Below are 57,671 nucleotides of genomic sequence, written 5' to 3' on the forward strand. Positions count from 1 at the left end.
CGATGTTCGACTTCAACGACCCCAGCCGGAGCGGCCGCTCGGCCGGCCGCGCCCGGCCGTACGTCGCCAGCAAGGCATGCGCTTCGATCGGATCGCCCAGCTTGGTACCGGTCCCGTGCGCCTCGACCGCATCCACATCGGCGGTGGTCAATCCCGCATCGGCCAATGCCGCCCCGATGACCCGTTGCTGCGCAGGCCCATTCGGCGCGGTCAACCCGTTCGACGCACCGTCCTGATTGACCGCCGAACCGCGCAGCACCGCCAGCACCCGATGACCATTGGCCACCGCATCCGACAAACGCTCGACCAGCAGTACACCGACGCCTTCCGACCAGCCGGTGCCGTCCGCCGTGGCGGCGAACGACTTACAGCGGCCGTCAGCGGCCAGCGCCCGTTGACGACTGAAGTCGACGAACACCGCCGGCCGGGCCATCACGGTGGCGCCGCCCGCCAGCGCGAGATCGCATTCCCCCCGCCGCAGGGCCTGCGCCGCCAGATGCAACGCCACCAGCGACGACGAACACGCCGTATCCACGGTCACCGCAGGGCCTTCCAGCCCGAGCACGAACGACACCCGACCCGACATCACACTCGTGGCAGCGGCAATGCGCTGGCCCTCGACCGCAGGAAGCCGTTCCAGCAGGGCGGGCTCGTAGTCGTGGTACATGACGCCGGCGTAGACGCCGGTCCGCGAACCCCGCAGCGAGGACGGATCGATTCCTGCGTATTCCACTGCCTCCCAAGCCGTTTCGAGCAACAACCGCTGCTGCGGATCCATCGCCAGCGCCTCACGCGGCGAAATACCGAAGAACTCGGCATCGAATTCCGCCGCCTCGTGCAGAAACCCGCCCTCACGCACATACGAGCGCCCGGCCCGATCCGGATCCGCGTCGAACAAGCCGTCCAGATCCCATCCCCGGTCGACCGGAAATCCCGATACCCCGTCACCACCCGAGGCCACCAGATCCCATAGACCCTCCGGCGAGCTCACTCCACCGGGCAACCGGCAGGCCATCCCGACGATCGCGATCGGCTCGCGCGCCGCCGCGACCTGCTTGCGCAGCCGCACAGTCTCTTTCACCGCATCGCGCAGTGCACCGACCAACTCTTCGACGGACCCGCCCGGCACGTCACTTCCCATCGCCGAAACCTTCACTACTCAGCCCCTTCCCGCGCCAGCGAAATCAGATCCGCTATCCCCAGCCCATCGATCACGTCCTCATCCGGTGCGGACGGAGACGAATACCGCTCCACCGCAGTGCTTTCGGCGACCGTTGCGGTGCTCGCGGTGTCGATCAGCGCACCCAGCAGATACGAGACGATCGCGATCGGGCGCGGGTGGTCGAACACGAGGGTGGAGGGCAGTCTCGAACCCGTCGCCCGGATCAGGCGATTACGCAGATCGACGGCGATCAGCGAGTCGAACCCGATTTCCTTGAAAGCGCGGTGCAGGTCGATGGATTCGGGGTGCGACTGCCCGAGCACGGCCGCGACCTCCGCCCGCACGACATCGGTCACCAGCCGTTCCCGGTCCTCGGCCACCGGTAGCGCCGCGAGTTGTTGCCGCAGATCGGGCGGTGCCGCGGGTACGGCCGCGACCCGGCGGGCAGGGCGAACCAGGCCCCGCCACATCGGGGCCGGGTCCGCCGCGCCGCGGCGCAGGGCGGCAAGGTCCACGCCCATGGGTACTACCGCGGCCCGTCCCGCGCCGAGAGCGGTGTCGAACAAGGCCAGCGCGCGCTCGTCCGGCAGCGGGACCAGGCCCCCGCGCGCCATGCGCTGCCGGTCCGCCGCCGATAATTCGCCCGTCATGCCGCTTGCCGCGTCCCACAGTCCCCATGCCATCGACACCGCGGGCAGTCCGGAGGCCTGCCGCAGCACCGCCAATCCGTCCAGGAAGGCGTTCGCGGCGGCGTAATTGCCTTGTCCGGCACCGCCGAGCACACCCATCACCGAGGAGAACAGCACGAACGCCGAGAGATCCGTCGTCGCGGTCAAATCGTGTAAATGCCAGGCCGACAATGCTTTTCCCCGAAACACCGCATCGACATCACGTGCAGACATGCCCGTGAGCGTCACGTCCCGCAGTACGCCCGCCGCGTGCACCACCGCTGACAGCGACGACACCCGGCCCAGTGCGGCTGCCAGCGCTGCCCGGTCGGCAACGTCGCAGGCCACCACCTCGACCCGCGCGCCCATGCCCTCCAGCTCGGCCACCAGATCCGGCGCGCCCGGCGCCGCCGGCCCACGCCGCGACATCAGCACCACATGCCGGACACCCCGCTGGCGCACCAGATGCCGCGCCAGCACGCTGCCCAGCGTCCCAGTGCCACCGGTGATCAGCACCGCACCGTCACCCAGCCCGGACCCGTTCGACTCTGCCTCCACCGCAGCACGACGCGGCCCCGTCGAACCCGAATCTCCCGCAGCGGCAACACGACCCAGCCGCGGGACCGACACCCGCCCGGAACGCACCAGCAGTTGATCCTCGGAATCCGGCAACCGCAGCAACGTCTGCTCATCCAGCAGCGGCGTCAGTCCGAAAGACCCGGCAGCGCCGTCGGCGGACCCGGCAGCACCGGTGGCGGACTCGGCAAAGCCGTCGACATCGACCAGTACGAATCGCCCAGGAAACTCTACCTGAGCCGAGCGCACCAGGCCCCACACCGCCGAGCCGACGACATTCGTCGCGCCGGGCCCCATCGCACCGCCGGTCACCACGACCAGACGCGAACCGTCGAAGCCCTCGGCTTTCACCCACCGCTGCAACGTATCCAGCACCTGCCGGACCGCACCCTGGGCGGCGTCGGCCGGCGTCCGGCCGGACCCGGCCGCATCTGGCCCATGCCCGAACGTGCGGGCGTCGAGCACGATCGCGCCCCCGGATGCCTCGGCCGGGGTAATGTCACCTGCCCATGCCGTCCAGGCGACGGGCGTGCTGGTGCCCGATTCCACTGGGACCCACTGCACTTCGAAGAGATCGTGGTCGCCGGCCGCCAGCTGTCCACGCGCGATGGCGCGCATGGTCAGCGTATCGATCGTCAGGACGGGGTCACCCCGCTGATCGGCGATGGTCACCGTCACCGCATCGGCCGCCACCGCTGTGATCCGGACCCGCAGCACGGATCCGCCGCCGGCGTATCGCCGGACACCCGCCCATGCGAAGGGCAGCAGGGTTCCCTCGTCCGCGCCCCGGGAAAGCAGCACCGCTTGCACAGCGGCGTCCAGCAGCGCCGGATGCACCCCGGCGTACTCACCCGCCGCAGCGGCGACGGGTAGTTCCACTTCGGCGCACAGTTCGTCCTCGGACCGCCAGGCGGCCCGTAGTCCTTGAAATGCCGGACCGTAGTCGTAGCCACGCTCCGCGAATCCCGCGTAGAGGTCGCCGAACTCGACAGCCGCAGCGCCGACCGGTGGCCAGGGCGCCGGATCGCTCTGCGGGTGTGCCCGGGTGTCGACGCCCAGTGTCCCGCTCGCGTGCCGGGTCCATGCGCGATCGGAGTGATCCTCCACCGGGCGCGAGAAGATGCCGAGCTGCCGCTGATCTCCGGCAGCCTCGCCGATCACCACCTGCACATCGACCGCCCCCGCGGCGGGCAGGAGCAGCGGCGCTTCCAGCACCAGTTCCTCGACCACGCCCCACCCGATCTCCTGACCGGCACGGAGCGCGAATTCGATCAATGCGGCGCCCGGGAGCAGCACGGTGCCATCGATCGCATGGTCGGCGAGCCACGGATGCGCCTGCTGCGACAACCGTCCGGTCAGCACGACCGCCGCACCGACCGCCGCGATATCGACCGCCGCGGCCAGCAGCGGATGCGCAGCGGAGCGCAACCCGCCCGCCTGCGGATCGACCGCACGAGCGGCCGCCGCGGCCCCGGAATCGAGCCAATATCGTTGCCGTTGAAAGGGATACGTGGGCAGCTTGACCCTTCGAGCACCCGATTTCGCGAAGGCACCGGTCCAGTCGACCGGGGCGCCGTGCGCGTAGGCGGTGGCGAGGCTGGTGAGCAGCCGCTCGCGATCGTCCGCGCCGCGGGTCAGCGTCGGCACGGTCGCTACCGGCACGCGCAGTTCCTCGGCGGTCTCCTCGATCGCGGGGATCAGCACCGGGTGCGGGCTGACCTCGACGAAAAGCTGATGCCCGCCGGTGAGCAGGGCGCGGACGGCGGCCTCGAATCGCACGGTATCGCGCAGATTCCGCCGCCAATGGTCCGCGTCCATGGCCTCGGCATCGAGCACGCCGCCGGTCACGGTGGAGAAGAACGGCACCGCCGCCGCCGCGGGACGGATGGAGGCGACCGCCTCGGCCAGATCGTCGGCCACGGTCTTCATCTGCACGGAGTGAAAGGCGAAGTCCGAGACGGTCTTACGGGTACGGATACCGTCGGCCTCGCAGGCCCGCCTGAACGCGGCCACCTCGTCCGGGTCACCCGCGACCACAACCGAACCCGGCGCGTTCACCGCGGCGATATCGAGCCCGTCGGTGAGCCGGTCGCTCACCTCCCCGGCACTGAGCGCCACCCAGACCATCGCACCCCGGCCCGCCAGCCCGGACGCGGCCAGCAGGCGTCCGCGGGCCGCGATCAACCGGGCCGCGTCAGGTACCGAGAGCAGGCCCGCCACACACGCCGCGGCGATCTCGCCACGGGAATGCCCGATCACCGCGGCGGGCTGGACACCGTAGGACTGCCACATCGCGGCCAGCGCCACACTCACGGCGAAGAGCACGGGCTGACCGACGTCGACACGCTCCGGCGACGGCGCACCCTCCTCGCCGCGGATCACCGCGAGCAGTGACCAGTCCACGTGCCGCGCAAGCGCTTCCGCGCACTCCGACATCTTGTCCGCGAAAGCGGGCGAGATCTCGAGTAGTCGCGTGGCCATGCCTGCCCACTGCGCGCCCTCGCCGGAGAAGACGAACACGGCGCCGCCGGACACGGCCCGCCCGTGCACGACACCGGCGCTCGACCGGCCCTCGGCGACCGCGCGCAGGCCGTCCGAGAGTTCGTCCCGATCGTGTCCGAGCACCACACTGCGATGGCCCAGCGCGGCCCGCGTCGTCGCCAGCGACCAGCCGACATCGAGCGGATGCGACTCGGCGGCGACCTCCGCCAGGCGCGCGGCCAGTCCGGTCAGCGCCGACTCGCTGCCCGCCGACAGCACCCAGGGGACCAGCTCGCCGCCGACGGGCCGATGCTCCGGTACCGTTGTCTCGCTGCCGCTTCCGGGATATTCGAGAATGACGTGCGCATTGGTCCCACTGATCCCGAACGAGGACACTGCCGCCCGCCGCGGCCGCCCCGCCTCCGGCCACACCCGCGGCCGCGACAACAACCGCACCGCACCCGACGACCAATCCACCTGTCGCGACGGCACTTCCGCGTGCAATGTCCGCGGCAGCACACCGTGCCGCATGGCCTGCACCATCTTGATCACACCCGCCACACCCGCGGCCGCCTGCGCATGCCCGATATTCGACTTCAACGACCCCAGCCACAACGGCCGCTCCGCGGGCCGGTCGCGGCCGTAGGTCGCCAGCAGCGCCTGGGCCTCGATAGGATCGCCGAGCCGGGTGCCCGTTCCGTGCGCCTCGACGGCATCCACATCGACGGTGGTCAATCCCGCATCGGCCAAGGCCGCCCGGATAACCCGTTGCTGCGCAAGCCCGTTCGGCGCGGTCAAACCGTTCGACGCACCATCCTGGTTGACCGCCGAACCGCGCAGCACCGCCAGCACCGGACGACCGGCGCGCCGCGCATCCGACAATCGTTGCAGCACAAGCAATCCCGCCCCCTCCGACCAACCTGTTCCATCGGCGGCAGCGGAGAAGGACTTGCATCGCCCGTCCGAGGCCAGGCCCTGCTGACGCCCGAACTCCACGAACATGCCGGGGGTCGACATCACCGCGACGCCACCGGCCAATGCCAGCGAGCACTCCCCCGCGCGCAGCGACTTCGCCGCCAGATGCAAAGCGACCAGCGATGACGAGCAGGCCGTATCCACCGTTACCGCAGGACCTTCCAGCCCCAGCGCATACGAGATACGCCCGGACATCACGCTGGCGGCCGTGCCGGTCAACCGGAGACCCTCGGTGTCCCCAACCTGCTCGTGCAGTCGCGGCCCGTACTCCATGGCGGTCCCGCCGACATAGACACCGGCCCGGCGGCCACGCAGCCCGTCGGGCCGAATTCCGGCGTGCTCCAACGCCTCCCACGCGATTTCCAGTAGAATCCGCTGCTGCGGGTCCATGGCGGTGGCCTCACGCGGGCTGATACCGAAGAACTCGGCATCGAAATCCGCCGCACCGTCGAGGAATCCGCCCCGGCGCGCCCCACCGGTCCGACCCGCCGCGTCCTCCCAGTCGCGATCGGCGGGAAACGCGGAGATCGCGTCCACACCCGCGGCAACCGCCTGCCACAACCGTTGCGGCGAGGTGATCCCCGACGGAAACCGGCACGCCATGCCGACGATGACTACGGGATCGTCCTGCTCGACCGCCGGGGCCTCCGGTACGGAGGCGGTCTGCGGTGCGGTCACGCCGGAGGCCCCGGCGGTCGAGGTCGGTGGCACGATCACCGGCTGTGGCACGGCGGCCCGGCGCAGTTTGCGGCGCAGGTGCGCGATCAGTGCCTCGGGCGTCGGATAGTCGAAAATCACTGTGCCCGATAGACGTACGCCCGTCTGCCGGAACAGGATCTCGCCCAACTCGGCCCCCATCCGGGAGTCGAGGCCGAGTTCTTTGAAGGTGCCAGCGGTCGAGACGGCGGCGGCCTCGTTGTGGCCGAGTACGTGCGCCACCTGTGACCTGACCAGCGCCGCGACATCGCGCACCGGCTCCGGCGCCAGCTCTCCCACCGCCGGCTGTTCGGTTGCGACGCCATCCCGCGGCGGCGCCGATTCGCCGGACCCGGCGGCCACCGATCCGAGCCAGTAGCGGCGCCGTTGAAACGCATACGTCGGCAGGTCGACCCGCCGCGCGCCCGAACCGGCGAAAACCGCCTCGGCATCGATCGCGATACCGTTCGCGAACGCCGTCGCCAGCGCCATCAGGAACCCGTCGAGTCCGGCCCGGTTGTCGCCCGGAAGGGTTGCCACACAACCACTTCCGCCCGCCCGCCGCACCGCGTCCCGGAGCTCGTCCGCCAGCACCGGTTCGGGACCGATCTCGACGAACTCCGCATGCCCGTTGTGCAGCACGGTCGACACCGCGGCCGCGAACTCCACCGGCTCACGCAGGTTCCGGAACCAGTACGCGCCGTCCAGGGCCGCGGCGCCGACCAGGCCACCGGTGACCGTCGAATAGAACGGGATCCCCGAGCGCCGCGGTGCGATCCCGGCGAAGGCGTCCAGCAGTTCGGTACGTACCTCGTCCAGCTGAGCGGAATGACCCGCGAACGCCACCCCGGGCACCCGCCACGACAGCACCCCGTCCCCGGCCAACTCGGCGCCGAACCGATCCAACTCCGCCGAATCACCGGAGATGACCAGCTTTCCGGGCGCATTGATCTCCGCCACCGCGAGCCGCCCGCCCCGCGACGCCAGGCGACGCGACATTTCGCCGAGCGGTGCCGCCACCCCCAGCATCGCGCCGCTGCCGGCCGGCCCGCCCAAGGCCCGGCCGCCCAGCGCGACAATGCGCGCGCCGTCCTCCAGCGATATCGCGCCCGCCACCACCGCGGCGGCGATCTCACCTCGACCGTGGCCGACCACCGCACCGGGCACGACACCGTACGAGCGCCAGAGCTCGGCCAGTGACACCGAGACGGCGAACAGCACGGGCTGCGCGACATCGACCTGATCCGGTCGCGGCGCCTCCACGTCACCACGCAGCACAGCGGTGAGCGACCAGCCGACGTGCGAGCGAATGGCGTTCTCGCACTCCAGGATTCGCGCCTCGAACACGGGCGACTCGTCGAGCAGCCGGGCGGCTGCCCCGGTCCCCCGCGCCAACCGGCCGGGGAAGGCGAACACCGGCCCGGTAGCCGGACCCGCCACGCCTTCGACCAGAGCGGCGTCGGTTCGGCCTTCGGCCAAGGCCTTCAGGCCCCTGAGCAGCGAGGCGCGGTCGTGCCCCGCGACTACGGCGCGATATTCGAAGGCGGTCCGTCCGGCGAGCAGTGACCAGCCGATATCGGCCGAGGTCAGCTCGGAATGTTCGGTCAGATACGCGAACAACCGCGCGCCCTGTTCCCGGACCGCCTCGGCGCTGCGCCCGGACAGGGGCCACAGCACCGGCGCGGCCGGGTCGGTGGAGCTCGACTCCGGTTGCGCCGCAACGGTTCCGGTCTCGCGCGGCGCTTCCTCCACGATCAGGTGCGCATTGGTGCCGCCGAGCCCGAAGGCGCTCACCCCGGCCCGACGGATGTCGCCGCGCGCCGGCCACGGTTCCAGCGTCTGCTGCACGCGCAGATTGAGCCGTGCCAAGGGAATATTCGGGTTCGGCGTGCGGTAGTTGAGACTGGCGGGCAGTGCCTGATTCTCCAGCGAGAGCACGACTTTCAGCAATCCGGCCACGCCCGCGGCACTTTCGAGGTGACCGATATTGGTCTTGACCGACCCGACCCGCAGCGGCTGTCCGGCCGGCCGATGCGCGCCGATCGCCGCGCCGAGCCCGGCCGCCTCCACCGGGTCACCGACCGCGGTACCGGTCCCGTGCAGTTCGACGTAGTGCACATCCTGTGCGGTGATGCCGGAGCGCCGGTGCGCGAGTTCGATGACCTCGCACTGGATCTCCGCCTCCGGGACGGTGAGCGCGGCCGCGGCCGCGCCGTTGTTGACCGCCGAGCCCCGGAACACGCAGCGCACCCGATCCCCGTCGGCCCGCGCCCGATCCAGCGTCTTCAGCAGCACCAGCGCACCGCCCTCACCACGCACGTAACCATTGGCCCGTTCGTCGAAGGTGTAACTGCGCCCGTCCGGGGACAGTGCGCCCGCGGCGTCCAGGGCCAGCGCGGTCTCCCCCGCGAGATTGAGATTCACCCCGCCGGCCAGCGCCGCGGTGCATTCGCCCGAGCGCAGGCTCTCGCACGCCTGGTGGATCGCGACGAGCGCGGACGACTGCCCGGAGTCGACGATCTGGCTGGGCCCGCGCACGCCGAGCAGGTAGGACAGCCGGTTCGCGATCATGCTGCGCAGCGTGCCCGTGGTGGTATGGGTGGTGATGCCGCCCGCACCCAGGCGGCCGCGGAGCACGGCGTAGTCGTCGAGTGCCGCACCGATGAACACCCCGGTCCGGCTACCCGATACGGCCGCCGGGATGATTCCCGCGTGTTCCATTGCCTCCCAGCCCAATTCGAGGACAAGGCGTTGCTGCGGGTCCATCGCCGCGGCCTCGCGCGGTGAGATTCCGAAGAAGCCGGCATCGAACAGGCCGGGATCGTCCAGGAACGCTCCCCAGCGCGCCGCCGCGGTCGCGACGAGATCCCAGCGGTCCGCCGGGACCTCGGTGATCGCGTCCCGGCCCGCGGCCAGCAGCTGCCAGAACTCGGCCGGGCCATCGGCTCCCGGGAACCGGCACGAGTAGCCGACGACGGCGATGGGAACGATGGAATTCATGAAAACGATGCCTCGAATTCCTCGGCTGTGCCGAGATCGACTTCCTTTTACCTCTGATTACCTCATGACAAAGACAATCGAAGCTTTACATCCGCTGAAACATGATCATTCCTCATGCCGATATCGTCCCGATATCGTCCACCGAGACCGCATGTCGCGGCCTTGTCATCCAATCACCGATCGGTACGAAGACAATAGATTCCGGCTTTTCACCGATGCTCATCGCGAACGATGAATTCCATCGAAAAATGTGTAGCGGAAGAAATGCGATGACCCTCGGATATCTATTCGCCGGCGGCGGCGGAAGCGGTTCGAGATACTTGCCCACGCCCGCGACACCCCGCACCGGCCCACCGGCGGCCCCGAACAGGGACTCGCCCTGGCCTTCCTATCGGCCCGCCGACGGCATAGCCGAGGTCCGGCGCCCACGAGTTCGAACTGGTTCGATCAGCACGGCTTCGTGAATTCCGCCGAGCGACAACCTTTCCCCGTCGGCAGCGGATCAGGTCAAACGTCACTGACAGAACAGGACGGTATCCTGAAGGTCGCGAGGGACTGACCGGGCAACAAGCCTGTCAGGAGCTTCTCATGTCCGAACACCCTCGTATTCAACGCGATGCCACCGACACGGGTGCAAGAGAAGCGTTGCGACGCCTGCTGGTCGAGCCGACGATATCGATCCCTGACGCGGCCAGGATCCTCGGGATCGGACGTTCCACCGTCTATGCCGCAGTCAAATTGGGTGAGCTACCCGCTATTCGGGTCGGCCACCGAGTGCGCATTCCGTCCAAATGGATTCGCGAGGCACTGCGGGTCGATGACGAACCGGACATCGGCACACGGTAGAGCTTCCGCGACTGGCCAGCGCAGCATTCCGCCGTCCGCCGCCGCGCTCGTTTACCACGTAGCGCAGATCCTGCGTCTGGACAACGGGAGGGTCCCACTTCCGGTCGGTCGAAGGGTAATCCCGCGGCCTCATACCTGACCCCATGAACGGACGGCGAGGCGAAACAACGGCACGCGACCTTGCGTGTTCGGTGAACCCGCACTCCTACCGCTTTCCGCACATCGTCGATGCTTCCCGGCGCCGAAATGCTTGCACCCAGCCGAAATTCGCCAAATTCGGCTGGTCACTCGAATGGTCGCCAGCCTGAGTCGACACCACCGATCTACCCCCGCAATCTACCCGCGCAGAGGAGGCCCAGCATGCCCGGCACACAACCGCCGACCAGAAGGAAACGCCGGGCCGAGCCGATCAACAAGCACATCGCGAAGAACGGCACGGTGACCTATCGGTTCCAGGTCGACATCGGAACAAAGCCTGACGGTACTCGCAACCGACAGCAGTCCACCTATCGGACCTTGGCCGAGGCACGGCGCGAATATCGTCGGATCACAACAGAAGTCGCACGCGGAACCTACGCCAAGCTCGTGGAGATCACCGCCGACGAAGCGTGTGACCAGTGGCTGGCCGATCGTCGTAGAATCCGGCGGAACTCACTGGAGCGCTGCCGCCAAGACCTGAAGCCGGTACGCCGCCGCCTCGGCAGTAAGAAGCTGGCGCAACTCACCAAGAAGAACGGGGATGCGCTCGTGGAGTGGATGCTGACCGAGGGACGGCGCTCCCCTAGGCAGCCTCGGCCCGACAGCCTGGTGTCCCAGGTCGCAGAGGTGATCGCACGCCACCCGGATGGCATCTCGACCGCGGAACTCAAGGCCGAGTTCGGCAAGGACGTACATCACTGCCTGGCCGGCCTCGTCCGGGCGGGCCGGGTGACTCGCCCTCGACGGGCCGTCTACGTCCTGGCACCACCGCCGGTCACCGCTGTGGCGCCTCGGGGCGCCAAGCCGGTCACGGTCAGGCCGACGCTGACCACCTTCAGCATGATGGTTCAGTCCTATGTCGATCAGGGTGCTCTGCCGCGCAATGTCATTGCGCTGGTGGACCGGCCGACTGACGACATCACCGACAACGATGACGACGAAACGAACGCGAAGTCGTGGACCATGAGCGAGGTCGAAGTCTTCCGAGCCGCGATCGTCGGCGAGCGCCTGGCCGCGTGCTGGCTGATGTCGTGTTACGGAATGCGCCGCTCGGAAGTGCTGGGCGCGCGGTGGCGCCGGCTCGATGCCACCGCGTTGCGGGTGCGCAGGGGGCGGGTTGCCATCGGCAGAGAGACCGAGGAGAACCTGCCCAAGTCTCGCCGGAGCCGTCGCGATCTTCCGCCGCCCGCAGATCTAGAGGCCGCGCTGCGCGCGTTGAAGACCCGGCAGAAGGCGGAGTGCCTGGCAATGGGTGCATCCTGGTCCGACGATCGGCTGATCGCGGTGCACGAGAACGGGACCCCGGTCCGGCCCGACTGGTATTCCGCCGAGTTTCAGCGAATCCGTAAGCGCACCGGACTGCGCCGAATTCCGTTGAAGGGGCTGCGGAACACGTCGGTGTCCCTGATGCTCGCCTCGGGTATCCCGGTGCACATTGTCGCGGCGTGGCACGGCCACGATCCAGCCATGTCGTTGAGCATCTACTCTGACGCGCATCCTCGCGACTTGAAGGCGGCCGGAGCCGCTCTCTTCGGACCAGAAGGTGGAAGCAGACCACGGCCGGTTGGCAAGCTCTAGGCAAGCGGGAGCGCCCGGGGCCTCCCCCGGAAGCCGTAAAATCACTCCTGACCAGGCTCGATCGACGAGAATCACTTCATCGACAACTACATCACCGGCGTGCTGTATCCGCGGAGCGCGCTCGACCTCGTACGTGCGCTTGTCGTGGTGTGCGTACTCATTTCGTGGACCGGTCTCGCGGTGCGCAGTCGCCGTGCGGCCTGGGCGTAATCGCAAGGATTTCACCTCGAACACAGGAGAAGCCATGGCGGGCAAGGGCATTACGAAGACGGTATGGGGTCACGGCAGGCAGCTGGCGTCGATCGGCCGGTTTCTGGTGGGGTTCCGGACATTCAATCGCACGGGACAGGTCGGCGATGGACGGGAGGCGGCGGCGCGGAATTATGTGCTGGCCAACGCCTCGGCCGGCGATCCGGACAGCGTGCTGGTCACCATGGACGAATTCGCGCGCACCCGCAGCATGCTGGTGAATGTCGGCGATGAGAAGGGCCTGCTGCTGGACGCGGCCGTGCGCAAGGCCGAGCCGAAGCTGGCGCTCGAGTTGGGCACGTATTGCGGATACAGCGCGGTGCGGATCGGCCGACTGTTGCCCAGCGGCGCGCGACTGGTATCGGTGGAGTTCAGTGCCGCGAATGCCGAAGTGGCTCGGGCGATCATCGCGCATGCGGGGCTGGCGGATCAGGTCAGCGTGGTGGTCGGGACCATCGGCGACGGTGGGGAGACCATGCACCGGCTGGCACTGGATCACGGATTCGATTCCGGCGCCGTCGATTTGATATTCCTCGATCACGCCAAGGCTGCCTATCTGGCCGATCTGAAGACGATTCTGGCGGCCGGCTGGCTGCATACCGGCACTCTTGTTGTCGCCGACAATGTTCGAGTGCCCGGCGTTCCCGACTACCTCGCCTATATGAAGGCGCAGGAGGGTACGACCTGGCGGACCGCCGAGCACGACACCCATGTGGAGTATCAGTCCATCGTGAAGGATCTCGTGCTCGAGTCCGAGTACCTGGGCTGAGTCAGCGGCTCGCGCGCAGCCGGGCTGTCACCAGATCGGCTACGGCGGAAGTGTTTTCAGGCATATCGAGGTACGTGTGGCCGCCTTCGAAGGTGGCCACGTCGAAGGATCCGACGGTGTGCGCGGCCCACTCCCCCACCTGGGCCACGGTGGTGGTCGGGTCCGAGGTGCTGATCAGCGCTGTGATCGGCGCGCGCAGCCGGTCGCCGGCCCGGTGCCGGTAGGTTTCCACCGCTTGGTAGTCATTGCGCACGGCGGGCAGTATCAGTTCCGCGAAGCCGGGCTCGTCGCGCAACATTTGGATCAGCGCGGGGTCATTGCCGAGCAGCTCCAGCTGATCGATCAGCGCACCATCGGATTCGAGGTGCAGGCGACCCGGTTCCACGAAATCCGGTGCGGGACGGCCGGATACGAACAGGTGGTCGAGGGTGCGACCGGCGGCTTCCCAGCGCCGGGCGGCCTCGAAGGCAACGGTCGCGCCCATGCTGTGCCCGAAAATGGCGATCGCGGTGTCGGCGGGCCAGCGCAGTAGATCCTGAACGGCCTGCGCGGCGAGCTCGCCCAGGTCGGGAATCTGCTGCTCCGCCATGCGATCCTGGCGACCCGGGTACTGCACCGCGTACACCGCGATCCCTGCCCCGAAGCGCTGCGCGAGCGCCCGATACGCAGTGGCCGAGCCACCGCCGGGCGGGAAGCACACCAGTACGGTGCGGGGGTCGGCGTCGGTGCGCAGCGCGCGCAACCAGTCGGTACCGGTGAGATTTGCCACCACGGCGGTGCTCCTTCGACGACTAGGTTTGGACACGTGAGTGCCTACGCAGTGCTGGTCCGCGAGTACGAGTCCGGGATCGGTATCACCGGATCGAGTATGCCCGCCGTCGATTCGGGGACGAATTTGGCTGCGACACTGCCGGCATGGTCCCTGGCCGGCGGTGCGGTGGCGAGCCTCGCCGCGGCCGCCGATCGACGGCGGGTGGCCTGCGGGCTGACACCATTGGAGAGTGTGCTCGATCCGGCTCGGGTGGCGGCGGCGTTCTCGAGTGAGCGGCTGTTCCGGATCGACGGGACGCCGCCCGATGCGTTCGCGGAGTTGTCGGGCTTCTTCCCGACTGCGGACGGCTGGGTGCGAACGCATGCCAATTATTCGCATCATCGCGCCCGGTTGCTGAGCGTGTTCGGACTGCCCGCGCAGGCGGATCGCGCAGCGGCGGTGGCGCGTATGGCGGAGCTGTCCGCGGCCGAGATCGAGGACCGGGCGGGCGAATTGGGTGCCCTCGCGGTGCGGGTGCGTACCGAGCGGGAGTGGGCGGACAGCCCGCAGGGTAAGGCCGCGGCCGACGGCCCGCTGGTGGCGGTCGAAGCGCGGGCCGATATCGGCTCGCGCGAAACGCCCACCGACGCAACCCAAATGCTGCCGTTGCGAGGCGTCCGGGTACTGGATCTGACCCGGGTGATCGCGGGTCCGGTCGCGACTCGCGCGCTGGCCCTGCTGGGTGCGCAGGTGTTGCGGGTGGATCCGCCACAGCTGCCGGAGATTCCGTGGCAATTCCTCGATACCTGTCAGGGCAAGTACTCGACGTTGCTGGATTTGCGAACGGAGCTTCCCATATTTCGGGAGCTGCTCCGCGAAGCGGATGTGCTCGTAACAGGTTACCGACCGGGCGCTTTGGAACGACTTGGTGTAGATGCGGGGGAAATTCGGCCAGGAATTGTGCACGGCCGGGTTTCGGCCTGGGGTGAGCGCGGTCCGTGGGGTAACCGTAGGGGTTTCGACAGTATTGTGCAGGCCGCATCCGGAATATCGCTGATCGAGGGTGCGTGGCGAAATTCGCAGGATGCGTCTCCGGTCGGCGCACTCCCGGCGCAGGCGCTGGACCATGCGAGCGGGTATCTGCTGGCCGCCGGAGTGCTGGACGCGCTCACCGCCCGCGAACGCGACGGGGTCGGGCGGGATGTGCGAGTTGCGCTGGCCCGCACCGCATCCTGGCTCCTGGCCGCGCCGGGCAGGACGCCCGAGCATGCTCCGGCGAATTCTCCGGGATCGGCGTACGCGGTCGAGCACGACGGGGTGCGGACGGCCGCGCCGGCGCTCAGCGAATATCCCGACTATCCCTGGCCCGCTTCGCAGTACGGTACACATGCCCCGAACTGGACACTCCGACCGGCCGGTTTCCAGTAGCTTTCGGTCTTCACGATCGCCTGCACGCACACCCGCAAACACATCGGCGAATAGTGCGAATTCCCTTCGTACATATCGTTTTTGTGTCGTTAATAAATGAGATGCTGGGACCGACATCGATATTGTCGGCACTTACGTCGGCGTGCGGACGGAGGACGTCATCGTGGACACACCAGGCCCCCTGCTGACTACGGCGGCGGCAGATCCCATCGGCAGAGTGAGCCGCCGGGAATGGGCGGGGCTGGCCGTACTGGCGCTGGCCTGTCTGGTGTACTCCATGGATCTCACGGTCCTACACCTCGCGGTCCCGCAGATCAGCGCGGAGCTGAGACCGACGAGTTCCCAATTGCTCTGGATCATCGACGTTTACGGATTCCTGGTGGCCGGGCTACTGCTCACCATGGGCACCATCGGCGATCGGATCGGCCGCCGACGACTACTCATGGCCGGTGCGGCCGCCTTCGCCGCGGTATCGATCATCGCGGCGTTCGCGCCCTCGGCCCCGGTGCTCATCGGCTGCCGCGCGGTACTCGGGATAGCCGGGGCGACGCTCGCGCCGTCCACACTCTCATTGATATTCACCATGTTTCCCGATCCGGCGCACCGGTCGGTCGCGGTCGGGGTGTGGGTGGGGTCGTATTCGGTGGGCGGCTCCATCGGACCGCTGGCGGGCGGGCTGATGCTGGAGAATTTCTGGTGGGGGTCGGTGTTCCTGCTCGCTGTGCCGGTCATGGTGCTGCTGCTGATTCTCGCGCCCCGGGTACTACCGGAATTCCGGGATCCGAACGCGGGCAAGGTCGATCTGCTCAGCGCGCTCATGTGTACCAGCGCGGTACTACTCGTGGTTTTCGGCATGAAGAAGGTCGCACAGGACGGGCCGGTGCCCATCGCCATCGGCGCGCTGGCCGCCGGGATCATTGTCGGCACCACCTTCGTGCGCCGTCAGCTCACCGCGGCCGAGCCCATGCTGGACCTGCGACTGTTCCGGCTCAGTAGTTTCCGAATCGCGTTGACCATCAATATGGTCGCCATCTTCGCAGCGTTCGGTTATTTCCTTTTTGTCGGCCAGTATTTCCAGCTGGTGCTGGGTATGTCGCCGCTGCGGGCCGGAATCGCCACCATTCCAGCGGGTTTGGGCTTCATGATCGGCTCGCAGCTGGTGCCCCGGATGAGCCGGGTGGTGCGGCCCGCGTACATGATCGGGGTGGGGATGGCCATGGCGGCGGCCGGGCTGCTGCTGTTGACTCGCGTGACCGAACAGGGCGGGGTGGGCATCACCATCGCCGCGTCACTGCTGGTGTCGTTCGGGCTGGCACCGGTGTTCGGTATCACCACCGAGCTGATTGTCGGCACCGCGCCGCCGGAGCAGGCCGGGGCCGCCTCCGGATTGGCCGAGACCGGGGCGGAATTCGGTGGGGCGCTGGGCATTTCCATGCTCGGCAGCCTCAGTATCGCGCTGTATCGCGGGCAGCTGGCCAATACGCTGCCGTATGGCTTGCGCGATGCCGATGTGCACAGTGCGCGTGACACTTTGGGCGCGGCCATGCAGGTCGCAGACGCCCTGCCCGGGAAACTCGGTGCGGCCGTGGCGGAGGCGGCCAAGCACGCGTTTCTCACCGGGATGCATCTGACCTCCGCCATCGCGGCCGTGGCCGCGCTGCTGCTGGCGGTCGCCGCGCTGGTGCGGCTGCGGCATATCGAAGCCAGTTGAATCAGCCACGCGTGCCGGGTGATCGGGGTGCGATCACCGCACGCGGGTGGCCGTCATTTGCCGGCGATGGCCCGAATGGCGGTGCTCAGGTCGTCGCCGTCGAGTAGATCCGCGGTCGGCGCGATCATCCACTGCATGGCGACACCCTGGAAGAGCGCGAACAACAGCTTTGCCACGGCCCGGGCCTGCCCCTCGGTGAGGTCGGGATGCGCTTCGCGCACGCCCTGCGCCATATCGCCGTAGGCGCGTTCGGTGGCCTCGGCCATATAGAGCTGCATCTCCGGATCGCGGGCGATCTGGATGCCGTTCTCCACACTCAATTGCAGGTTGTCGCGATTGCGCTGGATCACGTCGAGCAGGCCGTGCCAGGTGGGTCCGAGCGCGTCCCAGAGGGACTGCCCCTGTCCCCCATCCTTGATGGCGGCGTCGATCTCGTCACCGAGTTCGGTGCCGACGCCCTCGGTGAGCGCCTGCATGACCAGGCGGTCCTTGGAGCCGAAGTGGTATCCGATGGCGGCGAGGCTGACACCTGCGGCGGCGGCGATATCACGGGCGGTCACCTTGGCCATGCCACGCTCCAGGATGGCCTTCCGAGCGCCCATCAGTAGGTCTTCGCGATTTCCCATAACCACACCCTACCAGCGTCTTAGACATTTGTTCTAGACACCCGTGCCAAAGTCTGTTAGACATATGTCTTAGACGGACGTACTTCACCACCACGGGAGACATCATGAGCGCCACCACCAACACCCTCCGCATCCTGATCGCCGGCGGCGGCATCGCCGGGAACGCCGTTGCGCTGCAACTGCTTCGGGCCGGGGCCGCGATCACCGTGGTCGAGCGGGCCGCCGCCCCGCGCCCCGGCGGACAGGCCGTCGACCTGCGCGGCCCCAGCCGCGAGGTGGCCGAGCGGATGGGCCTGATGGCGGGCATCAACAAGCGCCTGCTGCACGAGAAGGGCATGAGCATCGTCAAGGCCGACGGCACCCCGATCTACCGGATGTCCATGGAGATGTTCGACGGTAAGGGCCCGGTCGCCGATATCGAGATCAGCCGCGGCGATCTCAACGATGTACTGCTCACCGAAATCGCCGATACCGCAGGCGAACTCGACTACCGCTACGGGGACTCGATCGAGACCATCGACCAGGACGGCAAGGGCGTCACCGTCGGATTCAACTCCGGGCGCAGCGAACGCTACGACCTGGTGATCGGCGCGGACGGGGTGCACTCGCGCACCCGCAAGCTGGTATTCGGACCGGAAGAGGAGTTCACCACCTTCCTCGGCGGGTACATGTCCTTCTACACCATTCCCACCCCGGCGGGCGCGGAGCAGGACTGGATGGCCATGCATGTGGTGCCGCGCGCGGCGATGGGCGTGCGGCCCGACTACGACCCCGCCACCTCCAAGGCCATCATCACCCTGCGCACCGACCAGGATCCGGCGCTGCGCGGTGATATCGGCGCGCAGCGCACGCTGATTCGCGACATGCTGGCCGAAGCCGGTTGGGCCGTGCCCGAGGCGCTCACCCATCTCGAGACCACCGATGACTTCTACTTCGACGAGCTGGTGCGCGTCGATATGCCGTCGCTGTTCAAGGATCGCGTCGTACTGCTCGGCGATTCGGGCTTCTGCGGTTCGCCCATGACCGGCATGGGCACCGCCATGGCGATCGTCGGCGCATACCTGCTCGCCGGTGAAATCGCCGCCACCCCTGCGGATTTGGATGCCGCGCTGGTCCGCTACCAGGAGCAGGTGACGCCATTCCTGGACAAGGCCAAGGAGCTGCCGGGCGGCGGTATCCAGATGATGCTGCCGACCTCCAAGGTCGGGCTCAAGGTGATGCAGCGTATCGGCTGGCTGATGACCACCAAGCCTTTCCGCCCGATCATGATGAAGATGCTCGACTCCACCCAGGACTACGTGCTGCCGAGCTACTGATCAGCGAAGGCTAGGCTCGAATGGTGCGGCAGAAGATCATCATGGACAACGACACCGGCATCGATGACTCCCTGGGACTGCTCTACCTCCTGGCCTCCCCCGAGGCCGAGATCATCGGAATCGCCTCCAGCGCGGGCAATGTGCCGGCGCGGCGGGTGGCGGCCAATAATCTCGCGCTACTGGATTTATGCCGGGCACCCGAGCTCGAAGTGGCGCTCGGGGCGGCGGAGCCACTGGCGATTCCATTGCGTACCACCGAGGACACGCACGGACCGCAGGGTGTGGGGTACGCGGAGTTGCCGGAGTCCACGCGCAAGCTCTCGGATCGGTCGGCGGCGCAGTTGTGGGTCGATCTGGTGCGGGAGCATCCGGGCGAGATCGTCGGTCTGTGCACCGGGCCGCTGACCAATCTGGCGCTGGCACTGCGACTGGAACCGCAACTCCCGCAACTGCTGCGGCGGCTGGTGATCATGGGCGGGGCATTCAACCATCCCGGCAATACCACACCCACCAATGAGTGGAATGTGCACGTGGATCCCGAGGCCGCCAAGGAGGTGTTCGACGCCTTCTCCGCCGCGCCCGCGGATCGGCGGCCCATTGTGTGCGCGCTGGATATCACCGAGACCATCGAGATGCGGCCCAAACATCTGGCGCTGCTGGCGGAACGGGCCGCGAGCACCCCGATCGAGCTGGTGCGGGAGAGCGATCCGCCCGAGGCGCGGTCGGGCGCGAGCAATCCGCTGGTGCGATTCCTGACCGATGCGGTCCGGTTCTACTTCGACTTTCACAAGCTCTACGACCAGGGGTATCTCGCGCATATGCATGATCCGTTCGCGGCGGCCGTGGCGCTGGACCACGCGCTGGCCGTCACCAAACCCGCGACCGTCGATGTCGAGTTGGCGGGGACCATCACCCGGGCCACCACCGTCGCGGACTGGGCGGGGATGTGGGAGCGAGAACCCAATGCGGACATAGTGATCGGGACCGATCCGGAATTGTTCTTCGAACGGCTGATCAGCCGGGTCGGAGATTACGCGGCCGCGATCTACCCGGAGGTCCACGCGTGAACGACGAATATGTGACCGGATTCCGGGCTCGGCTCGGACTGCCGTCGATCATCGATGTGCATACGCACTTCATGCCCGAACAGGTGTTGCGGAAGGTGTGGGGGTACTTCGATACCTCCGGGCCGCTGCTGGGGCATCGGGAGTGGCCGATCACCTATCGCGATGAAGAACAGGTGCGGCTCAAGACATTACGCGGATTCGGGGTGAGCGCGTTCACCTCGCTGGTGTACCCGCATCGGCCGGATATGGCGGCCTGGCTCAATGAATGGTCGGCGGATTTCGCCGCGCGCACACCGGATTGCCTGCATACCGCGACCTTCTACCCCGAACACGGCGTGGACAGCTACGTGGAGGCGGCGCTCGCCGCAGGCGTGCGAGTCTTCAAGGTGCACGTACAGGTCGGGCATTTCCATCCGGGCGATCCGCTGCTCAACGAGGTGTGGGGCATGCTGCAGGACTCGGGCACGCCGATCATCATCCACTGCGGATCCGGTCCCGCCGCAGGGGAATTCACCGGCCCGGAGCCCATCGCCGAACTGCTGCGGCGTTTTCCGCGCCTACGCCTGGTGATCGCGCACATGGGTGCGCCCGAATACAGCCAATTCCTGGATCTGGCAGCCGATTACGATGACGTGCTCTTCGACACCACCATGAACTTCACCGACTTCTTCGAGGCGGCCGACCCGTTCCCGATTCACGAGCGCGCGCGATTGCGGGACTTCGGCGACCGCATTCTGTTCGGCAGCGACTTCCCGAATATCCCGTACACCTACGGACACGCCCTGCAATCACTGGAACGACTCGAACTCGGCGACGATTGGTTGCGGCGGGTGTGCCACGGCAATGCCGCCCGGGTGTTCGCACTCCCGTAACGAACAGGACCGGGGCCGTTGATCATTCAGCGGCGGGTGAGCCGGGGTCCGGGGAAGACGGAACCGGATCGGGCGCAGGGCGACGGCGGTGACCTTGTATTCGGGGCAGTCGGTGACGGTGTCGGCTCGGCTCGGCTCGAGGTGAGTTCATTGGCGGGTGCGGCCGGGAAGTGGAAGGCGGTGAAGACCTGCCCGGGCGCCACCTCCTCGGTGGGGCGGGCGGCGAGCACCATACGTCCACGGCGACTGCGGATTTCGATCGGATCGCACAGCCATCCAGTCACGGGGACGGATATTCATCGCGTTCTCGCTTCTCTCCCCGGCTCGGCGGGGCCGGCACGAACAACCCTGCGCTTGTTCGGGCGCGCCGGCGAGAGGCGGCAAGTCATCGGAGGGAAGGGCTTTGGTCCTTCATATCGTGCGTGCCGTCCCTAGTGGGATATTCCGCCGCACCGGACTCTGGTGGCATGGACAAGGACGCGCCGCACGCCGCCATTGAGAATTCCCGGGCGGTACGCCCGCCCGCGATCGTGGTGGGCATCGACGGTTCCCTCGCGGCGCTGCGGGCCGCAGAGTGGGCTGCGGACGAGGCCGTGGCGCGGCGCGCGCCGCTACTGCTGGTCCAGGCGATACCCGCCGTGGACAATCCGGCTTTCCGGGCCGCCGGCGCACGCTTTCCACGCGCCTTCGGCATGCTGGAGAACGCAAGCGGGGCGCTGCGGGAGCGCCGGTCCTCCGATATCGAAGGCTGCCGGCTGGAGATCGAAACCCAGATCGTCCGAGGACAATCGGAGCAGGTGCTCATCGAGATGTCGCGCTCCGCGGCGCTGATCGTGCTCGGCGTCGGTGATATCGGCTTCTTCGCCCAAATGGTGCTGGGCTCGACCGCGCTGGCGGTCGCCCGTGACGCACACTGTCCCACCGCGCTGATCCGGCAGGCCAACGCGGTGAATGGCACGGTCCTGGTGGTCGTCACGGCATGGGAGACGGCCGGACCCGCCCTGCCGGCGGGCTTTCGAGCCGCGGCCGAGCGCGATGTCGACGTGATCGTGGTGCGCCTGTGGCACGGCCGCGAATGGACCTCGCCGACAGATCGATTCACCGCCGCGGCCGTGGTCCCGGACGCACAGATCGCGCACTATCAGCGGCGGTTCCCGACCGTGGCGGTACGCCCGGTCACAGTGGTCGGCGACACCGTCGACGCGATCGAACGCTTCAGCGCCGCAGCACAACTGGTCGTGGTCGGCCACGAATCCGATCAGGAGCATCCGGAACGCCTGGGCCGGATCGCCAACGACCTGGTCCGCCACGCCCCCTGCCCGGTCCTGGTCATCCCCGACCGGCCCGGAATCGCCGACACCCTATCGGACACCACGGCTTCAGCACTCCCGCGGTGAGTTCCGGCTCGATTGGCTGATTTCCGTAGTTCCGCGATTCTGTCGGCGTGCTGCACCGGTTCTTCCTGACGGCGCGACCGCTTGCGCCCGAACAGCATTCGTGAGCGCGCGGTGAGCGGTGATCGGTTCCGGGGTGAGACCTTCGACCCTATGACTCGGGGCGGGGCAGGAGTCCAATCGAGGGCAGGACGAATACCCCGGGAGGTCGGTCATGACTCAGGAACCCGTACTGGTTACCTATGGCTCCAAGCGCGGCGGCACCGCCGAGATCGCGCAGTGGATCGGTGAATCGTTGCGCGGGGAGCACATCGCCACCGAAGTGCTGCCCGCCGCCGAAGTCCGTGAGGTGAGCGGATATCGCGCGTTCGTCATCGGCGGTTCGCTCTACATCGGCTTCTGGCATCGTGACGCGCGGCGATTCACCCGCAGGTTCGCCCGGCGGCTCGGGGAGCAGCCGGTCTGGTTGTTCGGCAGTGGGCCGCTGGACGATTCGGCCGATACGCCCGATGGCGGTGCGAAAGTCTTGGGCGCGAAGGCTGTTCGTAAGGCGGCCGAACGGGTGGGGGCTCGCAGCTGGACCATTTTCGGCGGCCGGCTCGAGCGCACCGCCCGCGGCTTCCCGGCTTCGGCGATGGCGAAGAGCAGCGCCGGTGACTTCCGGGATCGTGATCGCATTCACGCCTGGGCGAAAAGCATTGCGGCCGAACTCGGTCAAGGCTGACGCCGAGCCTCGGCACCGGCCGGATATCGAGCGATATCCGGCCGGTACCCAACCGCTATCCGGCCGGAGTGATCAGCCCGTAGTGGCCGTCGTAGCGGTGGTAGAGCACGTGGCTTCGGCCGTGATCACGGAAGAATACGAAGGGCCACCCGGTCAATTCGAGCCGGGCGACCGCACCGTCCATCTCGAGTTCCGGTGCGGCGGCGCTGATGGTGAACGCGGTCGCGCCCGGAAGCACCATTTCCGGGTGCGGCTGGACCTGTGCCAGCCGGTACGCCCCGTCCTCGGTGCGATACAGCACGCTGTCCATCCCGCTGCCGGATTCGGTGAACGCTCATGGCTTCCCGCAAGCCTTGCCGGGTCGCTTCTCGATATGTCGTGGTCATTTCCGCTCCGCGTAGACGTGCCGGGTGAGGTCGGCGACCGGTTCCAGCGGCGCGGCCTCGGCGGCGGTGACCGCCGCGTCGATCTCCGCGCCGACGGCGGTCTCCAGGGCCGCCCGGTCCTCGGGTTTCAGCGTGCCCGTCGCGCATAGTTCGTCGAACAGGCGCGGGATGGGATCGCGGACCTTCCACTCCTCGATCTCGGTCTTGGTCCGGTAGCGGTCGGCGTCGTACATCGAATGCGCCCGGAATCGATAGGTGCGCAATTCCAGGAAGACCGGGCCCATCGGGACGCCGCGCGCGAGGGCGTGCCCGTGGTCACGGTAGGTCGAGACGACCGCGTCCTCGGGTTCGAGCGCGCCCAGCAGCCCCGCGGCCACCGCCTCCTCACCGATATAGAGATGCAGGAAGCCGCACACAGCCTCGGAGCTGTAGAGGCGCACGCACCGCTCCTCGAAGCGGCGGATGCGAATCATCTGACGCAGCAACTCGATTCGTGCGTCCGGCGGTACGGGTGTACCGACCCGGCGGGTCACCGGCGCGGACCGTCGCACCCGAACCGCATCGCCGGTTGGCGGAACCGGCGCGGTCGCGAAAGGTACGGAAGAACCAGCCCCGGCGGAGGTCTTGCCCTTGCGCCCCGCACCGTTCGGGGGTTCGGCCCCGAACGCTTCCGGGTGGCGGTCATGACGCGCCCTCCAAGGTCGAGATATCACCTCAGGGCAGTCCCAGTTCGCGGGCTTTCAGCAAGCGCCGCATGACTTTTCCGCTGCGCGTATGCGGTAGACCCTCGGTGAAGACGATCTGTTTGGGCGCGACCGCACCCAGCTGCCGCCGGCCGAAGGCGAGCAGTTCGTCATGCAGGTCGGGTGTGCCGGCGTAACCCGGTTCGAGTTGGACGAATGCCTTCACCAGTTCCCCGGCGACCGGGTCGGGTGTGCCGATAACGCCGACCTCGGCGACCGCCTGGTGCGCCATGAGCGCGCTCTCCACCTCGAATGGCCCCACGAGATGCCCGGCGGAATTGATCACATCGTCCGCGCGCCCGACGAACCAGTAGTAGCCGTCGGCGTCGCGGCGGGCCAGATCGCCGGAGAGATACCAGCCGTCGGCGAAAGCCTGTGCGTACCTGACGGGTTCGTTCAGATAGCCGCGGAACATCGACGGCCAGCCGGCACGCAGTGCGAGTTCGCCGACCTCGTCCACGCCCGTCGGCTCGACCGCGTTGTCCACAATCGCGGCCCGGCCGTCCGCGCCGCGACGCAGGATGGTGGCCTCGATACCGGGCAGGGGCCGCCCCATCGATCCGGGCCGTACCTGGGCGGCCGCCAGATTCGAGATCATGATGGCCCCGGTCTCGGTCTGCCACCAGTTGTCGTGCGCCGGACGTCCGAAGACCCGCTGACTCCACACCACCACTTCGGGATTGAGCGGCTCCCCCACACTGGAGATGAAACGTAAACGCGACAGATCGGTGCCTTCGGGGAGCTCGTCACCGCGACGCATGAGCATGCGCAGCGCGGTGGGGGCGGTGTACCACACCGTCACCTTTTGCCGGGTCAGTGTGCGATACCAGCGCTGGGCGTCGAATTCCGCCTCATCGCTGATCACCGTGGCGCCCAGGCTCAATGGCGCGATCACGCCGTAGGACATGCCGGTCACCCAGCCGGGATCGGCGGTGCACCAGAAGATATCGCCCGCTCGCAGATCGAGGGCGTAGCGAGCGGTGACCCGGTGCGCGAGCACCGCGCCGTGCACATGCACCGCGCCTTTGGGCCGGCCGGTGGTGCCGCTGATGAAGTGCAACAGCGCCGGATCCTCCGCGGTGGTGGGCACGATCGTGAAGTCCGGTTCGGCGGCGGCCATGGCGAGGGACAATTCAATGGTGTCGGCCACGGGCGCGTCGTCGATTCCGGCATCGGTGACCAGTACATGTCGCAGTACGGGCAGCGCGTCGCGATTGGGCGCGACCTTGCGGCGGTACATCTCCACCGTGGTCACCAGCGTGGTCGCGCCGGAGATCTCCAGGCGCCGGCGCACCGGTTCCGGACCGAAGGCCGAAAACAGCGGCGACACCACGCACCCGGCCTTCCACGCGCCCAGCATGGCGACGTACAGCTCCGGGGTCCGGCCCAGCAGCAAGCACACCCGTTCACCGCGGCGCACCCCCAGATCGCGCAGCAGATTCGCGAACCTATTACTGAGCGCGGCGAGTTCGGCATAGGTCAGATCCACCCGCGCGCCGGTGGCGCCCAGCCAGCGCAGTGCGATCGCGTCGGCGAGCGGGGTACCCAGATGCCGGTCCACCGCCTCGTGCGCGATGTTCACCCCGCCGCCGGGCAGTCCGTCCAGGTCCAATCGTGCCGCATCCCAACTGAATTCACGACGGGACAGGTCATAGTCGGTGAGATTGGCATCGGCTCGGTCGCTCGCGGATTTCTCGATCGGGGCCCAACGCACCGGTTCACGCTCGGATACGCCCTTGGGGCTGACAGTCTTCATTTGTCCTCCTACCACCAGTGAACGACTCGGTTCCCGGTGCTCGGCAGGGCGCAAAGACCATTGCGACGGTGACCTCCGGCTCCTGCGCCGAGGTCACTGCGCTTTCTGCCCTGCATACCAGGACCTTCGACCCTGTGTCCGATCCCACCCGCGGAGCCAGGCTTGCCTCATGAGCCATCACACCGACCCCTTCGCCCCCGCGGTGCGCACCGCCAACGAATGGCTTGCGGTCGTCGCCGGTCGACTCGATACCGATGATCGGATATTCACCCATCGGGCGGTGCGCGCCTGGCTGCATACCGTGCGCGACCGGCTCGGCGTGCACGCCGCCGCGCATTTCAGCGCCCAACTGCCGGAACTGCTGCGCGGGGTCTTCTATGAGGGCTGGATCCCCGGTCACGTCCCGGTACCACATGACGTGCCCTCATTCCTGACTCAATTCGCCAGGGAGGCAGGTGTTTCCGTTACCGAGGCGACGGCGCTGACCGGGCTCGTCACCGATGCCTTCGCCGAACTCTTCTCCCCCGGCCAACTCGATCATGTGCTCGCGCAGATTCCGGCACGACTGCGCTACGTGCTGCTCGGCGCCGAATTCGGCAAGACGGTCTGGGATATCACGGCCGCACCGCCCCAGCCGATCGCGCCGCTGGATCTCGAGCAGCAAATCCACGCGCTCGCCGAGGCCGTGGCCGCGCTCGCGACCGGCCTGGAGACCCTGCCCGGCAGTGAAATCGACGCCGCCGCACAGGTTTCCGCCGCACAGCGCGCGCATCGCATTCTGCTCGCCGAGGGTCTGACCGGAGCCGCGACCGAATCCCTGTGATTCGACCGGCACTTCACACGAAGGCAGTCACCATGACCATCCGCCACGCCCCTCTTTTCATTCTGGCCCTGCCCGTCGTCATCGCCGGGCTGGGCTTGGCCGGAGCGCCGGCGATCAGCATGCTCTTCGCACTGCTGCTCCTGGCCGCGCCGGTGCTTCTGCTGCTGCTCATGCCCGCCGATATTCGCCCCCAGCGCCCCCGTCCCCGTACCGGTTTTCCATTCTGAGCCAGAAGGATTCGCAATGTTCAAGGCATCTCTCCCGCTCGGCCGCATCGCCGGGGTACGGATCTCGGCGCATTGGTCCGCGCTGGTCACCGTCGGGCTGTTCACCTGGATACTCGGGGTGTACCTGTCCGGGACCGGTAGCGCGGTCATCGTATGGACCACCGCCGCCGGCGGGGCGCTCGCGCTGATCGCCTGCCTGGTCGCGCACGAGCTCGCGCATTCGATTGTGGCGCGCCACAATGGCGTTCAGGTCCAGGGCATTGTGCTTTGGCTGCTGGGCGGGGTCTCCGAGCTCACCGACGAACCTCGGGACGCACGCGCCGATCTGAAGATCGCGCTCGCCGGACCGGGCACCAGCCTGCTGCTGGCCGCAGGCGCGGCACTGGGCGCGGGCGCGTCCGCGCTCATCTCGCCGGACGGTCCGGTCACGGCCATGCTGATCTGGCTCGCGACCGTCAATACCGTGCTGGCCGTATTCAATATGCTGCCCGGTGCGCCCCTGGACGGCGGACGCGTGCTGCGCGCACTGCTGTGGTGGCGCGGCGGCGACCGGCTGCGCGCGGCCAGTACCGCGGCTCGCAGCGGCCAGACCCTCGGCCTGGCCCTGATCCTGGCCGGTATCGCGGAGGTGATCCTGGTCGGCCAGTTCGGCGGTCTCTGGCTGGTGTTGCTGGGCTGGTTCCTGCGCTCGGCCGCACAGTCCGAATCGGTGCTTGCGGGATTGCGGCACAATCTGGGCGACACCCGGGTGCGCGAGGTCATGTCCACCGAACCGATGGCGGTCCCGGTCGACTGGTCCATTCCCAGCATGCTGGGCTCCGCGGCCGCGCAGACCAAGCACCGGGTGTTCCCGGTGGTCGATGCGGCCGGTCATCCGGGTGGTGTGCTCGCCTGGTCCGATCTGGCCGCGATTCCCGAACCGGCGCGCCCCTCGACCCGGCTCGGCGATATCGCCCGCCACGTGCCCGCGGCCGCGATCGCCGCACCGGACGATCTACTCGCCGATGTGGCCGCGCGAATCATCCTGCGCCCCAATCTCGATGCCGTCCTGGTGGTCGATGGGCGGTCGGCTCACCGGCATGCTCACCGCCACCGATCTGGTGCTGGCCTGCGACCGCTCCGCCCTCGGCCTCCCGATCGCCGTGTCCCGCAAGGCCGACCGATGACCACCGCACCCCGGCTCCGGGAGGAGCCGCAACCACTGTTCCACGATCGCCGCGAGGCGGGCCGGGTGCTGGCCGAACTACTCGCGCACTATCGCGGCGATCCGGACCTGATCGTCCTGGGTCTGGCCCGCGGCGGGGTGCCGGTGGCCTGGGAGGTCGCCGCCGCTCTCGACGCACCCCTGGACACCCTGATCGTGCGCAAGCTCGGTGCGCCCGGCAATCCGGAATTCGCCATCGGCGCACTCACGGATGGCGGACGTATCGTGCTCAATGACGATCTCGTGCGCGCAGCGCGCCGCCACCGAACTCACCCGAACCCAGGACGGCGACGCGCATTTCGACGCGCTGCGCAATGCCTGGTCCGTGCGCGATGCCGAGGCGTACTACCGCGCCATGTTCGGTGAGCGGGTCACGTCCTGGAATCTGCGCGACGAGCATATGGCCGACACCCTCGACGCCTTGGCCCGGCATCTGGACCGCCCCGGCGATCCAGCCCGAATCGTGGTGTGGGCGCACAACTCTCATATCGGCGATGCCCGGGCCACCGAAATGGCCGCCGAGGGACAGCTCTCGCTCGGACAGCTCATGCGGGAACGGCACGGAAAGCATTGCCGCACCCTCGGATTCACCACCAGCTCGGGCACCGTGACCGCGGCGAGCAGCTGGGGCGCGGATTCCGAACGCAAAACCGTCCGCCCGGCGCTGCCCAGCAGCATCGAGGAGTTGTTGCACGACACCGGCATTCCCGAACTCTTCCTACGCACCGACGCCTCGGACGAGGCCACCGCCGTATTGCGCACCCCACGGCTGGAGCGCGCCATCGGCGTCATCTACCAGCCGGCCACCGAACGACAGAGCCACTACTTCCACACCCGGGCGGCCGACCGCTACGACGCTGTCGTCCACATCGATCACACCACCGCCCTCGAGCCCCTCTCCCCCTCCAGCACCTGGATCGCGGGCAGCACACCGGAAACCTATCCGAGCGGCCTGTGACCGTCCCCGGCATTCGTCTGCCGCAGCCGTACTCGGGTCGGGTTGTCCGGACCATACCTAGATCGGGCAGCGCGCACGCGAATGCGCTGGTCGGTGCAACTACGTTGACCAGCGCTGATCGCTTGTGCTGCAAGCCTTTCCCGGCGGGCGCACGGCTAGGTGCCGATCGGCCTGCTGATCCCGCGCCATTCGGAATCCCACTGGGCATGGCGGCGCGCACCCAGCGCCAAGTCGACGGAGCAGACCACAGCGAGCCCGCACAGCGAGCTCAGCAGCAGGATCGCCACCGCGGCACCGATTCCGGAGCTCACCGCGGCCGCGGGCGGCCTCGGCGCGGTGGTCGGTTTCCCGTCCCGACCGAGCCATACCGGCAATGTCGACCCGATGGCGGCGGTGTCGGGCACGGTCACGGTCGCCTGGCCGGAGTCGCCGTCCCGGGTCCAGCGCACCGGCGCCTCCAGGTCTGCGGCGCGGTAGGGGCCGCTGTTCCCGGCGGCCACCGGCTTGTCCAGCACGGTCGCCGATACCTGTGTCTTGGCCGCGTTCTCGGACCGAATCTGTTCCAGCGCACCGGTATAGCGCGCGGTGCCGAAGGCTCCGGCGACCGGGACCATGGCCAGCATGATCACGATCACCAGCAGGCGCAGCGTGCCTTCGATGCGGTCCGAACTTCGCATCAGGGGATTGGAATTCCAGGGCGCCAACCGCCACATTCGGACGGGCAGTATCGGATTGCGCGACATCGCATGTCACCACTCTTTCTGAACAGAGTTATTCGGCGGAGTTCGGATCGAGCGCCGACAGTGGACGCACGACCTCGTTCAGGGAAAGCCGGGGGGTGGCGGGTACGGGGTCGGCACTGGTTGCGGCCCAGCCCATTCTGATGATCAGCTGCGGATGGCCGAAGCCGTCCAGCAGTTCGGTACGGATCCGCTGCCGCAGCCGCGGCAGTTCCAGTGGTTCGCTCAGCGGGCAGGTGGCCAGGCCGTGTGCGGTGGCGGTCAACAGCACCGCGCTGGCCGCCTCACCGGCCAGCAGCCGGTCCTCCTCGTAGTCGGATGCGGTGTATACCAACAGCATTCGCGCGGCCTCGTCGGTGTCGTGCACGATCGCCTCGGACAGTTCCGGATCGGCGAAGGGTCGCACCGTCGGGTCGGTGGCGAGCACCGCGGCGCGGGCGGGCACACCGTAGGGGGCGGCGTGGCGGCCGCTCCAGAACGCGAGCTCATTGTTGTAGGCGGCATCGTGCTCGTGGACCGCACGAGCCTCGGTGAAGGTTCGGAGCAGAAGAGTGCGCTGCTCCTCGGAATCGATATCCCGCACCTGCACGCCGGGCGCGGTGCCCGCGGCCACCATCGTCGCGATCTGACCCGCGGGCACCTCCCACGAGGTGAACCGGCGGCGGTCACTGCGTCGCGTTTCGATGGCACGCGCCAGGCGCTCGTCTTCGGCGGTAGCGGTGGCCCGGTGGAATTCGATCGCGGCCAGATGCCGCAGTTCGGCGTGGTTCGGCAGCCGATGAACCACCGTCTCCCAGCCGGCGGCGCGCATCGCGACCCGCAGATGGTGCAGCGCCGCGCCACAACTCACCAGCAGATCGCGGCGGTCGGGATCACTGTGCGGAAGGTGCCGGCTGTCGTCGGCGAACAGGTGCACCGTGGTGTCGCCTATTTCCCACCGCCACGGCTGGGTGCTGTGTACCGACGGCGCGCGCAGTGCCAGCATCAGCGCGGACCGAATGGTGTCGTGATCGGGGTGAGCGCTCGTCATCGCAGATTCTCCCAACATCTTTCGGGCCGGAACACGGACCTGTTGCCCGGAGTGGGCGGTATATCGAGCATCCCGTGCGTCACCCACCCACCCCAGAGACCAAGGTCACCCCCCGACCGGGCCGTGGGACCCCAGCTTCCCGCGCGGGCAGCCCGGTCAGGCGCCGGACGCGGGATCGGAGCGGGTTTCGCGACGAAACGCGGCCACCGCGGTCGGCAGCGTCGGGTACAGGCGGTCCGGACCGATCCGGTCGGCCAGTCCGGCGTCATCGAGGGCCACACGCAGGTCCTGCTTCACCCGCGCCATCGCGAAAACGATGTGCTGTGCGGCCAACTCGGCCCGCAACCGCTCCACCGCGTCCAGCGCGGTGAGATCCACCTCGACATTGGCCTCGGCGCTCAGCACGAACCACCGCACCGGTGCCGTCGCGCCCGCCACCCGCACCGCGTCCGCCGCACGCCGCCGGAAGTCCTCGGCATCGGCGAAGCACAGTGGCGCGTCGTAGCGGTAGATGACCAGGCCCGCAATGGGTTTCGCCACCGGATAGTCGTCGATATCGTGCATCCCGGCCAGCCCCGAGGATGGCGTCGTGCGCGCGGGCCACTCGGCGCGATAAATCCAGGATCGACAGCGCGATGGCGGTCAGCACCCCATACAGCACACCGAACACCAGCACCGCGGCGGTTGTACTCACCGCCAACACCAGCTCACTGCGGCGGAATCGCGCGATACGCCGGAATTCGGCGATATCGATCAGCCGTAGCGCCGCGTACACCACCAGCGCACCCAGCGCGGCCGACGGAAACGCGGCCAGCACCCCGCGCGCACCGAACAGCACCGCCAGCACCGCGACCAGGGTGACCAGCGAGTACAGCTGTGTTCGCGCGCCCGCCACATCGGCGATGGTGGTTCGGCTTCCGCTACAACTGACCGGAAAACCGTGTGACACACCGGCGGCGAGATTGGTCACGCCCAGCGCCGCCAATTCCTGATTGGCGTCGATCGTATTGCCGTGCCTGGTCGCGAATGCGCGTGCGGTGAGCACATTGTCGGACCGCGTACCGTCCCGGGTCGCCGCCCGCCAGCGGAGCCAGTGCCACCGCCGTCATCAGAGCGGTTGTCGACTCCGGTCCCACCGACAGCTGCCGCGAGGTGCCCAGAAAGATATAGACCGCCAGCGGTCCGAGCGCCGCCCAGACGCCCACCACCGGGGGCAGCCCCGCGACAGTCGCGTACGCCATGACCTGTGGCACCAGGTAGGCGGTGACGGTGAGACCCGCGAGTACATCGGGGCGGACCAAGGCCCGGTGATAGCCCCGGAACTGCTCCAGTCCCGGGAGCAATCGAATCGGATCCGCACTCATCGAATCCCGACACTACCTGGTGGCGGCATCGTGCCCCGGTAGCGAAAAACCGGTCAACCGGCGTGCGCGGACTCCTGGGCGGCCTGGCCCTCGGCGATATCGCCTGGAGTGAAGCGCATGCGCAGGACCACCAGGCCGGTGACTGCCGCGATGGCGGCGGAGCACAGGAAGGCGACGCCGTAGCCCATGGCCAGGGCGTGTACCTGGGAGTCGGAGGCGACCGCGGCCGGGTCGGTGGTGCCGCCCTCGGAACGGACGCGCGCCGAGACTGCCGCGCCGACCGCCACCAGACCCAGTGCGCCACCGAGACTCTGGGCCACCTGGGAGAGCGCGGTGAGCGGGCCGATATCTGCGGGCCGCACACCGGCGATGGACGACAGGGTCAGCGGGATCACGGCGAAGCCGAAGCCGAATCCGATGGTGATGGCGGCGATGACGATCACCGGAAAGTAGGCGGGCCGGGAATCGACAATAGTTGCCGCGTACACGCATCCCGCGAGAATGATCGCGCACGCGATAATCACGAGCCAGCGGGGCTGGACCCGCAGTGCCAGGCGGGAGGAGACGGTCGCGCCGACCGCCAGCGAAACCGCGAACGGCAGGACCGACATTCCGCTCTGCAAGGGTGAGTAGTGCAGTACGCCCTGCAGGAACATGGAGATGAAGACCGACAGGCACATCATGATCGCCCCGGAGAGGCCGACGGCAACCAGCGCGGCGACGCGATTCGGGTTGTGGAACAGCGTGAATGGGAGCAGCGGATTGGGGGCGCGCCGCTCGACCACAACAAATGCGGCCAGCAGTAGGACCGACGCGATCGCCGGAATTGTCACCAGCGGGCGGGTCGGACCATTGCCTGCCTCATTCAACGCGAATACCGCGAGGGTGACGCCGAAGGTGCCCAGAATCGCGCCCGGCACATCGAGCGCGGTCCGCTCCCCCGTCGATTCCCGCAGGTACACCAGCGCACCAGCGGTAACCAGCACACCGATCGGCACATTGATGAGAAACACCAGCCGCCAAGAGATTTCGGTCAGCACACCGCCCGCGATCAGTCCCGCCACCGACCCGGCCCCGGTAAGCGCGGCAAACACCGCGAACGCCTGACTCCGCGCCTTCCCCGGCGCATAGGTGGTCGCGACCAGCGCCATCGAGGTAGGCGCGGCAATAGCCGCCGCCATCCCCTGCAATGCCCGCGCCGCCACCAGAACCCCCGGATCCCAAGCGATCCCACACAGCAGCGAGCTGACCGTGAACATCCCCACCCCGAACGTGAACACCCGCTTGCGCCCGAACGTATCCCCCAACCGCCCGCACAGCAGCATCAGCCCACCCAGCGCCAGCACATAAGCGGTAACAATCCAACTACCCGCCGCCTCGGACAACCCCAAAGCTCGCCGAATATTAGGCAACGCCAACGCGACAACGGTCCCGTCCAACACCACCAACAGCTGCAAACCCCCGAGCACGAATATAGGTGCGCCCCATACCCGTTCCTGCCCAATGGTCGCGGACCCACCCGCGGAGACAATCATGAGAGCCGACCCTACCCAGCCCCACACACTCGCGGCAGTGCCCAGACCGACCGACCAACCCCCACCCGCCCACAGCCACCCGCCGAAAGGGCCACCACCGGACAATCACCCCCAAGCACTGCCCCGATGACTCGTCCGGCGCATTGCGGAGTGCGCGCTCGGACTGCCGCCGGCGAAGGGTTGGCGGGACTGCTCTTCGCGGCCTACTGCCTTTGGCGTGTACCTCTCACCAACGGCTGCCGAATCCATGACTCTCTGCTGGCCGTGCGCTGCCAGTCGGCGAGTTCAGCTGTGGGACAAGGGGGTTGGGTTCGTAAGCTGGGGGTTGGTCTAGGGGGTTGCGCGTGAAGCGGATGCTTATTCTGGTAATGGCGGTTCTTGCCGTTGTGTCGACTTTCGGCTATGCCGGGACGGCGGGGCACTACCCGCTGGTTGTCGCGATGGGGGTTGTCGCGAGTCTCTATCTGATCGACAAGCAGAACAAAGTTTGATTGGGGCGGTCAGGAGTTGGGGGCCTGGGGCCAGGTGTATTCGAGTTCTATGAGGTCGAAGCCCTGGTCGAAGTGGGCGGTGCGGCTGTCGGTGCGCTTGCCGCCGTGGCGTTCGTAGAAGGCTACGGCGGGGGTGTTCGCTTCCAGGACTTCGAGATACAGGGTGTGGCCGGGGTGTTCGGTGTGGGTCCAGTGCTGGGCGTGGCGGAGTAGTCGGGTGCCGAGGCCGCGGCGTTTGGCGGTGGGGTGGACATGGAGGTTGTCCAGCAGGATACGGCCGTCGGGGTTGGGGGTCAGGTATACGAATCCGAGCAGTTCGGATTCCTCCTGGGCCGTGAACAGCGCCGCGCCGGGGGTGGGTGTCGTCAGGCGGAATTGCCAAATGGCAAGGCGCTCTTCGTATAGCGGCCCATCGAGATACTCGGCGGGCATGATCCCGGCGTACGAGGTACGCCAACTCTCGGTGTGCAGCGCCGCGACCGCGGGCGCATCCGCGAGTAATCCACTCCTGATCTCCATTGCGCGCATCATCTCATGTCAGGACGCACAGCTCGATCATCGGAGTGACTCGACACTCCGTCGAAGTCGCGGGTCGATAGCCACAGTCGGACGGAAAGGATACTCGGGAGCGGATTCCGCCGCGTTCACCGCGCGCTGATAACCGGATTCCGGGTGAGGCCGGGTAATAATCCAGGGATGCGCAAGGTGTCGATGTGCCTGATCATCCTCTCCATCGCGATAGCCGCACTGATGCCAGCAGTGGCGGCGGCTGATCCCGGGGGTGGGCCTGCGATTGTGGATGTTCGGCCGCTCGGTGGGCGTCAATACGAGTACACGGTGTATTCGGCGGCGATGAATCGGACTGTGCCGGTGTGGGTTTCGCATCCGGAGGGGTCCGCGCCCGCGTTGTATCTGCTCAATGCGATCGACGGGGGTGAGACCGGTGGGCCGTGGACCAACCGGACCGATGCGGCGCAGTTCTTCGCGGATAAGCCGGTGAATGTGATCCAGCCGATCGGGGGCCGGGGGTCGATGTACACCGATTGGGCGGTCGATGATCCGGCGCTCGGCCGAAACAAGTGGTCCACTTTTCTGCTCGACGAACTGCCGGCGGTACTGGGTCCGCGGTTGGGGCTGACCGGTCGCAATGCGGTTGCGGGAACGTCGATGTCGGCGGAGTCGGCGCTGGCGCTCGCATTGCGGGCACCGGGGCGGTATCAGGCGGTGGGGGCGTTCAGCGGGTGCCCGCGGACCGATGACGCGTTCGCTCGCGCGCTGGTGCGGTCGGAGCTACAGCTGTTCGGGGCGAACGCGGACAATATGTGGCCACCGGATGATCCCGCTTGGATCGCGAATGACGCGGTCGTCAATGCCGAGCGGTTGCGCGGTGTGGCGCTCTACATTTCGGCGGGCAACGGCCTTCCGGGCGTGCACGATACGCCGGACGATTATTCGATTGCGGGTGACATCCCCCGGCTGGCCGACCGGCTCGCGATCGGTGGCGCCATGGAGACCGCGGTGCACGATTGCACCCTATCGCTGACCGATCGGCTCGCCGCGCTCGGAATCCCCGCCACCACGGTCTATCGCGATGGCACCCATGCCTGGCCGTACTGGCAGGACGACCTGCACGACTCCTGGCCGGTGTTCGCCGCGGCACTCGGGGTGTAGTCGGCCAGATGCCTCAGTGCTGGTCGAAGGTTCGCAGCAGCTCCTCGGCAGCCAGTGCCGGGGTCAGGGAACCCTCTCGAACCTGCGATTCCACCTGTGCGCGAACGGATTTGACGTTCGGATTGTCCGCGAGCCGGCGCAGCAGCGCGTCGTGAACCATGGTCCACGTCCAGTCGATCTGCTGACGGCGGCGCTTCTCCGCGAATTCGCCCGCCTCGGTGAGGACCTTGCGATGGGTCAGCACCGTATCCCAGAACTTGTCCAGGCCGACACCATTGAGCCCGCTCATGGTGATAACCGGTGGGTGCCACAGGGAATCACGCGGGTGGATGAGGCGCATGGCCCCGGCCAGCTCCCGCGCCGCCGCCTTGGCTTCGAGTTCGTGTTTGCCATCGGCCTTGTTGACCGCGACCAGGTCGGCGAGCTCGAGGACGCCTTTCTTGATGCCCTGCAACTGATCTCCCGTGCGGGCCAGCGTCAGGAAGCAGAAGACATCGACCATATTGGCGACCGTCACCTCCGACTGACCGACGCCGACGGTCTCGACCAGGATTACGTCGTAGCCCGCGGCTTCCAGCAGCACGATGGTTTCGCGGGTCGCCTTGGCCACGCCACCGAGGGTGCCCGCGGTGGGCGAGGGCCGGATGAAGGCATTGCGCTCCACCGAAAGCCGGGCCATACGGGTCTTGTCGCCCAGGATGGAACCACCGGTCCGCGTCGACGACGGGTCCACCGCCAAGACCGCCACCCGATGCCCCTGTTCGATCAGGGACATGCCGAGGGAGTCGATGAACGTCGACTTGCCGACGCCCGGAACACCGGTGATACCAACACGATTGGAGATCACCGCATCGGTCGCCGGAGTCAGGCGCAGCAGTAGTTGCTGCGCCAGTTCGCGATGATCACCGCGCGTGGATTCGACCAGGGTGATGGCGCGGGCCAGTCCGGCCCGCTCCCCCGCACGCACGGAGGCCGCGAGTTGGTCGACATCGATCGTCCGTTTCGCAGCCGGCGCTACGGGCAGTGGTGCGCCCGTACTACCCACTCCTGCGGTGGTGCCCAGCCGCGGGTGGGAATCACCCGCGGCTGAACGCACGGCGTCGCTCATTCGGCCGCGCCGGTACCGATCTCATGGCCCAGCGAATCGGCCAGCTTCTTGATCAGATCGATTGCGGCGTCGGCGATTACGGTGCCGGGTGCGAAGATCGCGGCCGCACCGGCCTCGTACAGCTCGGCGAAATCACCGGGCGGGATGACGCCACCGACGACGACCATGATGTCGGAGCGACCGACATCGGCCAGTGCCTGCCGCAGCGCGGGCACCAGCGTGAGGTGACCTGCCGCCAGCGAGGAGACACCGACAATGTGCACGTCATTGTCGGCGGCCTGCTGGGCCACCTCTTCGGGGGTCTGGAACAGCGGACCCACATCGACGTCCATACCGAGGTCGGCGAAGGCGGTGGCGATCACCTTCTGGCCGCGGTCATGTCCGTCCTGCCCCATCTTGCAGACCAGGATGCGGGGGCGGCGGCCCTCTGCTTCGGCGAATTCGTCGACGAGTTCGATGGCCTTGCTGATATTGCTCACCTTGCCGGCCTCCTCGCGGTAAACACCGGAGAGCGTACGGATTTCGGCCTGATGGCGGCCGTACACCTTCTCCAGCGCGTCGGAGATCTCACCGACGGTGGCCTTGGCGCGGGCGGCGGCGATGGCCAGGGCCATCAGGTTGTTCTCCATGCCGCCTTCGGAAGAGGCTGCGGCACGGGTCAATTCGGCCAGCGCCCGCTCGCATTCGACGGTGTCCCGCTCAGCACGCAGGCGGACGAGCTTCTCGTTCTGCTCGACGCGCACGCGCGAGTTCTCGACCTTGAGGACCTCGATCTCCTGGTCCTCCACCGCCTGATACTTGTTGACGCCGATCACGGCCTGCTGGCCGGTATCGATACGCGCCTGGGTGCGGGCGGCGGCCTCTTCGATGCGCAGCTTCGGAATGCCTTCCGAAATCGCCTGTGCCATACCGCCGTGCGCCTCCACCTCGGCGATATGGGCGCGAGCCCGCTCGGCGAGCTGATGGGTCAGCCACTCGACGTAGTAGGAGCCACCCCACGGGTCGATCGGGCGCGTGGTGTTGGACTCCTGCTGAATCAGCAGCTGGGTGTTGCGCGCGATCCGAGCGGAGAAGTCCGTCGGCAGCGCGAGGGCCTCATCGAGGGCGTTGGTGTGCAGCGACTGGGTGTGCCCCTGTGTGGCGGCCATGGCCTCCACACAGGTGCGCGGCACATTGTTGAACACGTCCTGCGCGGTCAGCGACCAGCCCGACGTCTGCGAATGTGTGCGCAGGGACAACGATTTCGCGTTCTTGGGCTCGAACTTGGCGACGAGCTCACTCCAGAGCAGTCGTCCCGCACGGAGTTTGGCGACCTCCATGAAGAAGTTCATGCCGATGGCCCAGAAGAACGACAGTCGCGGTGCGAACTTGTCGACCTCCATGCCCGCGTCGATACCGGCGCGCAGGTACTCCACGCCATCGGCGAGGGTGTACGCCAACTCCAGGTCGGCGGTGGCTCCGGCTTCCTGAATGTGGTAGCCGGAGATGGAGATCGAGTTGAACTTCGGCATCTTGGCGGAGGTGTACGCGAAGATGTCGGAGATGATCCGCATGGAGGGCTTGGGCGGATAGATGTAGGTGTTGCGGACCATGAACTCTTTCAGAATGTCGTTCTGAATGGTTCCGGCCAGCTGTTCGGGCTTGACGCCCTGTTCTTCGGCGGCGACGACGTACAGCGCCAGAATCGGCAGCACCGCGCCGTTCATGGTCATCGATACCGAAACCTGGTCCAGCGGAATCTGATCGAACAGTTCCCGCATATCCAGGATGGAGTCGATGGCGACACCGGCCATACCGACGTCACCGGTGACGCGCGGGTGATCGGAGTCGTAACCGCGATGCGTCGCCAGGTCGAACGCGACCGACAGACCCTTCTGACCCGAGGCCAGGTTGCGCCGGTAGAAGGCGTTCGAGTCCGCGGCGGTGGAGAAGCCCGCGTACTGGCGAATCGTCCACGGCTGGTTCACGTACATGGTCGGGTAGGGACCACGCAGGAACGGCTGCACGCCCGGCACCGTGTCGAGCGGATACCCTTCGGCCACAATGGCATCGCGGTCCGCCTTGGTGAATACCGGTGGTACGTCGATACCTTCGGGCGTCGCCCAGGTGAGCTGTTCCGGCGCATAGTGATTCGCCGCCGCGGCCGCGGCCACGAACTCCTCGACCTGCGCCGCCTCGACGGGCGCGGTCTCGGGCTCCCCGAGCGGAACCTCGGCGAAATTGCCGATCAGATGCTTGATATCGCTCATCTCTATGCTCCCAGCTTCTCCAGCAGGCCGGACAGCGCCGTCACCGCATCCATTCGCGCTGTCAGGAATCCGTCCGGACGCTGTGCGCCGGTCAGGTCGGCGACCGCCTTCTCCGCTCCGGCGAGCAGGACGGTGGTCACGCCGGCCGCGCGCAGGGCGTCGGCGGCCGCACCGGCCTCGGCGCCGTAGCGGGCGTCCGAACCACACAGCACCGCCACGCTCACACCGGATTCGGTTGCCGCGGCACCGATTCCGTCGAAGGCCAGCGCACCCGGGTTGATCGGTTCGATACCGCCGGAGGCCAGCACGTTCGCGGTGAAGGTGATCCGTACATTGTTCTCCGATACCGGGCCCAGCGGCACCAGCAGCGCCTTGGGGCGCGCGCCATTGGCGGCGAGGTAGGCATCGGAGCGATTGCGCAGTGCTTCGAAGGCCGCGCCGTAGCGGGCGATCGGGCTGGTCGCGCGGGCCGCCTCGGACAGCGGCTCCTCGCCCAGGTTCGGGAATTCGTTGACGCCGGTGACGGCCGACTTGCGGTGCGCCACATCGGAATCGCGCTTGACGCGGGTCTCCTCGATGCGCTCGGCGAGCAGTCCCGCCTGCAGTGCGGCGAGGTATCCGCCCGCGCGCTCGATCTCCTGCATGAACTCCCATGCCTTGGCGGCGAGTTCATCGGTGAGCGATTCGACATACCAGGAACCGGCGCTCGGGTCCTGCACGTGACCCAGGTGCGACTCCTCCAGGAGCAGCAGCTGGGTATTGCGGGCCATGCGCTCGGTGAACGCCTGCGACACACCGAGTTCCCCGGCGGGCAGGGCGTCGTCGAAGGGCAGCACGGTGACGACATCCGCGCCACCGACACCGGCGCCGAAGGCGGCGAGGGTGGTGCGCAGCATGTTCACCCACGGATCACGCTGGGTCATCATAGCGGCGGAGGTGACAGCCTCCTGCGGTGCGTTGCCGTAGTCGGGGGCACCGACCACGTGTGCGACGCGCGCCCAAAGACGGCGGGCCGCACGGAATTTGGCGATCGATTCGAACTGGTCGTCGGTGGCCGCGAAGCGGAATCCCAACTGGTCCAGCGCATCGGCGATATCGGCCCCGGCGTCGGTGAGCGCGCGCAGGTACTCCAGACCTGCGGCGATGGCCGCGCCGAGTTCCTGTGCGGCGGAGGCGCCGGCGTTGTGGAATGCGATGCCGCACACGGTGATCGCGCGAATGCTCTCCGGCCGCGCGACGGCCTGCTGCGCGAGCGCGACGGCTCCGTCCAGGTCGATGGCGGAGGAGCCGGCGAACAGGCTCGTCAGCGGGGTTGCGCCGAGCGAGGCCCGGATTCCGGTGCGGTCGGCGACCTCATAGCCGTCGAGTACCGAAAACAGTTGGGCCGCAGCCTCTGCCGCGGCGGGCCCGGCATCCAGGGCCAGCGGGGCCAGCTCGAACAGCAGGCCGTTCAGGGCCGCGGGCAGCTGATCCACCGGCACACCGCGGTCGGCGACACCCAACCAGACAGCACTCACACCGTTTTCCAGCGCATCCAGGATCTGCAGGTTTACAGTGGCCCCGTCCGGTCCGCCGAACCGCTGGCTGACGAACCAGCCGCGGTGCACATCACGGGTGGCGTCACCGCCACGCACGAACGGGAAGGCGCCCGGCAGCGGCTGCTCGGGCAGCTCATCGCGACGCGTGTAGAGGGGGTTGACGGTCAGGCCGTCATATGTGGTGACCGCGAGCAGCTTCTCCGGTTCGTCCGGAAGCTCCGAGACCTCGACCCTGCGGGCCTTGGCGAGCACTCCGGCAACACCCTTGCGCCAGGCGGCGTACCCGGGCACCGGATCGGTGTCCGGGTCTGAAGCAATCGGCATAGCTGCTGTTCCTTCTTCCACTCACTGACCAAACGACCGGTTTGCACTACATCCGCACTGCTCAAGGGCCATTTCAGTTAACGAGCATTCCTCGTCTTTACCCTGATGCTAGCGGGACGATTGTGATTCCCGTCCATTGGCTCTCACTACCCGCCGGTAACCTGGCACCGCGCCAACAACTGCCCCTCGACCTGACGAACCGGAGTCCGGGCAGGTCAACGGGGACACTCGTGCGCTTCCCGCCCTTCCGGAAATACTCTGCGCCGCCACCGAAACGCGCAATCACGTTCCCACAGACCAGGATGCGGCCGACACCACGCGCCGACAGCGGCTCGCCGCGCGCACCCGCGAGTACGTCGCGAAGACGTCCACGCCGGCCTCGCAGAGGTAGATCGCGAAGGAATCCCGGCCCTCTTCCCCGAGGTAGGTCGCGATGCGGTTCCCTTCGATACCGGCGGAGTCGGTAAAGTCCGGGGCTGAAACGCAGGTTGTGCACGAGGAGGTCGGCGGCATTCGCGAAAGACTGGGCGGGATTGCCGGACTACTCGGCCGACTTCGCCAACCTCGGGTGCTGGCGGCGCTGCTCGGACTCGCGCTGTTGTTCGGACTGGCCACCTTCGCCCCGCATCCGGCACCACAGCAGATCAGGGATTGGGCGGATTCGGTCGGCCCGCTGCTCCCGCTGGTGTTCTTCGCGGTGCACACCCTCGTCTGTATCGTGCCATTTCCCCGCACCATCTTCACCTTGAGCGCGGGCATGCTGTTCGGCCCGATCGAGGGCCTGGGAATCGCCGTCGGCGCAACCACATTGAGCGCGGTACTGGCACTGCTGCTGGTGCGCGCACTCGACCAGGATCGGGTACGCGCCCGATTGACCCACCCCGCGGTCCGGGCGGTGGACGCACGGCTGGCCCGGCGCGGCTGGCTGGCCATCGGATCACTGCGGCTCATCGCCTTCGCGCCATTCTCTGTCGTCAACTACTGCGCCGGCCTGTCCTCGGTCCGAATGAAGCCCTACCTGGCCGCGACCTTCCTGGGCATTCTGCCCGGCACCATCGGAACGGTCCTGCTCGGCGACGCACTCACCGGCAAAACCTCCCCGGGCCAATTGATCCTCACCGCAGCCGGTTTGGCGGTCGGTGTGCTGGGACTGATTATCGATGCCCGGGTCGCGGTGCCGGAGCCGGAGGTTACGCCGGAGCCGGTGTAGAACCGTCCGAGGCTGAGCCGCCCGAGACATCGGTGCCGTCCTCGACCGGGTGCAGGGGCCAGCGGTCGAGGCGGCGCAGCGGTCGCACACCGCGACGCATCGATCCGGATGGCGAGCGCAATGCGGTGGCGGCGCGATCCGAATACGCCTGCGCGAACCGCGCGCTCGGATACAGCTCGCGGGCGTGCGCCAGCCATCCGGTGGCCTGGCGCAGCACCTCATCGGCCCGGCCGTCGCCCGACGGGTCGAGGAGGTACGCGCCGAGCGCCGGGTCGAGTACCGCGGCCGAGCCCAGGTGTTGCAGGCAGCGGGCGATGCCGAGGGGATCGTCGAGATCGCGCCACTCCCCCAGGGCCGCTTGCCAACAGCGCAGCGCCTGGCGGGGTGCGCCCGCCGCCCAGTCGAGGACGCCGAACACCTCGTGCACATGTGCCAGCCCGGCCGGATCGTGTCCGCCCGTGGCGAGGGTTTCGGCCAGTTCGAGCCGATCGCGGGCGGCGGCGAGGCGGCCTTGCCGCAGATGTACGAGCGCCAGATTCAGCAGCGCGCACACCTCCCCGGCCGTGTCCTCGCGCGGCAATCGCCACCAGGCGGCCTCCAGTGCGGTGGCGATTCGATCCAATTGCGGTGTGGTGGAGTCCAGTTCGGCCAGTGCCCAGCGGTGACCGGCGCGGGCGCGCAGGTTCGTCAGCAGGGGGCGCGGCCGAATGTGGTGCGGCGGGGTGTAAGCCGGATCCTTGCGAATCCGGGCGAGCTCCCCGATTCCCGGAAACCTGCCCGACCCCGAACCGCCCCGCCTCGCGGTTCGCCGCCACAAAGCCAGCGTCCATCGCACCGGGGGCGCTGCCCATCGCCGCAGAGTCGGTGCCCTGCGTCCGAGGGTGCGCATCCACCGCCTGAGCGTCGGCACCCAGCGCCGTGCCGCGGGTGTGCCGCGCCGCGAAGCCGAGACTATCCGGTCCATGACGGTGGCCATTCCGGTGTCGTTCTCGCCCTTACCGATTCGCGCGTACCAGGAGTCCAGGGCGTCGGCCAGGGTCGCCAGCTGCGGGACTGCCACCCGCACCCGGGTCAGTTCGGGGATGCCCGCGGAGTTGTCGAGGATTGCGCGTAGTCGGGGTTCCTCGGCCCGGAACCAGCGCTGCGCGGCGGCGGAGTCGGCCGAATCATCCAATGCCGCAGCCCATCCCGCCGCGTGTTCGGCGCGACGGCACAGTAGTTCGTAGCAGGCGGCCCGCCATTGCGGGAGTGCGCGCACCTCGGCGGCACCGGGCGCGACGGGAACGGCGGCCACTCGGCACCTGCCCGGAGTGATCGCCATCAGCACGCCCCGGCGCACCAGCTCCGCGAATAATGCCGTGGCGGTTTCCGTTTCGTACTCGGGCGCGGCGGATCCGGTGGGCAGACGGGCTCGAGCCGTTGCCATCGCACCCAGTACATGCAGCGCAATCCCGATTTCGAAATCGCGCACGGGTAATTCGCGCAGGACGGCGGCCTCCCGATAGCCATCGAGGGCCGCGTCCGCGACGGGCTCGACGGGCGCGGGCCACGGACCGCCCGATTCGGGCAGCTGCACCGGTTTCACCCGCCGCTGCGCTCCGACCTCCGCCGTGGCGCGAAAGACGAGGATCAAACCGCCGATCACGAACAGCGGCATGACCACCCAGCCGAGCACTCCCGACAGCAGCGTCACCACGAGATTGGCTTTGAACGCGTCGGTGATCGAGACGCGGGTCAGCTCACCGATCAGACCGGAGCCCGCCACCACCGTGCCGCCCAGAATGCGTTGCAGCACCCCGGATTTCGGGGTCGAGATGACATTGGCATCGGGATCGCCGGGACTCATCGCACCGCTCCCCCGGTGAGTCCCGGCACCAGCCAGCGCCGCCAGAACAGCAGCAGCAGTGTCACCGGCACAATGGCCGAGACCAGCGCACCGGCCGCCAATTGCGCCGAGTTCTGCTCGAACTGGCGGGTGTCGCCCCACAGCAGCAGTGACCAGGGGCTCGCGCCCGCACCGCTGATCAGCAATCCGATGAAGAAGTCGTTCCACACCTGAATGAACTCGAGTACCGCGACCGCGCCCAGGGCCGGGCGCACCGCGCGCAGTACCCGCCCGGCGACCACGCGCGGTGGGGCCAGGCCGTACAGCGCGTCGGCGGCCGGGGTGTAGGCGGGCGCGAGCAGCGCACCGCGCAGAATGAGAATCGCGATGGGTAGTCCGGCCGCCGCGTGCGTGAAGATCAACGGCACCCGGGTGCCCGCGAAACCCCACGCATTGATCACATCGTGCAGCGGACCCAGATACATCTGCGCGGGCAGCACGGTGAGAATCACCAAGCAGGGCACCACGATTCGCGCACCGGCACCCGCGCGCACGGCGGCCAGCCGGTGCGCCACCGGCACCGCGACCAGCAGCACGATCAAGGTGGCGAGCAGGGCGACACCCGCGCTGGTGGCGAGCGCCCGCCGGAGCGCACCGTCCTGGCCGATGGTGCGGAGTTCATCGTGGACCGCGCGGCCGGAGCTGCCGAGCGCCTGCCACACCAGCATGCCGATCGGGACCAGCGACAGGCCCGTGAACAGCACCACGACCACGGCCTGACCGAGACTCGTTCGCTCCCTGCCGGTTTCGGGTTGCCGAGCGATCACCGCCGACCAGCTCATCCGATGCCCGCGAATCCCCGCCTGCGCCCACAGCGCGGCCAGACCGAGCACCACCGCCAGCGGCAGGGCGTAGGCCGCGGCCTCACCGCACCACGGCCCGCACGCCGTGGAGGTGCGCCACCAGTACACGGTCGCACTGTCGATCTGATACTGCATGGACCGCAGCACCGCCGCCAGAATGGCATCGAACACCCGCGCGGCCGCCACCCCGACCACCAGAAACGCGATCAACCAGACCGGCTGCACCAGGCGCAGCAGGCGAATCGCGAAGTGCGGCTCGGTGTTATCGTAGAGCGCTCCGGCCCGCACCGGATCGGCGTCGATGGCGCGCAGGGCGGCGCGGAACAGACCGGTGAGCAGGCCCATCCAGGTCCAGGCGAAGGCCAGCAGCAGCATGACTCCGAAGGCGATGCGGTAGACGACCACACCGCCGAGTTCCCGATCCCCGGTCACCCGGTCGAAGAGTAGGCGCAGCGCGATCCCCGAGGTGAAGGCCGAGATACCGAAGGGCAGGATCAGCGGCCGCCAGGTCCAGCGAAACCGTCGAGTGATCCAGGCCAGACCCAATGCGAACAGCACCAGCACGGCGGCGTAGCCCACCCAGCCGATGGTGAGCAGGTACGCGCGCAGCCCGTCCGGGGTGAGGCCGCGGCCGATCATTCCCAGGCCCACCGCGCCCGCGCCGAGCGCCCAGAGGACCGCACAGAGGTGGAATGCCGGTGCGGGCCAACCGAAATGGTCGATCACCTGACGCGCGACGGCCAGTGGAATCGTGGCCAGGACCAGCAATCCGCAACCCGCCGTGATTCCGGGCCGGGCACCGGCCGCGAACCAGATGGTGGCCAGGGCGGGGGCGACCACGAAGATCGTGATCAAGCCGAGCGCGGGTAGGAGTATGACAACCCCGATCCATTTGCGGGGATGGCGTCCGGGGATCAGCGGGCCGGAGAGTCGGCGCGGGGCCAGCTCCAGATCGAGTCCGTGCGAATGCAGTGCGTCCATCTCAGTCCCCTCGCCGCCGTTGTAGCGCATCGATGGCGGCGGCGGTGTGGCGTACCGCGGAGTCCACGCCACCGGTATCGAGCTGGGTGAGAAATTCGGTGAGTACCCGCCACAGTTCGAAACGCCCTCCGCTGGAACCGATTCGGTCACCGAGATCGAAGGCGGTCCACTGTTCGAAGCGGGTGGCGGTCGGGGCGATCAGAGGTGAGTACGCCCGCGGTGTGCGCTGATTGGCCGCGACGAAACCGCCGTATCGGGTGATCCACGGCAGCGGCGCGGTGGGCTGAGCGAGTAGCGAAGCCAGTTGTATCGCACTGTCTTTCGCCGAATCTGTCACCACCATGACATCACCGCCCGCGATCAGCGGAGCACCGCCGGAACCGCGCGCGCCGGGGAAGGCCGCCACTCCCACGGTGCCGTCCAATTCGGCGGCCGCGACGCAGCCGCGCACAATCGGCTCCGCGAAGTCCGGCGCGACCACCATGATCGCCGAATGATGCTGGAACACATCGCGAACGGCGTCCGGGAACTGGCGGGTGAGCGTTTTGCCGATATCACCGGGAAAGGCGTGCCGGTGACTCCAGACGGCGGCCAGATCGCGCAGCACCGATTCGATTTCGGCGGGCGGTTGCCCGCGTGGGTCCAGCCACAGCGCCGGATTCGCCATCCGGTCATAGGCTTCGGGGTATTCGGCCCACAGCACGTTCTCGAAGAAATCGGTCAGCACCCAGCCGTCCGCCGCGCCGAGGGCGAGCAGGCTCACGCCACTACCGGCGAGCGCGTCCATATGAACGGGCCAGTCGCGCACGGACCAGGTCTCCGGATCTGGCAGTCCGAATTTCCGCAACCACGGCCGGTCGTACCAAATGAGCGATTTGCAGGCCATTTTGAACGGCACACCGTAGAACCGGTCCCCGGCGGTGGGTATTTTCAGCAGTGACCGCCAACCATCGGCGTATTGCGCGTTACCCCCGGCGGTCCACATGGCGTCGTCGAAGGCCCGCAGCCGCCCGTGCTCGGCGAGTTTTCGCACCTGCCCGGCCTGCGGGAGCATGACGATATCCGGGGCCGAGCGGCCCGCCCCGAAGACCGTGCCGATATCGTCGCCGAGCGGAATCACCTCGGTGGGATGCTCGAATCCCAGTGCGTGGAGCACACTTTCGAAGGCATCCAACTCCGAACCGCCCCACGAGACCGCGATACGCACCGCGTCCGAACGAGCGCCGAAGACAGCGGGCGCGCATGCGGCGGTCAGTGGCAGCAGCGCACCCGCACGCAGCACCGCTCTCCGAGTCGCCATACCCGCCCCGCCCGCCCGGGCCGCACTTCGGCCCACCGACGAGCAGGTAAAACCTTACCGCCGCTCACGTTTCCGGTCAGCGACTTGATCAAATCGGAGCGCACCGAAAGCCCTTGCCGCCCATATACCCGATCGGTCAGTCCGGGGATCCGCCCCGGCGCGCGTGCGCGAGCAGCACCGGTATCTCGGCCGCGATCTGCCCGGCCAAAGCGTCCAGGTCGGGGGTGGTGTCGTAGTCGCCGGTAATACCGAAGGTCAGCTGGTCGCCATAGCTCAGGATCGCCACCGTGGTCCGCATGCGCAAGGCGATCGGAATGCACGGCCACAGCTCCACCACCGACCGGCCGCCCATGGCCAGTCGCTGCCTCGGGCCAGGGATATTCGTGGCCGGCGCGGTGACCGCACGCTGAGGGTAGTACGCGGCCATCCGGAAGAAGGGAGCATCGACCTGCCCGCGGGCTCGGAAGTGCGGGACCGGGAGCACACCGACCGTGGCACCGCCCGCGCCACAGCGACCCGCACCTGATCGGGCACCCGCCCGTCGGCGACCCGCTCGACACTCGGACCCGGCCGCCATAGCCGGGAACCAACCAGGACCGACATCACCCGGGCCGCACCGACATTCACATGTGGTGGCTGCAGTTCGATCCGAACGACATGACTGCTGCCATCGGCCACCGGCGGATCGTCCGAGGCGGTCGGAATCAGCACTTCACCATCCGGTGCGACCAGGCACATCATGGGCGTCGAAACGCCACCATCGACCGAGATATCGGCGACACACGTGGTGAATCGGGACGCCGCGGCCGGCCTACCGGCCGACTCCTCACGAACATCGTCTGCGGAATCCATATCGGGGCCTCTACATCTCGAGCGAAACATACTGGGACCACCAATAATTCGGCGTCCGAGCAGGCAACGCCAGGGCCGTTCGGCGAGATCGCAGGTGGCTTCGGTCCTTCGACGGCCGCGACTCAGCCCTGTGCGCGCAGTTCCGTCAGCGTCGCGGCGGCGCGTTCGGAGTCCGCCGAGGTCCAGCCCGGTGGGGCGGCGACGGCGGCCCAGGCGTACGGCAGCAGGTCTTCGTAGTTGTGCCCATGACCCGACGGCGGTGACTGAGCGGCCACCAGATCGGCACTGACCTGCCAGAAGGTGACGACCGGGTACCAGCGCATCGCCGGTGTGCGATCGGCTCCCGGGGATTCGGTCAGCCAATCCGGCCGAGTGAACAGCAGATTCGGATTCCACCAGACCACCGGGTCGGACGCGTGCTGCAGGTACAGCACGCGCGGTAGCGGCCAGGGATCCGAGATCGTTTGCAGCGCACCCGGTTCGGGCACAGCCAGGTCCTGCTTCCCGGCGGCGAAACGGACGATCAAGCCCTCCGCGTAGCCGGGAAGCACTTCGCGGGTGCCGGGATCGCGCCGGTCCTCGATTTCGCGCCAGAGCCGATTGGAGTTCGGCGGACCGACGAAAAGCGCCCCGTCCACGGATCTCCGGAGATCGCCGAGCCCGCTGAAGGCACTCTCGGCGGATTGCGATCCGAGACTCTCGCCGAAGACGATCAGGCGCGGGCGATGCCCCTGCGGCAACTCGGCCCACCGCTGCCGAATGCCGTCGATGAGCGCGGCTCCCGCGGTGGCCGCGGCGGAGCGGTCCATCAGGAATGAAACCCAGCTGGGCAGATAGGAGTACTGCATCGCCGCGATAGCCGAGTCGCCGTTGTACATGAGCTCGAGTGATTGCGCGGCGGCCGGATTCACCCATCCGGTGCCGGTGGTACCGGCCACCACCAGAATCGCGCGATCCCAGGCTCCGGTGCGATCGAGTTCGTTCACCACCAGCCGTACCCGTGCCGCGATGTCGGCGGCGGACTCCAGCCCGGCGTACACCCGGATCGGTTCCCGTGCCGGAGCCCCATTGATCCGGGTCAACCGGGCGGATTCGAGGCCGCCCGCGACGAACGTCCGGCCTTGCAGGCCCAAGGCGTCCCACGGCGCCGCAGAACCCGGGCTCCCCGAACGCTCGACCCGAATCGGTTGTACGACACCATGTTCGGTGCCATTGTTCTGCCCGGCGAAGACCATCCGCGCAGCATCGGAACTACCTGCCAGCAAAACCTTGTCGACGAAGATCAGCACCGCCGCGGCAACCACGATCGGGGCGATCACATGCGCGGCCGCCATGGGTAGGCGCAATCGCACCGACAACAGGTGTGCGATCGCGCGCGCCACTCGGCGCAGACCACGCGCGCTGAACAATACGATCAGGAAGATCAGGAGAATGATCAAACCCACACGCAGGTAAGCGATTCCGAACGTCGGCGGCATCCCCATCAACGCGTCGACCTCACGCTGCCAGTTCGCCGCCGCCAGCAGCGTGCTGATCACGGTGGATACCGCGAGGATCGCCACGACGATCTCCGAGGCCAGTTCGAATCGATATCGCAACCGCCACCACGAGAATCGCGGCGCCACCCACCGTCGCACCGGGAAGGCGAGCGCCACCCCCACGCCGTATCCGGTCACACTGGTGAAACCACTGACAATGCCCTGAAACACCCAGTCCCGGGGCAGCAGTGAGGGACTCAGGCTCCAGGCGAAGAAGACCAGTGCGAACACCAGGCCCACGAAGTCCAGTCCGAGGATCGTCACCGGCCGGGACGGGGCGATCACGGTGCCCGGACGGGCGACCCGCGTTCCCGAAACAGGTGTATCCCCGGCTAGGTCTGCGTCTTCCATTGGCCAACCCTCTCATTCGCGCGAGAGGCCGTTCGCGGGTCATATCGGCAACCATCCCGAACCGATCGCGGGTCAGGAGGCCAGGGCGATCACCAGCAGGTCGGCAATCGCCTCGCAGATACGCTGATCCCAGATCTCGTCGAGACCCGATGCGGAGACGATGACGCGGCGGCCGCCGATCTGCAGTTGGGTATTGCCCCACCACTCGACATCGCCGGGAAGCAGCAGCCCGGGATGCGACTTGTGCACCTGCTCGGCGGTGAGACCGGTACGCAGGGTGAGCGCGGTCTTGGCGCGAGCGATGCCGTAGGAGTCCTCGGGCCAGTCGGCCTCGGGCAGATCAGCGATATGCCCGTGCCAGACCTCCAGCGCCGACCCGTCGTCGGCAATCACGGTGACCACTATCGCGAGCAGACCGCCGCCCAGGAATCCGCTGGTAATCATGGGCTTCAACCCGGTGGACACTCCCGTGACGACGCGATCCACGATCACATTCGCATGCTCGGGCAGCGGGTCGTGCGGAAGCGACGGCATGCGTACACCTTTCGTCGGAATGTCGAAGCCGCCTCAATCGTGCAGTACCACCGCGACATCCGAGCGCTACGAAACGTTCGACTTCGGCCACGATCCCTTACACCTGCCGATCCGGAGGGTGCAAGCAGTCGAACGGCTATGTCTACCTCGATACCGCGACCCAGGCGTTCCAGGGGGTCAAATCCGAACTGGCACAGGCGATCTACGACGCGCACCGCTGACAGCCGTGAAGACGCCGATGGCCCCGGATCACCGATCCGGGGCCATCGTCATGCTTGGTGTGCCGGTCGACCCGGCGCTGGCGTGCCTATTACAGGTACGCGCCGCAGTGCGGCCACGCGCCGCGGCCCTGGCCGGCGAGCACGTTCTCCGCCACGCGGATCTGCTCCTCGCGGCTGGCGTTGGCGGCGCTGCCCGCGCCACCGTAGGCGTTCCAGGTGCTCTGGGTGAACTGCAGGCCGCCGTAGAAACCGTTGCCGGTATTGGCGCCCCAGTTGCCGCTGCTCTCGCACTGTGCGACGGCGTCCCAGTCGCCGGAGGCGGCGGAGGCGGTCGCGGTGGTCAGCGCGAACGGAACGGCGGCCAGGATGCCGGTGGCAGCGGTGGCGACGAGCATGCGGGTGCTGAACTTGCGAGTCATAGAAGGATTCCCTGCCTGCGCCCTGCCGGCCCGCGCTCTCGGCTGCGGGTCCCCGTCCCCAGGGATGTCGGTTTCGTTCGAACCGCGGGACGGAGTTGCCGGTGTTCGGCGGTTCGATTTCGGACTCGGTGATTCGAGCCGATTACGACGGTAACGGAATAATCACGACTAATCACGGGGTGATCACGGACGGTTGACAAATTGACGTAGGCCGAAGTTCTCGAGTTTGCGCAGGAAGTGCCGCGTGAATGGTGAATTACATTCATCGAATTCACCCTCGATAATGTGACGGACGCCACACGAAAATAGTGATCCGAGTCGCGTAATAGAAATCGGATTTCGACGATGTGCGGCCTTCCGGCACCGGCTCCCGGCCCGCCTCGGATTAGCTGCGATCGGGCTGCGCGGAACCATTGCCGCCGGTCAGTGCCATGGCCATAGTTCCGGCAACACCGATTCACTCCCGCAGGAGGAACCATGGCCCCCGAGGAACCACGCTCCGGAGCACGCGCCGTAGACCGCGCGATCCAGGTACTGAGCTGCTTCGAAGGCGATCCCGAGCTGTCGGTGAGCGAGCTGGCGCACCTGGTGGACCTGCCGGTGAGCACCGTGCACCGGCTGGCTCAGGCGCTGGTGCGCGGGCGGCTGCTCGAACAGGACACGACCACCGATCGTTACCGCATAGGTCACGGTCTGGCGTCGCTGGCGCGGCCCGCGCTGGACCGCCTCGGCCTCGACTCGGCGGCACCGCATCTCTACGCGCTGGCGGCCGGGATCCGCATCACCGTCAGCGTGAGCGTGGCACAGGGCCGGGATGCGGTCACGGTGTTCCAGGCCAGGCCACCGGTGTATTTCTGTTCCCATCAGGTGCCACGCGCTCGCCGGCCGCTGCGGGCCAGCGCGGCCGGGCACGCCCTGCTGGCGTTCTCCCCGTTCACCACGATCGCCGAGGAACACGCTTCCCGGCAGGACGCTCGCCCGGTCCGCACGGAAGGACTGCGCAGCGAACTCGAACGAGTCCGCCGGACCGGATTCGCGACCGAGTTGGTGGCGACCGACGACCCGATCCGCGCGCTCGCGATACCCATTGTCGGAGCCGATAAACGGGTGCGCGGCGCACTGGCGGTGCAGGCGCGATCGGCGCGATTGGATGCCGATCTGGTCCGAAATGTCCTGCCTGCCATGCGAATCACCGCCGGGCGGATCGCGCCACTGTTCCAAAGCACCGGCGGGGCAACGGATTCCACCGCCGAATTAGAATCACGCTGATTTCCACATCGTGAAAACACGGTTGCCGGGCGGGCTCCGGCACCGCACTCTTTCATCAACCGGTCATTCCTGAATACGCGTTGCGACAAACGCATTCATCGAAAGAATCATTATGGTCTCTCCTTTTCGATCCACGCGGTCATTGCGGATCCTCGCCGCCGCGTTCGCCATTACCAGTGCGATCGGGGTGCTCACCGGCTGCGGTAAATCCGAACCGGCCACCACCGCCGACGGCAAAACCGTTGTGCGCTACCAGGGTCAGACCGGACAGGTCACGCCCTTCGAACTCGCGGCCGATCTCGGCTACTTCAACAAGATCGATCTGCACTGGGAGGGCGACACCACGAGCGGGCCCGCCAATATCCAGGCCGCGGCCACCCATCAGATCGAGTTCGGCAGCGCCTTCAACGGTGCGGTGATCAAGCTGGTCGCCGGGGGCGCTCCGGTCACGGCCGTGCTCAGTTCCTATGGGGCCGACGACAAGTCGTTCACCGGGTACTTCGTGCGAGACGACTCCGGGATCACCTCGGCGCGCGATCTGATCGGCAAGAAGGTCGGCGTGAACACCCTCGGCGCGCACCATGAGTTCGTCACCCGCGAGTGGCTGCACCAGCAGGGGCTCAGCGATGCGGAGATCAAGCAGGTGCAGCTGGTGGTGCTGCCGCCCGCGAATACCGAGGACGCGCTGCGCAAGGGACAGATCGACGCGGCGGCCCTGGGTGCGGTGTTCCGTGACAATGCCGTCGAGCGCGGCGGACTGCATCCGCTCTACACCGATAAGGACCTGTTCGGCCAGTTCGACTACGGCACTTACGTTTTCCGGAACGACTACCTGAAGCAGCAGCCGGAGGCGGTCGCCGACTTCGTGCAGGGCACCGCGCGGGCCACCCGCTGGTTGCAGGTGACACCGCGCGATGAGGTGGTGGCCCGCTTCGAATCCATCATCACCAAGCGCGGGCGCAATGAGAACACGGGACTGCTGAAGTACTACAAGAGTTCGGGCATTCCGGTCCCCGGCGCGGTGATCGAGGAGCGCGAATTCCAAGTCTGGATCGACTGGCTGGTGCGCAATGGCGAGCTGCCCGCGGGCAAGTACGCGGCCAAGGATCTCTTCACCAATAAGGACAACCCGTACAGCAACGGGAAGTATCCGGCGGCCGCCGGACCGAGTGGTGAAGCGGTGGTGGCGAAATGAGCGCGGTGAAGCTGGCGCTGAGCGGAGTGCGCAAGGAGTTCCCGGTGCGCGGTGAGCGCGCGGCGTTCACGGCACTCGAGGACATCACCGTCGACGTGCGAGACGGGGAGTTCCTGGTCCTGGTCGGACCGAGTGGGTCCGGGAAGTCCACGCTGCTGGATCTACTGGGCGGACTGGGGAAGCCGACCGCCGGGCAGATTCTGCTCGACGGCGCGCCCATCACCGGGCCGGGACTGGATCGCGGGATCGTGTTCCAGCAGTACGCGCTGCTGCCGTGGCGCACGGCTCGCACCAATATCGAATTCGGCTTGGAGGCCAAGGGAATTCGGCGGCGCGAACGGCGGCGGATCGCCGAGCACTATCTCGAACTGGTCGGGCTGGCCGGGTTCGGCGACCGGTATCCGCATGAACTCTCCGGCGGAATGAAGCAGCGCGTCGCGATCGCCCGCAGCCTGGCCTTCGATCCGGAGGTGCTGCTGATGGACGAGCCGTTCGCGGCGCTGGACGCGCAGACCCGGGAATCGTTGCAGGACGAGCTGTTACGGATCTGGAAGGCTACCGGCAAGACGATTCTGTTCATTACACACGGCATCGACGAGGCGGTCTATCTCGGGCAGCGGGTCGCGGTACTCACCTCCCGGCCCGGGCGAGTCAAGGCGGTGGTCGATATCGACCTGGACCGCGACGGGGATCCGGATATCCGCTCCAGCGAACGCTTCCGCGAAGTGCGACACCATATCTGGTCGCTGCTGCGCGATGAAGTCGCCCGGGCGCAGGGCCAGGAGACGGCCGCGCTCGCCGCCACCGACAGGAGAGCCAGCCATGTCTAGCGCATTACAGGACGCCGAAGCCCCGACGCTGTCAACGCCGGGGACGGCACCGCTATTCGCGCCCGGCGACGGTAGTTCCATCGCGCAGGGACCTGCCAAACCCCAAACGCCGGAGTCGGGAGCACCCGGAGTACCGGATCGCCCCACCGCGACAGCCGAGGCCGCAGACTCCACTGCGGCCCTCGCACCCTCGGCGACAGTGCTGCGTGGGGCACGGGTGGCAGGGCGACTGGCCTGGCGAATCATCAAGCCCAGCTTGGCGATCGGGCTCTTCCTCGCGCTCTGGCAGCTCGCGCCTCGGCTCGGTCTGGTGGATCCGGTCTTCTTGCCGCCGTTCTCCGATGTATGGGCGGCGGGGCTCGAGCTGTACCGCTCCGGTCAGCTCTCGGAACATGTGTCTGCCAGCCTGACCCGGTCGGGGATCGGGTTCTCCATTGCCGTGGCGGCCGCCATTCCGGCGGGTGTGGCCATTGCCTGGTATCGGCCGGTGGCGCAGTTCATCAGCCCGATTCTCGAACTGTTCCGCAATACCGCTGCGCTGGCACTGCTTCCGGTATTCGTGCTGATTCTCGGCATCGGCGAGACCTCGAAGATCGCGCTGGTGGTGTACGCCAGCTTCTTCCCGATCCTGCTGAACACCATCAGCGGAGTGCGCAGTGTCGATCCGCTGCTCGTCAAATCCGCTGTATCACTGGGTTTCTCACCCATCCCGCTATTCGCGAAGGTGGTCTTGCCCGCCGCCGTCCCCGCCATTTTCACCGGTATCCGGATGGCCGCCTCGGCTTCCATCCTGGTGCTCATCGCAGCCGAAATGGTCGGGGCGCGTGCGGGTCTGGGCTATCTGATCACCGCGGCACAGCAGAACTTCCAGATTCCCGCCATGTACGCGGGCATTGTCGCCATCTCGCTGCTGGGGCTCACGTTCAACGGCCTGCTGGTGGCTCTGGAACGACGACTGTCCCGCTGGCGCGTCCAGTCCGAACGCTGATTCGAAGGAATACCATCCATGTCACGAAAGACCTTTCATATCAACGCCTTTCTGATGGGCGTCGGGCATCATGAGGCCGCCTGGCGGCATCCGCGCACCCGGGAGCATCAGGTGCTGGAGGTGGGGCACTTCCAGGAGCTCGGGCGAATCGCCGAGCGCGGCAAACTCGATTCGGTGTTCTTCGCCGATGGGCTCGCCGTCGGGCCGCGTATCAAGCGCAATACCCTCGCGGTATTCGAGCCGGTGACGCTACTGGCGGCCATTGCCACGGCGACCGAGCACGTCGGGCTCATCGCCACCGCGTCGACCACCTACAACGAACCGTTCAATCTGGCACGGAAATTCGCCTCGCTCGATCACATCAGCGGTGGCCGTGCGGGCTGGAATATCGTCACCTCCGGCAATGAGGAGGAAGCGTTCAACTTCGGCTACGACGCCATCCCCGAACACGCGCGCCGGTATGAGCGGGCGCAGGAATTCGTGGATGTGGCCGTGCAGCTGTGGGACAGCTGGGAGAGCGAAGCCATCGTGCTCGATCCGGAGGACGGCGTCTTCGCCGATCCGGACAAGGTGCACACCATCGACTATCGCGGTGAACGCTTCCAGGTGCGCGGGCCGCTGAATTCCCCACGCAGCCCGCAGGGCAGGCCATTGCTGGTACAGGCCGGATCCTCGGAAAGCGGAAAAGAATTCGCGGCACGGTATGCCGAGGCGGTCTTCACCGCCCAACGCACCCTGGAAGAGGGGCAGGAGTTCTACCGGGATCTCAAATCGCGGCTGGCGAAGTACGGGCGCTCGGCCGACGAATTGAAGGTGCTGCCGGGGCTGGTGCCGTTCATCGCCGATACCGAGGAAGAGGCGCGGGCGCTCGAACAGGAGTTCACCGATCTGATCTCGCCGGATTACGCACTGCGGCAGCTCTCCTCGCTGCTCGGTATCGATCTCACCGAACATGCCCTCGACGCTCCCCTGCCGCCACTGCCGCCGGAGAGCGAAATCCAAGGCGGCAAGAGCCGATTCACTCTCGTCAAGGAGCTCGCCGAGAAGGAGGAGCTCACCGTGCGACAGCTGATCGGCAAGCTCGGCGGCGGCCGCGGACACCGCACCCTCGCGGGCACACCCGAGCAGATCGCCGACGACCTACAGACCTGGTTCGAGGGCGGCGCGGCCGACGGCTTCAACATCATGCCACCGTATCTGCCCGGCGGGCTGGAGGACTTCGTCGACCGAGTGGTGCCGATCTTGCAGGAGCGCGGGCTGTTCCGCACCGAGTACACGGCCACCACCCTGCGCGGGCATTACGGCCTGGAGCCGGCGGAGAGCCAGTTCGCGCGCACCGAAATCCAGGCCACCGCCTGAACTTCTGTTATCACCATTACGAAAGGCACGATAATGACCACTTTCGCCGAAACCGGCACGCTGCGAATCACTCCCGTCGCCGGGCATATCGGGGCCGAGATCACCGAGATCGATCTGCGGGCCGAGCTCACCGATCAGCAGGTCACCGAGCTCACCGCGGCGCTGCACGAATACAAGGTGCTGTTCTTCCGCGGACAGCACATCGGGCATGCCGAGCACATCGCGTTCTCGCGGCGGTTCGGGGCGGTCACGCCCTCGCATCCCTATGACGATGACGCGCCCACCGAGTTCCCGGAGATTCTCGCCGTGGACAGCCGGTTGTACGAAAAGCGGTTCGGGGTGCGCAAGTTCAGCTATACCAATCACTGGCATACCGATGTCTCGCCGCTCATCAATCCCCCGGCGGCGTCGCTGCTGCGGGCCGAGATCGCACCCGCGCGGGGCGGTGATACGCAGTGGACGAATCTGGCGGCGGCCTATCAGGGGCTGCCGGATTCGCTGAAGTCGTTCCTGGACGGATTGCGCGCCGAGCATCGCTTCGGCGGGAGACAGCCTGCCTGGGATGCGGACAGCGACTATGCCAAGAAGGTAGCCAAGGCACCGCTGGTGACCGAGCATCCGGTGGTGCGGGTGCATCCGGTGACCGGGGAGCGGGTGCTGTTCGTGAATCCGGGCTTCACCACCCGTATTGCCGGGCTGAGT

44 protein-coding genes and 2 pseudogenes (1 of these 46 running past the window's edge) are annotated in these 57,671 nt (G+C 67.5%); 23 read left to right on the forward strand and 23 right to left on the reverse strand.

Annotation, left to right across the window (positions count from 1 at the left end; genetic code table 11):
* Positions 1–1,141, reverse strand: a 1,141-nt coding sequence (locus GFY24_RS35195) for a polyketide synthase (protein WP_304621394.1), incomplete at its 3' end; no start/stop codon positions are given.
* 14 nt (positions 1,142–1,155) lie between these two features.
* Positions 1,156–9,558, reverse strand: a complete 8,403-nt coding sequence (locus GFY24_RS35200; protein ID WP_153809441.1) for a type I polyketide synthase — start codon at positions 9,556–9,558, stop codon at positions 1,156–1,158.
* Positions 9,559–10,146: 588 nt separating this feature from the next.
* Here GFY24_RS35200 and GFY24_RS35205 point away from each other — a divergent pair.
* The 3 genes from GFY24_RS35205 (at position 10,147) to GFY24_RS35215 (ending at position 13,198) form a co-directional block, all read left to right on the forward strand.
* A complete protein-coding gene (locus tag GFY24_RS35205) occupies positions 10,147–10,404 on the forward strand; it encodes a helix-turn-helix domain-containing protein (protein ID WP_153809442.1) in 258 nt (85 codons plus the stop codon).
* 228 nt (positions 10,405–10,632) lie between these two features.
* The gene (locus GFY24_RS42565; RefSeq protein ID WP_228566967.1) at positions 10,633–12,180 is read left to right on the forward strand and encodes a tyrosine-type recombinase/integrase; all 1,548 of its coding nucleotides are present in this window, start codon (positions 10,633–10,635) and stop codon (positions 12,178–12,180) included.
* Between the two features lie 244 nt (positions 12,181–12,424).
* Positions 12,425–13,198 carry an O-methyltransferase gene (locus GFY24_RS35215; RefSeq protein ID WP_153809443.1) on the forward strand — a complete coding sequence of 258 codons (774 nt, stop codon included), beginning with the start codon at positions 12,425–12,427 and terminating at the stop codon, positions 13,196–13,198.
* A 1-nt stretch (position 13,199) separates the two neighbouring features.
* On the opposite strand, the gene GFY24_RS35220 is transcribed toward GFY24_RS35215, so the two are convergent.
* A complete protein-coding gene (locus tag GFY24_RS35220; RefSeq protein WP_309231708.1) occupies positions 13,200–13,970 on the reverse strand; it encodes an alpha/beta fold hydrolase in 771 nt (256 codons plus the stop codon).
* Between the two features lie 33 nt (positions 13,971–14,003).
* Here GFY24_RS35220 and GFY24_RS35225 point away from each other — a divergent pair, with 33 nt between their 5' ends.
* Positions 14,004–15,377, forward strand: a complete 1,374-nt coding sequence (locus tag GFY24_RS35225; RefSeq protein WP_309231709.1) for a CoA transferase — start codon at positions 14,004–14,006, stop codon at positions 15,375–15,377.
* A gap of 181 nt (positions 15,378–15,558) precedes the next feature.
* Complete coding sequence (locus tag GFY24_RS35230) at positions 15,559–17,088, forward strand: MFS transporter (RefSeq protein ID WP_375336149.1); 1,530 nt, start codon at positions 15,559–15,561, stop codon at positions 17,086–17,088.
* Between the two features lie 53 nt (positions 17,089–17,141).
* Here the strand turns inward: GFY24_RS35230 and GFY24_RS35235 are convergent, their stop codons facing one another.
* Positions 17,142–17,714, reverse strand: coding sequence for a TetR family transcriptional regulator (locus tag GFY24_RS35235; RefSeq protein WP_153809444.1), 573 nt, complete (start codon positions 17,712–17,714; stop codon positions 17,142–17,144).
* Between the two features lie 104 nt (positions 17,715–17,818).
* Here GFY24_RS35235 and GFY24_RS35240 point away from each other — a divergent pair, with 104 nt between their 5' ends.
* The 3 genes from GFY24_RS35240 to GFY24_RS35250 are packed head-to-tail and all read left to right on the forward strand — an operon-like array spanning position 17,819 to position 20,969.
* Entirely contained in the window at positions 17,819–19,030 is a 1,212-nt protein-coding gene (locus tag GFY24_RS35240) for an FAD-dependent monooxygenase (protein ID WP_153809445.1), read from the forward strand.
* 20 nt (positions 19,031–19,050) lie between these two features.
* A complete protein-coding gene (locus tag GFY24_RS35245; RefSeq protein ID WP_153809446.1) occupies positions 19,051–20,097 on the forward strand; it encodes a nucleoside hydrolase in 1,047 nt (348 codons plus the stop codon).
* Entirely contained in the window at positions 20,094–20,969 is an 876-nt protein-coding gene (locus tag GFY24_RS35250) for an amidohydrolase family protein (protein WP_309231711.1), read from the forward strand. Before GFY24_RS35245 ends, GFY24_RS35250 begins: the two co-directional genes overlap by 4 nt.
* Positions 20,970–20,995: 26 nt before the next feature.
* Here GFY24_RS35250 and GFY24_RS35255 read toward each other — a convergent pair whose 3' ends face one another.
* A complete protein-coding gene (locus GFY24_RS35255; protein WP_309231712.1) occupies positions 20,996–21,253 on the reverse strand; it encodes a molybdopterin dinucleotide binding domain-containing protein in 258 nt (85 codons plus the stop codon).
* A 183-nt stretch (positions 21,254–21,436) separates the two neighbouring features.
* On the opposite strand from GFY24_RS35255, the gene GFY24_RS35260 reads away from it, so the two are divergent.
* The gene (locus GFY24_RS35260) at positions 21,437–22,366 is read left to right on the forward strand and encodes a universal stress protein (protein ID WP_153809447.1); all 930 of its coding nucleotides are present in this window, start codon (positions 21,437–21,439) and stop codon (positions 22,364–22,366) included.
* A 211-nt stretch (positions 22,367–22,577) separates the two neighbouring features.
* Positions 22,578–23,087 carry a flavodoxin domain-containing protein gene (locus GFY24_RS35265; RefSeq protein ID WP_153809448.1) on the forward strand — a complete coding sequence of 170 codons (510 nt, stop codon included), beginning with the start codon at positions 22,578–22,580 and terminating at the stop codon, positions 23,085–23,087.
* 55 nt (positions 23,088–23,142) lie between these two features.
* On the opposite strand, the gene GFY24_RS35270 is transcribed toward GFY24_RS35265, so the two are convergent.
* The 3 genes from GFY24_RS35270 to acsA form a co-directional block, all read right to left on the reverse strand.
* Positions 23,143–23,397 carry a sigma 54 modulation/S30EA ribosomal C-terminal domain-containing protein gene (locus tag GFY24_RS35270; RefSeq protein ID WP_153809449.1) on the reverse strand — a complete coding sequence of 85 codons (255 nt, stop codon included), beginning with the start codon at positions 23,395–23,397 and terminating at the stop codon, positions 23,143–23,145.
* 72 nt (positions 23,398–23,469) lie between these two features.
* Entirely contained in the window at positions 23,470–23,946 is a 477-nt protein-coding gene (locus GFY24_RS35275) for a thiamine pyrophosphate-dependent enzyme (RefSeq protein ID WP_194853144.1), read from the reverse strand.
* 241 nt (positions 23,947–24,187) lie between these two features.
* Positions 24,188–25,972: an acetate--CoA ligase gene (gene acsA, locus GFY24_RS35280; protein ID WP_153809450.1), complete on the reverse strand. Its 1,785-nt coding sequence runs from the start codon at positions 25,970–25,972 to the stop codon at positions 24,188–24,190.
* A 169-nt stretch (positions 25,973–26,141) separates the two neighbouring features.
* On the opposite strand from acsA, the gene GFY24_RS35285 reads away from it, so the two are divergent.
* The 4 genes and pseudogenes from GFY24_RS35285 to GFY24_RS35305 form a co-directional block, all read left to right on the forward strand.
* Positions 26,142–26,795, forward strand: coding sequence for a DUF2267 domain-containing protein (locus tag GFY24_RS35285; RefSeq protein WP_153809451.1), 654 nt, complete (start codon positions 26,142–26,144; stop codon positions 26,793–26,795).
* Positions 26,796–26,827: 32 nt separating this feature from the next.
* A complete protein-coding gene (locus GFY24_RS35290; protein WP_153809452.1) occupies positions 26,828–27,022 on the forward strand; it encodes a hypothetical protein in 195 nt (64 codons plus the stop codon).
* Positions 27,023–27,038: 16 nt separating this feature from the next.
* Complete coding sequence (locus GFY24_RS43920; RefSeq protein ID WP_375336148.1) at positions 27,039–28,592, forward strand: site-2 protease family protein; 1,554 nt, start codon at positions 27,039–27,041, stop codon at positions 28,590–28,592.
* A pseudogene (locus tag GFY24_RS35305) lies at positions 28,477–29,184 on the forward strand (erythromycin esterase family protein); the annotation flags it as partial. The gene GFY24_RS43920 and the pseudogene GFY24_RS35305, both read left to right, overlap by 116 nt.
* A gap of 155 nt (positions 29,185–29,339) precedes the next feature.
* On the opposite strand, the gene GFY24_RS35310 reads toward GFY24_RS35305, so the two are convergent.
* The 4 genes and pseudogenes from GFY24_RS35310 to GFY24_RS35325 form a co-directional block, all read right to left on the reverse strand.
* Positions 29,340–29,861: a hypothetical protein gene (locus GFY24_RS35310; protein WP_153809455.1), complete on the reverse strand. Its 522-nt coding sequence runs from the start codon at positions 29,859–29,861 to the stop codon at positions 29,340–29,342.
* Positions 29,862–29,955: 94 nt separating this feature from the next.
* A complete protein-coding gene (locus GFY24_RS35315) occupies positions 29,956–30,954 on the reverse strand; it encodes an Acg family FMN-binding oxidoreductase (RefSeq protein ID WP_153809456.1) in 999 nt (332 codons plus the stop codon).
* A gap of 156 nt (positions 30,955–31,110) precedes the next feature.
* Positions 31,111–32,318 (reverse strand): annotated as a pseudogene (locus tag GFY24_RS35320) (SulP family inorganic anion transporter).
* Between the two features lie 53 nt (positions 32,319–32,371).
* Positions 32,372–33,853, reverse strand: a complete 1,482-nt coding sequence (locus GFY24_RS35325) for an MFS transporter (protein WP_153809457.1) — start codon at positions 33,851–33,853, stop codon at positions 32,372–32,374.
* A gap of 344 nt (positions 33,854–34,197) precedes the next feature.
* Here GFY24_RS35325 and GFY24_RS35330 point away from each other — a divergent pair, with 344 nt between their 5' ends.
* Positions 34,198–34,344: a hypothetical protein gene (locus tag GFY24_RS35330; protein WP_153809458.1), complete on the forward strand. Its 147-nt coding sequence runs from the start codon at positions 34,198–34,200 to the stop codon at positions 34,342–34,344.
* A 9-nt stretch (positions 34,345–34,353) separates the two neighbouring features.
* Here GFY24_RS35330 and GFY24_RS35335 read toward each other — a convergent pair whose 3' ends face one another.
* Positions 34,354–34,863 carry a GNAT family N-acetyltransferase gene (locus tag GFY24_RS35335; protein ID WP_153809459.1) on the reverse strand — a complete coding sequence of 170 codons (510 nt, stop codon included), beginning with the start codon at positions 34,861–34,863 and terminating at the stop codon, positions 34,354–34,356.
* Between the two features lie 177 nt (positions 34,864–35,040).
* Here GFY24_RS35335 and GFY24_RS35340 point away from each other — a divergent pair, with 177 nt between their 5' ends.
* A complete protein-coding gene (locus GFY24_RS35340) occupies positions 35,041–36,015 on the forward strand; it encodes an alpha/beta hydrolase family protein (protein ID WP_153809460.1) in 975 nt (324 codons plus the stop codon).
* A gap of 13 nt (positions 36,016–36,028) precedes the next feature.
* Here GFY24_RS35340 and meaB read toward each other — a convergent pair whose 3' ends face one another.
* Genes meaB through mutA form a run of 3 tightly spaced genes read right to left on the reverse strand, consistent with a single transcriptional unit; the run spans position 36,029 to position 41,234 of the window.
* On the reverse strand, positions 36,029–37,123 hold the full coding sequence (gene meaB / locus GFY24_RS35345; protein WP_153809461.1) for a methylmalonyl Co-A mutase-associated GTPase MeaB: 1,095 nt from the start codon (positions 37,121–37,123) through the stop codon (positions 36,029–36,031).
* On the reverse strand, positions 37,120–39,372 hold the full coding sequence (gene scpA, locus GFY24_RS35350; protein WP_153809462.1) for a methylmalonyl-CoA mutase: 2,253 nt from the start codon (positions 39,370–39,372) through the stop codon (positions 37,120–37,122). The genes meaB and scpA overlap by 4 nt, the downstream gene beginning before the upstream one ends.
* A gap of 2 nt (positions 39,373–39,374) precedes the next feature.
* Positions 39,375–41,234 carry a methylmalonyl-CoA mutase small subunit gene (gene mutA, locus GFY24_RS35355; RefSeq protein ID WP_153809463.1) on the reverse strand — a complete coding sequence of 620 codons (1,860 nt, stop codon included), beginning with the start codon at positions 41,232–41,234 and terminating at the stop codon, positions 39,375–39,377.
* Positions 41,235–41,802: 568 nt separating this feature from the next.
* Here mutA and GFY24_RS35360 point away from each other — a divergent pair.
* Positions 41,803–42,444: a TVP38/TMEM64 family protein gene (locus GFY24_RS35360; protein WP_375336150.1), complete on the forward strand. Its 642-nt coding sequence runs from the start codon at positions 41,803–41,805 to the stop codon at positions 42,442–42,444.
* On the opposite strand, the gene GFY24_RS35365 is transcribed toward GFY24_RS35360, so the two are convergent.
* The 7 genes from GFY24_RS35365 to GFY24_RS35395 all read right to left on the reverse strand — a co-directional run bounded on the left by GFY24_RS35365 (position 42,425) and on the right by GFY24_RS35395 (position 51,328).
* A complete protein-coding gene (locus GFY24_RS35365; RefSeq protein ID WP_153809465.1) occupies positions 42,425–44,290 on the reverse strand; it encodes a tetratricopeptide repeat protein in 1,866 nt (621 codons plus the stop codon). The two genes, GFY24_RS35360 and GFY24_RS35365, sit on opposite strands and share 20 nt — an antisense overlap.
* Positions 44,287–46,113 (reverse strand): hypothetical protein, encoded by a 1,827-nt coding sequence (locus GFY24_RS35370; RefSeq protein ID WP_153809466.1) that lies wholly within the window; start codon positions 46,111–46,113, stop codon positions 44,287–44,289. Before GFY24_RS35370 ends, GFY24_RS35365 begins: the two co-directional genes overlap by 4 nt.
* Position 46,114: 1 nt before the next feature.
* A complete protein-coding gene (locus tag GFY24_RS35375; RefSeq protein WP_153809467.1) occupies positions 46,115–47,413 on the reverse strand; it encodes an ABC transporter substrate-binding protein in 1,299 nt (432 codons plus the stop codon).
* Positions 47,414–47,549: 136 nt separating this feature from the next.
* Positions 47,550–47,840, reverse strand: coding sequence for a WS/DGAT domain-containing protein (locus GFY24_RS42580; protein ID WP_309231713.1), 291 nt, complete (start codon positions 47,838–47,840; stop codon positions 47,550–47,552).
* 547 nt (positions 47,841–48,387) lie between these two features.
* Positions 48,388–50,154: an alpha/beta-hydrolase family protein gene (locus GFY24_RS35385; protein ID WP_153809469.1), complete on the reverse strand. Its 1,767-nt coding sequence runs from the start codon at positions 50,152–50,154 to the stop codon at positions 48,388–48,390.
* Positions 50,155–50,226: 72 nt separating this feature from the next.
* Positions 50,227–50,688 carry a hypothetical protein gene (locus GFY24_RS35390; RefSeq protein WP_153809470.1) on the reverse strand — a complete coding sequence of 154 codons (462 nt, stop codon included), beginning with the start codon at positions 50,686–50,688 and terminating at the stop codon, positions 50,227–50,229.
* Between the two features lie 310 nt (positions 50,689–50,998).
* A complete protein-coding gene (locus GFY24_RS35395) occupies positions 50,999–51,328 on the reverse strand; it encodes a transglycosylase family protein (protein ID WP_153809471.1) in 330 nt (109 codons plus the stop codon).
* A 477-nt stretch (positions 51,329–51,805) separates the two neighbouring features.
* Between GFY24_RS35395 and GFY24_RS35400 the strand changes: the two genes are divergently transcribed.
* From GFY24_RS35400 to GFY24_RS35425, 6 genes are all read left to right on the forward strand, one after another.
* The gene (locus GFY24_RS35400) at positions 51,806–52,597 is read left to right on the forward strand and encodes an IclR family transcriptional regulator (protein WP_153809472.1); all 792 of its coding nucleotides are present in this window, start codon (positions 51,806–51,808) and stop codon (positions 52,595–52,597) included.
* Between the two features lie 112 nt (positions 52,598–52,709).
* On the forward strand, positions 52,710–53,792 hold the full coding sequence (locus tag GFY24_RS35405; protein WP_153809473.1) for an ABC transporter substrate-binding protein: 1,083 nt from the start codon (positions 52,710–52,712) through the stop codon (positions 53,790–53,792).
* Positions 53,789–54,622: an ABC transporter ATP-binding protein gene (locus GFY24_RS35410; protein WP_153809474.1), complete on the forward strand. Its 834-nt coding sequence runs from the start codon at positions 53,789–53,791 to the stop codon at positions 54,620–54,622. The genes GFY24_RS35405 and GFY24_RS35410 overlap by 4 nt, the downstream gene beginning before the upstream one ends.
* Entirely contained in the window at positions 54,615–55,610 is a 996-nt protein-coding gene (locus GFY24_RS35415) for an ABC transporter permease (RefSeq protein ID WP_153809475.1), read from the forward strand. The genes GFY24_RS35410 and GFY24_RS35415 overlap by 8 nt, the downstream gene beginning before the upstream one ends.
* An 18-nt stretch (positions 55,611–55,628) precedes the next feature.
* Positions 55,629–56,969, forward strand: a complete 1,341-nt coding sequence (locus GFY24_RS35420) for an LLM class flavin-dependent oxidoreductase (RefSeq protein WP_153809476.1) — start codon at positions 55,629–55,631, stop codon at positions 56,967–56,969.
* A 33-nt stretch (positions 56,970–57,002) separates the two neighbouring features.
* A protein-coding gene (locus tag GFY24_RS35425) for a TauD/TfdA family dioxygenase (protein WP_153809477.1) crosses the window boundary here: on the forward strand, positions 57,003–57,671 show its 5' portion. Its footprint extends 264 nt past the window's final position; the window shows 669 of its 933 coding nt (coding positions 1–669); it begins with the start codon at positions 57,003–57,005; the stop codon falls past the right edge of the window.

This window comes from Nocardia sp. SYP-A9097, assembly GCF_009649815.1.
GTDB lineage: Bacteria > Actinomycetota > Actinomycetes > Mycobacteriales > Mycobacteriaceae > Nocardia.

Excerpts from the sequence above, each read along its gene's own strand:
- GFY24_RS35315 (WP_153809456.1), bottom strand. The coding sequence starts at position 30,954 with ATGACGAGCGCTCACCCCGATCACGACACCATTCGGTCCGCGCTGATG.
- GFY24_RS35370 (WP_153809466.1), bottom strand. The coding sequence starts at position 46,113 with ATGGACGCACTGCATTCGCACGGACTCGATCTGGAGCTGGCCCCGCGC.
- GFY24_RS35270 (WP_153809449.1), bottom strand. The coding sequence starts at position 23,397 with ATGGACAGCGTGCTGTATCGCACCGAGGACGGGGCGTACCGGCTGGCA.
- GFY24_RS35240 (WP_153809445.1), top strand. The coding sequence starts at position 17,819 with ATGAGCGCCACCACCAACACCCTCCGCATCCTGATCGCCGGCGGCGGC.
- meaB (WP_153809461.1), bottom strand. The coding sequence starts at position 37,123 with ATGAGCGACGCCGTGCGTTCAGCCGCGGGTGATTCCCACCCGCGGCTG.
- GFY24_RS35385 (WP_153809469.1), bottom strand. The coding sequence starts at position 50,154 with ATGGAAGACGCAGACCTAGCCGGGGATACACCTGTTTCGGGAACGCGG.
- GFY24_RS35375 (WP_153809467.1), bottom strand. The coding sequence starts at position 47,413 with ATGGCGACTCGGAGAGCGGTGCTGCGTGCGGGTGCGCTGCTGCCACTG.
- GFY24_RS35215 (WP_153809443.1), top strand. The coding sequence starts at position 12,425 with ATGGCGGGCAAGGGCATTACGAAGACGGTATGGGGTCACGGCAGGCAG.
- mutA (WP_153809463.1), bottom strand. The coding sequence starts at position 41,234 with ATGCCGATTGCTTCAGACCCGGACACCGATCCGGTGCCCGGGTACGCC.
- GFY24_RS35265 (WP_153809448.1), top strand. The coding sequence starts at position 22,578 with ATGACTCAGGAACCCGTACTGGTTACCTATGGCTCCAAGCGCGGCGGC.
- GFY24_RS43920 (WP_375336148.1), top strand. The coding sequence starts at position 27,039 with ATGTTCAAGGCATCTCTCCCGCTCGGCCGCATCGCCGGGGTACGGATC.
- GFY24_RS42565 (WP_228566967.1), top strand. The coding sequence starts at position 10,633 with ATGCTTCCCGGCGCCGAAATGCTTGCACCCAGCCGAAATTCGCCAAAT.
- GFY24_RS35205 (WP_153809442.1), top strand. The coding sequence starts at position 10,147 with ATGTCCGAACACCCTCGTATTCAACGCGATGCCACCGACACGGGTGCA.
- GFY24_RS35335 (WP_153809459.1), bottom strand. The coding sequence starts at position 34,863 with ATGGAGATCAGGAGTGGATTACTCGCGGATGCGCCCGCGGTCGCGGCG.
- GFY24_RS35420 (WP_153809476.1), top strand. The coding sequence starts at position 55,629 with ATGTCACGAAAGACCTTTCATATCAACGCCTTTCTGATGGGCGTCGGG.
- GFY24_RS35200 (WP_153809441.1), bottom strand. The coding sequence starts at position 9,558 with ATGAATTCCATCGTTCCCATCGCCGTCGTCGGCTACTCGTGCCGGTTC.
- GFY24_RS35405 (WP_153809473.1), top strand. The coding sequence starts at position 52,710 with ATGGTCTCTCCTTTTCGATCCACGCGGTCATTGCGGATCCTCGCCGCC.
- GFY24_RS35245 (WP_153809446.1), top strand. The coding sequence starts at position 19,051 with ATGGTGCGGCAGAAGATCATCATGGACAACGACACCGGCATCGATGAC.
- GFY24_RS35395 (WP_153809471.1), bottom strand. The coding sequence starts at position 51,328 with ATGACTCGCAAGTTCAGCACCCGCATGCTCGTCGCCACCGCTGCCACC.
- GFY24_RS35260 (WP_153809447.1), top strand. The coding sequence starts at position 21,437 with ATGGACAAGGACGCGCCGCACGCCGCCATTGAGAATTCCCGGGCGGTA.
- GFY24_RS35415 (WP_153809475.1), top strand. The coding sequence starts at position 54,615 with ATGTCTAGCGCATTACAGGACGCCGAAGCCCCGACGCTGTCAACGCCG.
- GFY24_RS35235 (WP_153809444.1), bottom strand. The coding sequence starts at position 17,714 with ATGGGAAATCGCGAAGACCTACTGATGGGCGCTCGGAAGGCCATCCTG.
- GFY24_RS35340 (WP_153809460.1), top strand. The coding sequence starts at position 35,041 with ATGCGCAAGGTGTCGATGTGCCTGATCATCCTCTCCATCGCGATAGCC.
- GFY24_RS35365 (WP_153809465.1), bottom strand. The coding sequence starts at position 44,290 with ATGAGTCCCGGCGATCCCGATGCCAATGTCATCTCGACCCCGAAATCC.
- scpA (WP_153809462.1), bottom strand. The coding sequence starts at position 39,372 with ATGAGCGATATCAAGCATCTGATCGGCAATTTCGCCGAGGTTCCGCTC.
- GFY24_RS35400 (WP_153809472.1), top strand. The coding sequence starts at position 51,806 with ATGGCCCCCGAGGAACCACGCTCCGGAGCACGCGCCGTAGACCGCGCG.
- GFY24_RS35290 (WP_153809452.1), top strand. The coding sequence starts at position 26,828 with ATGACCATCCGCCACGCCCCTCTTTTCATTCTGGCCCTGCCCGTCGTC.
- GFY24_RS35285 (WP_153809451.1), top strand. The coding sequence starts at position 26,142 with ATGAGCCATCACACCGACCCCTTCGCCCCCGCGGTGCGCACCGCCAAC.
- GFY24_RS42580 (WP_309231713.1), bottom strand. The coding sequence starts at position 47,840 with ATGGCCGCGTACTACCCTCAGCGTGCGGTCACCGCGCCGGCCACGAAT.
- GFY24_RS35325 (WP_153809457.1), bottom strand. The coding sequence starts at position 33,853 with ATGATTGTCTCCGCGGGTGGGTCCGCGACCATTGGGCAGGAACGGGTA.
- acsA (WP_153809450.1), bottom strand. The coding sequence starts at position 25,972 with ATGAAGACTGTCAGCCCCAAGGGCGTATCCGAGCGTGAACCGGTGCGT.
- GFY24_RS35410 (WP_153809474.1), top strand. The coding sequence starts at position 53,789 with ATGAGCGCGGTGAAGCTGGCGCTGAGCGGAGTGCGCAAGGAGTTCCCG.
- GFY24_RS35390 (WP_153809470.1), bottom strand. The coding sequence starts at position 50,688 with ATGCCGTCGCTTCCGCACGACCCGCTGCCCGAGCATGCGAATGTGATC.
- GFY24_RS35275 (WP_194853144.1), bottom strand. The coding sequence starts at position 23,946 with ATGATTCGCATCCGCCGCTTCGAGGAGCGGTGCGTGCGCCTCTACAGC.
- GFY24_RS35310 (WP_153809455.1), bottom strand. The coding sequence starts at position 29,861 with ATGCGAAGTTCGGACCGCATCGAAGGCACGCTGCGCCTGCTGGTGATC.